This is a genomic window from Anabaena sp. CCY 9910 (assembly GCF_963920875.1).
Classification (GTDB): Bacteria; Cyanobacteriota; Cyanobacteriia; order Cyanobacteriales; family Nostocaceae; genus Trichormus; species Trichormus variabilis.
In genome coordinates this window covers 1-57,671 of sequence record NZ_CAWUDJ010000042.1, presented here as the reverse complement: position 1 = coordinate 57,671, position 57,671 = coordinate 1, and the positions used below count along the sequence as shown (strand labels likewise).

General features: G+C 41.3%; 54 protein-coding genes. 26 read left to right on the top strand and 28 right to left on the bottom strand.

The features are described from left to right. Positions 1-179: 179 nt before the first annotated feature. The gene (locus ACM5QX_RS23790; RefSeq protein ID WP_011319039.1) at positions 180-854 is read right to left on the bottom strand and encodes a LuxR C-terminal-related transcriptional regulator; all 675 of its coding nucleotides are present in this window, start codon (positions 852-854) and stop codon (positions 180-182) included. A gap of 102 nt (positions 855-956) precedes the next feature. Between ACM5QX_RS23790 and ACM5QX_RS23785 the strand changes: the two genes are divergently transcribed. Beyond that, the gene (locus ACM5QX_RS23785) at positions 957-1,610 is read left to right on the top strand and encodes a DUF3386 domain-containing protein (protein WP_414755797.1); all 654 of its coding nucleotides are present in this window, start codon (positions 957-959) and stop codon (positions 1,608-1,610) included. A 140-nt stretch (positions 1,611-1,750) separates the two neighbouring features. Here the strand turns inward: ACM5QX_RS23785 and ACM5QX_RS23780 are convergent, their stop codons facing one another. Beyond that, complete coding sequence (locus ACM5QX_RS23780; RefSeq protein ID WP_011319041.1) at positions 1,751-2,146, bottom strand: hypothetical protein; 396 nt, start codon at positions 2,144-2,146, stop codon at positions 1,751-1,753. 626 nt (positions 2,147-2,772) lie between these two features. On the opposite strand from ACM5QX_RS23780, the gene ACM5QX_RS23775 reads away from it, so the two are divergent. The 6 genes from ACM5QX_RS23775 to ACM5QX_RS23750 all read left to right on the top strand — a co-directional run bounded on the left by ACM5QX_RS23775 (position 2,773) and on the right by ACM5QX_RS23750 (position 9,149). Further along, on the top strand, positions 2,773-3,525 hold the full coding sequence (locus ACM5QX_RS23775) for a red chlorophyll catabolite reductase (RefSeq protein WP_414755796.1): 753 nt from the start codon (positions 2,773-2,775) through the stop codon (positions 3,523-3,525). A 149-nt stretch (positions 3,526-3,674) separates the two neighbouring features. Continuing rightward, complete coding sequence (locus tag ACM5QX_RS23770; RefSeq protein ID WP_414755795.1) at positions 3,675-5,096, top strand: aldehyde dehydrogenase family protein; 1,422 nt, start codon at positions 3,675-3,677, stop codon at positions 5,094-5,096. A gap of 192 nt (positions 5,097-5,288) precedes the next feature. Then, entirely contained in the window at positions 5,289-5,861 is a 573-nt protein-coding gene (locus tag ACM5QX_RS23765) for a Uma2 family endonuclease (RefSeq protein WP_414755794.1), read from the top strand. Positions 5,862-5,931: 70 nt separating this feature from the next. Continuing rightward, a complete protein-coding gene (gene aroA, locus ACM5QX_RS23760; RefSeq protein WP_414755793.1) occupies positions 5,932-7,212 on the top strand; it encodes a 3-phosphoshikimate 1-carboxyvinyltransferase in 1,281 nt (426 codons plus the stop codon). A gap of 33 nt (positions 7,213-7,245) precedes the next feature. Further along, positions 7,246-8,634, top strand: coding sequence for a histidine--tRNA ligase (gene hisS / locus ACM5QX_RS23755; protein WP_414755792.1), 1,389 nt, complete (start codon positions 7,246-7,248; stop codon positions 8,632-8,634). A gap of 116 nt (positions 8,635-8,750) precedes the next feature. Then, positions 8,751-9,149 carry a nuclear transport factor 2 family protein gene (locus ACM5QX_RS23750; RefSeq protein ID WP_414755799.1) on the top strand — a complete coding sequence of 133 codons (399 nt, stop codon included), beginning with the start codon at positions 8,751-8,753 and terminating at the stop codon, positions 9,147-9,149. A 47-nt stretch (positions 9,150-9,196) separates the two neighbouring features. On the opposite strand, the gene ACM5QX_RS23745 is transcribed toward ACM5QX_RS23750, so the two are convergent. Then, complete coding sequence (locus tag ACM5QX_RS23745) at positions 9,197-9,658, bottom strand: hypothetical protein (RefSeq protein WP_414755791.1); 462 nt, start codon at positions 9,656-9,658, stop codon at positions 9,197-9,199. A gap of 132 nt (positions 9,659-9,790) precedes the next feature. On the opposite strand from ACM5QX_RS23745, the gene ACM5QX_RS23740 reads away from it, so the two are divergent. From ACM5QX_RS23740 to ACM5QX_RS23730, 3 genes are all read left to right on the top strand, one after another. Beyond that, positions 9,791-10,681, top strand: coding sequence for an ABC transporter permease (locus tag ACM5QX_RS23740; RefSeq protein ID WP_414755790.1), 891 nt, complete (start codon positions 9,791-9,793; stop codon positions 10,679-10,681). Between the two features lie 95 nt (positions 10,682-10,776). Next, the gene (locus ACM5QX_RS23735) at positions 10,777-10,980 is read left to right on the top strand and encodes a hypothetical protein (RefSeq protein ID WP_414755789.1); all 204 of its coding nucleotides are present in this window, start codon (positions 10,777-10,779) and stop codon (positions 10,978-10,980) included. Positions 10,981-11,035: 55 nt separating this feature from the next. After that, positions 11,036-11,971 (top strand): ROK family protein, encoded by a 936-nt coding sequence (locus ACM5QX_RS23730; protein ID WP_414755788.1) that lies wholly within the window; start codon positions 11,036-11,038, stop codon positions 11,969-11,971. Between the two features lie 63 nt (positions 11,972-12,034). Here the strand turns inward: ACM5QX_RS23730 and ACM5QX_RS23725 are convergent, their stop codons facing one another. After that, positions 12,035-12,457, bottom strand: a complete 423-nt coding sequence (locus ACM5QX_RS23725; RefSeq protein WP_414755787.1) for a hypothetical protein — start codon at positions 12,455-12,457, stop codon at positions 12,035-12,037. A 259-nt stretch (positions 12,458-12,716) separates the two neighbouring features. Further along, a complete protein-coding gene (locus ACM5QX_RS23720; protein ID WP_414755786.1) occupies positions 12,717-14,354 on the bottom strand; it encodes a CTP synthase in 1,638 nt (545 codons plus the stop codon). 96 nt (positions 14,355-14,450) lie between these two features. Between ACM5QX_RS23720 and ACM5QX_RS23715 the strand changes: the two genes are divergently transcribed. Together ACM5QX_RS23715 and ACM5QX_RS23710 are read left to right on the top strand one after the other, a co-directional pair. Then, complete coding sequence (locus ACM5QX_RS23715) at positions 14,451-16,205, top strand: N-acetylmuramoyl-L-alanine amidase (RefSeq protein WP_414755798.1); 1,755 nt, start codon at positions 14,451-14,453, stop codon at positions 16,203-16,205. A 344-nt stretch (positions 16,206-16,549) separates the two neighbouring features. Then, complete coding sequence (locus tag ACM5QX_RS23710) at positions 16,550-17,455, top strand: pentapeptide repeat-containing protein (protein WP_414755785.1); 906 nt, start codon at positions 16,550-16,552, stop codon at positions 17,453-17,455. 28 nt (positions 17,456-17,483) lie between these two features. On the opposite strand, the gene ACM5QX_RS23705 is transcribed toward ACM5QX_RS23710, so the two are convergent. From ACM5QX_RS23705 to ACM5QX_RS23675, 7 genes are all read right to left on the bottom strand, one after another. Next, the gene (locus ACM5QX_RS23705) at positions 17,484-17,822 is read right to left on the bottom strand and encodes a XisI protein (RefSeq protein WP_414755784.1); all 339 of its coding nucleotides are present in this window, start codon (positions 17,820-17,822) and stop codon (positions 17,484-17,486) included. Next, on the bottom strand, positions 17,813-18,223 hold the full coding sequence (locus tag ACM5QX_RS23700; protein WP_414755783.1) for a XisH family protein: 411 nt from the start codon (positions 18,221-18,223) through the stop codon (positions 17,813-17,815). Before ACM5QX_RS23700 ends, ACM5QX_RS23705 begins: the two co-directional genes overlap by 10 nt. Positions 18,224-18,345: 122 nt before the next feature. Beyond that, positions 18,346-18,849, bottom strand: coding sequence for a DUF2085 domain-containing protein (locus tag ACM5QX_RS23695; protein WP_414755782.1), 504 nt, complete (start codon positions 18,847-18,849; stop codon positions 18,346-18,348). 32 nt (positions 18,850-18,881) lie between these two features. Continuing rightward, positions 18,882-20,993, bottom strand: coding sequence for a TIGR00300 family protein (locus ACM5QX_RS23690; protein ID WP_414755781.1), 2,112 nt, complete (start codon positions 20,991-20,993; stop codon positions 18,882-18,884). A 406-nt stretch (positions 20,994-21,399) separates the two neighbouring features. Next, a complete protein-coding gene (locus ACM5QX_RS23685; RefSeq protein ID WP_414755780.1) occupies positions 21,400-21,600 on the bottom strand; it encodes a hypothetical protein in 201 nt (66 codons plus the stop codon). A 48-nt stretch (positions 21,601-21,648) separates the two neighbouring features. Beyond that, positions 21,649-22,101, bottom strand: a complete 453-nt coding sequence (locus ACM5QX_RS23680) for an NUDIX hydrolase (RefSeq protein ID WP_414755779.1) — start codon at positions 22,099-22,101, stop codon at positions 21,649-21,651. 300 nt (positions 22,102-22,401) lie between these two features. Next, positions 22,402-23,613 carry a TetR family transcriptional regulator gene (locus tag ACM5QX_RS23675; protein WP_414755778.1) on the bottom strand — a complete coding sequence of 404 codons (1,212 nt, stop codon included), beginning with the start codon at positions 23,611-23,613 and terminating at the stop codon, positions 22,402-22,404. 270 nt (positions 23,614-23,883) lie between these two features. On the opposite strand from ACM5QX_RS23675, the gene ACM5QX_RS23670 reads away from it, so the two are divergent. Then, the gene (locus tag ACM5QX_RS23670; RefSeq protein ID WP_414755777.1) at positions 23,884-24,741 is read left to right on the top strand and encodes an acyl-CoA desaturase; all 858 of its coding nucleotides are present in this window, start codon (positions 23,884-23,886) and stop codon (positions 24,739-24,741) included. On the opposite strand, the gene ACM5QX_RS23665 is transcribed toward ACM5QX_RS23670, so the two are convergent. Next, complete coding sequence (locus tag ACM5QX_RS23665; RefSeq protein WP_011319062.1) at positions 24,732-25,238, bottom strand: methylated-DNA--[protein]-cysteine S-methyltransferase; 507 nt, start codon at positions 25,236-25,238, stop codon at positions 24,732-24,734. The two genes, ACM5QX_RS23670 and ACM5QX_RS23665, sit on opposite strands and share 10 nt — an antisense overlap. Before the next feature lie 318 nt (positions 25,239-25,556). Here ACM5QX_RS23665 and ACM5QX_RS23660 point away from each other — a divergent pair, with 318 nt between their 5' ends. Further along, positions 25,557-27,836, top strand: a complete 2,280-nt coding sequence (locus ACM5QX_RS23660; protein WP_414755776.1) for a glycoside hydrolase family 65 protein — start codon at positions 25,557-25,559, stop codon at positions 27,834-27,836. 188 nt (positions 27,837-28,024) lie between these two features. Beyond that, on the top strand, positions 28,025-28,705 hold the full coding sequence (locus ACM5QX_RS23655) for a DUF305 domain-containing protein (RefSeq protein WP_414755775.1): 681 nt from the start codon (positions 28,025-28,027) through the stop codon (positions 28,703-28,705). A 129-nt stretch (positions 28,706-28,834) separates the two neighbouring features. On the opposite strand, the gene ACM5QX_RS23650 is transcribed toward ACM5QX_RS23655, so the two are convergent. Next, positions 28,835-29,059: a hypothetical protein gene (locus ACM5QX_RS23650; protein WP_011319065.1), complete on the bottom strand. Its 225-nt coding sequence runs from the start codon at positions 29,057-29,059 to the stop codon at positions 28,835-28,837. A gap of 282 nt (positions 29,060-29,341) precedes the next feature. Between ACM5QX_RS23650 and ACM5QX_RS23645 the strand changes: the two genes are divergently transcribed. Further along, positions 29,342-30,292 carry a LysR family transcriptional regulator gene (locus tag ACM5QX_RS23645; RefSeq protein WP_414755774.1) on the top strand — a complete coding sequence of 317 codons (951 nt, stop codon included), beginning with the start codon at positions 29,342-29,344 and terminating at the stop codon, positions 30,290-30,292. Positions 30,293-30,578: 286 nt separating this feature from the next. Then, complete coding sequence (locus tag ACM5QX_RS23640; protein ID WP_414755773.1) at positions 30,579-32,999, top strand: sucrose synthase; 2,421 nt, start codon at positions 30,579-30,581, stop codon at positions 32,997-32,999. A gap of 124 nt (positions 33,000-33,123) precedes the next feature. Here the strand turns inward: ACM5QX_RS23640 and ACM5QX_RS23635 are convergent, their stop codons facing one another. The 3 genes from ACM5QX_RS23635 to ACM5QX_RS23625 form a co-directional block, all read right to left on the bottom strand. Next, a complete protein-coding gene (locus ACM5QX_RS23635) occupies positions 33,124-33,720 on the bottom strand; it encodes a peptidoglycan-binding domain-containing protein (RefSeq protein ID WP_414755772.1) in 597 nt (198 codons plus the stop codon). A gap of 722 nt (positions 33,721-34,442) precedes the next feature. Beyond that, positions 34,443-34,787: a hypothetical protein gene (locus ACM5QX_RS23630; protein ID WP_414755771.1), complete on the bottom strand. Its 345-nt coding sequence runs from the start codon at positions 34,785-34,787 to the stop codon at positions 34,443-34,445. Positions 34,788-34,859: 72 nt separating this feature from the next. Beyond that, positions 34,860-36,341 carry a CIA30 family protein gene (locus ACM5QX_RS23625; protein ID WP_414755770.1) on the bottom strand — a complete coding sequence of 494 codons (1,482 nt, stop codon included), beginning with the start codon at positions 36,339-36,341 and terminating at the stop codon, positions 34,860-34,862. 151 nt (positions 36,342-36,492) lie between these two features. Between ACM5QX_RS23625 and ACM5QX_RS23620 the strand changes: the two genes are divergently transcribed. Together ACM5QX_RS23620 and ACM5QX_RS23615 are read left to right on the top strand one after the other, a co-directional pair. Further along, on the top strand, positions 36,493-36,990 hold the full coding sequence (locus ACM5QX_RS23620; protein ID WP_414755769.1) for a HugZ family protein: 498 nt from the start codon (positions 36,493-36,495) through the stop codon (positions 36,988-36,990). 14 nt (positions 36,991-37,004) lie between these two features. Beyond that, positions 37,005-37,895, top strand: coding sequence for an alpha/beta fold hydrolase (locus tag ACM5QX_RS23615; protein WP_414755768.1), 891 nt, complete (start codon positions 37,005-37,007; stop codon positions 37,893-37,895). A 244-nt stretch (positions 37,896-38,139) separates the two neighbouring features. Here the strand turns inward: ACM5QX_RS23615 and ACM5QX_RS23610 are convergent, their stop codons facing one another. Further along, on the bottom strand, positions 38,140-38,613 hold the full coding sequence (locus ACM5QX_RS23610) for an NADAR family protein (RefSeq protein ID WP_414755767.1): 474 nt from the start codon (positions 38,611-38,613) through the stop codon (positions 38,140-38,142). A 168-nt stretch (positions 38,614-38,781) separates the two neighbouring features. Here ACM5QX_RS23610 and ACM5QX_RS23605 point away from each other — a divergent pair, with 168 nt between their 5' ends. From ACM5QX_RS23605 to ACM5QX_RS23585, 5 genes are all read left to right on the top strand, one after another. Further along, a complete protein-coding gene (locus tag ACM5QX_RS23605) occupies positions 38,782-39,270 on the top strand; it encodes a DUF2243 domain-containing protein (RefSeq protein WP_414755766.1) in 489 nt (162 codons plus the stop codon). Between the two features lie 39 nt (positions 39,271-39,309). After that, complete coding sequence (locus ACM5QX_RS23600; RefSeq protein WP_414755765.1) at positions 39,310-39,912, top strand: DUF4129 domain-containing protein; 603 nt, start codon at positions 39,310-39,312, stop codon at positions 39,910-39,912. After that, a complete protein-coding gene (locus tag ACM5QX_RS23595) occupies positions 39,912-40,997 on the top strand; it encodes a DUF4350 domain-containing protein (protein WP_414755764.1) in 1,086 nt (361 codons plus the stop codon). The genes ACM5QX_RS23600 and ACM5QX_RS23595 overlap by 1 nt, the downstream gene beginning before the upstream one ends. Before the next feature lie 493 nt (positions 40,998-41,490). After that, positions 41,491-42,441, top strand: coding sequence for an AAA family ATPase (locus ACM5QX_RS23590; RefSeq protein WP_414755763.1), 951 nt, complete (start codon positions 41,491-41,493; stop codon positions 42,439-42,441). Positions 42,442-42,524: 83 nt separating this feature from the next. Beyond that, on the top strand, positions 42,525-43,835 hold the full coding sequence (locus ACM5QX_RS23585; protein WP_414755762.1) for a DUF58 domain-containing protein: 1,311 nt from the start codon (positions 42,525-42,527) through the stop codon (positions 43,833-43,835). Between the two features lie 166 nt (positions 43,836-44,001). On the opposite strand, the gene ACM5QX_RS23580 is transcribed toward ACM5QX_RS23585, so the two are convergent. From ACM5QX_RS23580 to ACM5QX_RS23535, 10 genes are all read right to left on the bottom strand, one after another. After that, positions 44,002-45,519: an energy transducer TonB gene (locus ACM5QX_RS23580; protein WP_414755761.1), complete on the bottom strand. Its 1,518-nt coding sequence runs from the start codon at positions 45,517-45,519 to the stop codon at positions 44,002-44,004. A gap of 262 nt (positions 45,520-45,781) precedes the next feature. Continuing rightward, positions 45,782-46,567, bottom strand: a complete 786-nt coding sequence (locus ACM5QX_RS23575; protein ID WP_414755760.1) for an MBL fold metallo-hydrolase — start codon at positions 46,565-46,567, stop codon at positions 45,782-45,784. A 150-nt stretch (positions 46,568-46,717) separates the two neighbouring features. Further along, positions 46,718-47,131, bottom strand: coding sequence for an ATP synthase F1 subunit epsilon (gene atpC, locus ACM5QX_RS23570; RefSeq protein WP_011319081.1), 414 nt, complete (start codon positions 47,129-47,131; stop codon positions 46,718-46,720). Between the two features lie 101 nt (positions 47,132-47,232). Then, positions 47,233-48,681 (bottom strand): F0F1 ATP synthase subunit beta, encoded by a 1,449-nt coding sequence (atpD, locus tag ACM5QX_RS23565; protein ID WP_414755759.1) that lies wholly within the window; start codon positions 48,679-48,681, stop codon positions 47,233-47,235. Between the two features lie 378 nt (positions 48,682-49,059). After that, positions 49,060-49,872: a DUF1194 domain-containing protein gene (locus ACM5QX_RS23560; protein WP_414755758.1), complete on the bottom strand. Its 813-nt coding sequence runs from the start codon at positions 49,870-49,872 to the stop codon at positions 49,060-49,062. Positions 49,873-50,664: 792 nt separating this feature from the next. Next, complete coding sequence (locus ACM5QX_RS23555; RefSeq protein WP_011319084.1) at positions 50,665-50,898, bottom strand: Nif11-like leader peptide family natural product precursor; 234 nt, start codon at positions 50,896-50,898, stop codon at positions 50,665-50,667. Between the two features lie 591 nt (positions 50,899-51,489). Next, positions 51,490-52,383: an ABC transporter permease gene (locus ACM5QX_RS23550; RefSeq protein WP_414755757.1), complete on the bottom strand. Its 894-nt coding sequence runs from the start codon at positions 52,381-52,383 to the stop codon at positions 51,490-51,492. A gap of 39 nt (positions 52,384-52,422) precedes the next feature. Further along, positions 52,423-53,505 (bottom strand): spermidine/putrescine ABC transporter substrate-binding protein, encoded by a 1,083-nt coding sequence (locus ACM5QX_RS23545; RefSeq protein ID WP_011319086.1) that lies wholly within the window; start codon positions 53,503-53,505, stop codon positions 52,423-52,425. Between the two features lie 55 nt (positions 53,506-53,560). Then, positions 53,561-53,929, bottom strand: coding sequence for a four helix bundle protein (locus tag ACM5QX_RS23540; protein ID WP_414755756.1), 369 nt, complete (start codon positions 53,927-53,929; stop codon positions 53,561-53,563). Between the two features lie 39 nt (positions 53,930-53,968). Beyond that, positions 53,969-55,102, bottom strand: a complete 1,134-nt coding sequence (locus tag ACM5QX_RS23535) for an ABC transporter ATP-binding protein (protein ID WP_414755755.1) — start codon at positions 55,100-55,102, stop codon at positions 53,969-53,971. 286 nt (positions 55,103-55,388) lie between these two features. Between ACM5QX_RS23535 and ACM5QX_RS23530 the strand changes: the two genes are divergently transcribed. Both ACM5QX_RS23530 and mrdA read left to right on the top strand, forming a co-directional pair. After that, positions 55,389-55,541: a hypothetical protein gene (locus ACM5QX_RS23530; protein ID WP_414755754.1), complete on the top strand. Its 153-nt coding sequence runs from the start codon at positions 55,389-55,391 to the stop codon at positions 55,539-55,541. Between the two features lie 166 nt (positions 55,542-55,707). Continuing rightward, positions 55,708-57,540 (top strand): penicillin-binding protein 2, encoded by a 1,833-nt coding sequence (mrdA, locus tag ACM5QX_RS23525; RefSeq protein WP_414755753.1) that lies wholly within the window; start codon positions 55,708-55,710, stop codon positions 57,538-57,540. Positions 57,541-57,671: the final 131 nt, after the last annotated feature.

Genomic DNA, 57,671 nt, shown 5'->3' with positions numbered 1-57,671 from the left:
CGGTTCGGTTGTTTCGGCTCTCTCGCCTCAACACTTAAACTAGAATAGCGAGTATTTTTAGGTTCGTCAAGGGGGGAATTCAATTTTTTTTCTAAATTGCCAACGTTGTTAAGGCATGGAAAGGCTACAAAGCTTAATAGGCAAGGTTTGTAGCACTTAAAATTTCTAATTTTTTTATTTTATCTATGAATTAGCTGATCTTGCAGTCTGGCTACCATTTCGGCACGGGCTGACACTCCAAGTTTGCGGAACATTCTTTTAAGGGCTTGTTTAACGGAGTTTTGAGTAATCCATAGCTTTTCGGCGATTTCTGCGTTGGTTAGTCCTTGTGCTACTAATTCAGCAATTTGTAGTTCGCGGGGTGTTAAAGGATTGGTTGTGGAGGATTTAAATATGTTGGGGTTTGTTCGTAGGGTGGCGAGTTTGGCTGATAAATGGATGCAAAGGGCGCTGAGGTCGGCTAAGTCGTTGGCGGTAAAAGCTGGTTTTCCTTTGTCGCGGGCGAAGTTGAGTGTGCCGATGAGACGACCATCGCAAATTATCGGCCCGGTCATGACGTGTCCGTGGTCGTGGCGTGGGCAGAAGTCTTTCCAGTCTTCTGGGGTGAGGATCAGTTGTTCATGGGCGGGGGCGTGGCGTTCGACTACATAACGACCTACGGGGTTACTTTCTAGGCAGACGGCGGGGATGCTCTGTGTTTCGGTATCAGGTTTTGATTCACTATCTATTAAATAGATACCCCAATGTTGCACACCAAAATATTCGCCAATTTTATCCATGAGCGTTGGTTGTAATTCTTGCTCATTACGGATGTTGGCGATCGCATGAAATACATCATGTAGAGAAGTAGGCATAAGTGTACCCGTTTGGGGTCTATGCGGGACTCAACAATTACTTCTATGCTAATACCAGCAAAACTAAAAAGCGACTATAACTAATCGCGCTAGGAGAAGCACATGACAGTTACACAACTCTCTGCTCAGGAACTTTTCCGGGCTGCTTATGACAACCGTTACACCTGGGATAAAGATTTTCCTGGGTATTCAGCAGATATTACTTTTAAGGATGACGATAAAGTTATTACTGGTCAAGTTATCGTTAATGCCGAACTCAAGGCGGAAGTTTTGGGTGTAGATGACGAATCGGCTAAGAAAGCTATTCACGGTCAGGCTTGGGAAATTGCGATTCACCGTGTCCGCCGTACCTTTGAAGAAACCCACGGTGCAAACACTTTCCGTTATGGTGCGACTGACGAGAATGGTGCTGTGGAAATTTTGATGGGCGGTAAAGCTGAAGGCGATCGCTATAAAGTCCAAAATAATGTTGTTACTCTCGTTCACCGTCATATTCATGGTGTAGTTGTGACTATTAATACCTTTGGTGTTCACGACACTGGAGAAGGTTATTTATCTCACACTTATGATTCTGTGTATCATGAACCCAAAACTGGGGAACAAAGAGGCGGAGTCAGCAACTTTGTAGATGAGTACGAAAAGGTGGGAAATTATTTCATTCTTAATCGTCGTGAGATTCGTACGGAAACAGCAGGTAAAATTGCTATTCAAGAGTTTGCTTTCTCTAACATTAAATTGTTGACACCTGTTGCTTAAGCTGAGTGCTTGAGATATTAACAAGTGTAATCATATAAATAAAGGGGATACCTAATTGTGGTGTTCCCTTTACTTAATGTAACTATAAATTTGGAATAACCCCCCTGCAAACTTTTCCTTGCGTCGGGGAAAATTTTAAACTATGCACTCTGAGAAGTGTTGCGTGATATTGTTTCTGAACTAGCTTTTATGCGGCTGAGAGTGCTGCGGCGAATGCGATCGCTTTTACGGACACCACCAGCCATTTCATATTCTCGACTGTTATTGCCATATCTAAAGGCGACTCCAATCAACATTTTTTCACAGAGGTCACCTAAAGTTTTTTCTAACTCTTTAATCTCGGTTTTGGATGAATTAATTACGGCTATTGCAGTATTATAAGCATCTATTTTACCACGCAATTGCTCTATGATTTGAGTCATGTTTTGTAAGTTGCGATCTTCCCCAAAATCCATGTTAGGATCAACTGCTTTAAGACCAGAGGATCTTAATTCGGCTTTTTCCAGAATTGGGGATGTACCTTTTTTACGAGACATGAAATGCGCTCCTATTTGCTGGTTACTAGTCTAGCTTGACTTACAAAAACTAAGTTTAGGCTCAGTAAAATTTACAAATATTTGTGATTTATTTAACAAGTTTATTGATTTCTTTTCGTATTAATACTTAAAAAATTCGTGTTGGTCACGAAATTAATTGTGTTGGTCACGAAATTAATTGTGTTGGTCACGAAATTAATTGTGTTGGTCACGAAATCAATTGCGTTGGTCACGAAACTAATTGTGTTGGTCACGAAATTAATTGTGTTGGTCACAAAACTAATTGCGTTGGTCACGAAAATGATTTTTTAAGCGCAGAGGAGTATGGAGGAAAGCGCGGAGGTACGCAGAGGTTTAGTCTATTTTTTTAGCGATGTATAATCATATCGAAATCTGCGTCTCATATAGCTGTAGCGAAATATATTGGGACATCAAGTGTAAGATAAAACCCTGGCAATAAAATTAGGGTGGGTATTGCTTACAGGGATGATGATACTGCTAAGAAATTATTCTTACTAACGGTATAAAGGATGAGAGGGGAACTCAAACACAAGCGTGATGTAGACGTTTTGTCTCTCAATTAACTTTGTTTGCATACATCTTGATGAAAAGGAAGATTGCAAACAATGCTTGAACAGCAACTCTCTGTCGAAAATACAGCCAGATTTGAGCAATTATGGAGTATTACCAAAGAACTCCGCCAAAAACTAGACGCACGTTTTGAGCTACGGCTAAACGAGTCTACCAAAGATTTACAAAATTATTCTGCTCAAGTAGGAGCCGCACACGGTTCGCTGAATACTTTTTCTGGTGCAGAAATTGATTGGCTAGTGCATTCCTGGATGCGGGAACCAATTTCAGGTTTTTGCAATATGCACTTAACAGTTTGGTTAGGTTCACAGATTCGCGTTCCTCATTTGGCTTTTGCTTTTGCTACTGTGCCAAACTTATTCTTTTACATGGATTATGTCAGTCGCAGTGATTTGTTGACTGATTTAGATTATTTAGACCGTTATTATGAACCTGCAAACGAAAGATATTTAACATTTCTCAAGGATGACCGCTTTCAGCAATATCACAGTAAAACTCTTTATATTCGTCAGGTACAATCACAGACAAGCCTTTGTTACACTAGTCAAATTACAGATGAAACAATTGCTACCCTCCGTTCAACAGCTCATGAGATGATGGATCGTTGGTTGGGTTGGATAGATGAAGCGGAACCTGTACCAGAGTCAGAACGTGCTGCATTGGCGCAACGTGATTTAATTGTCCGCCGAGCGATCGCTGAACGTGACCCGGATAATAAAATTGCTGTGAAGCTATTTGGCGAATACATGACAGATAAATTAGTGCGATCGCTTTGGGGTGACAACTGACCTTTACGGGTGACGCTGCTAACGTCGCTACCGCTACGCTAACAGCAGTTGCTACAAATCGGGCAACCCGACGACAGTCGCTTCAAGTCGGCAAAGCCGTCCACAGCGCTGTCTCCCCAACGCACTGCTTTACAACTGACAACTAACAAATGACAAAAACAATCGAAGTTCGTAATCCACGGACGGGAAAATTTGATTATGTGATTATACCGCCACCACCAAGGTTGCTAGCACAGCAATGTAACCGGGCGCGACGGGCGCAATCTCGTTGGCAAGAATTGGGTGTGGAAGGAAGAATCACAGCTTTACAGCAATGGAAGCAAGCCATACTTTCTCGGCGTGAACAGCTAACGGAAGCTTTGGTAAATGATACGGGCAGATTATCTATAACTGTATTAGAAATCGATTCTTTCCTCGCCAGTATTGATCGTTGGTGTGGTTTAGCGCCAGAACTACTACAAGCATCTGCGAAAAATACTAGCATTCCGTTTATTGCGTTACAACAATCGTTGGTTCCTTACCCCCTTGTCGGTGTAATTAGTCCGTGGAATTTTCCTTTGACGCTGTCAATGATTGATACAATTCCGGCATTGCTGGCGGGTTGTGCGGTAGTTGTTAAACCTAGTGAAATAGCCCCCCGGTTTGTTGCACCACTGTTGATGGCATTAAATACAGTTCCTGAGTTGCGAGATATTTTAATTTTTGTAGAAGGAGGCGGGGAAACTGGAGCGAATTTAATTAACTATGTTGATTTTGTATGTTTTACGGGCAGTGTAGCTACAGGAAGAGAAGTAGCAGAAACCGCAGCTAGACGTTTTATTCCAGCTTACTTGGAACTGGGGGGCAAAGATCCGGCGATCGTTTTAGAGTCAGCCAATTTAGAGTTAGCTACCTCAGCTATTTTGTGGGGCGCGGTGGTAAATACAGGACAATCTTGTTTATCTATTGAAAGAATTTATGTAGCTGAATCTAGATTTGAGGAGTTTTATCATCAACTCATAGCTAAAGCCCATCGTCTACAACTAGCTTACCCTTTAGTTGAAGATGGAGCGATCGGCCCCATCATTGCCGAAAGACAAGCCGGAATTATTAACGATCATATTTTAGATGCGGTTGAGAAAGGGGCAGTAATTCACTGCGGTGGTAAAGTCGAAGAATTAGGCGGTGGTTGGTGGTGTCGTCCTACAGTCATGACAAATGTCAATCACTCCATGAAGGTGATGACTGAAGAAACTTTCGGCCCAATTATGCCGGTTATGCCTTTTCCCGACGTGGAAGAAGCCGTATATTTAGCCAACGACACAATTTATGGATTAAGTGCGGCGGTGTTTGCTGGTTCAGAAGATGAAGCTTTAAAAGTTGCTCGACAATTAAATGCAGGTGCTATCAGTATTAATGATGCTGCTCTAACTGCTATGATGCACGAAGGAGAAAAAAACTCTTTTAACTTTTCTGGCCTTGGTGGCTCGCGTGTAGGTGCAGCCGGGTTAAAGCGGTTCTTAAGAAAACAAGCATTTTTGATTAAAACTAACTCTACTAGTGATCCTTGGTGGTTTGATAGGGGAGATTGAATATAGGAATAGTATTTGATTTCTGAAATATATGTAGGGTAGGCAATGCCCACCGTATGATGGTTGTGGTGGGCATTGCCCACCCTACATATACTTAACCGAACTTTATTGAATGCAGTACAGTTGCCCCAAAGGTTAAAATCAAACTAAACTTCTTGTGTTTACGGTACAACCAAAGCTAAATCAAGTGTTATGACCGTAACTGCCTACAAATGGACAATAGAACGCTATCACCGAGCAATAGAAGCAGGCATTTTTGACGACCAGCCTCTGGAATTATTGCGCGGCGACCTGATTGTTATGCCCCCAGAACGAGAACCTCACGCCTACTACAACACAGAAGCCGCAGATTATCTCCGCACATTACTTGGTGAGCGAGTAAAAATCCGTGATGCTAAACCAATTACCTTACCTAACGATTCTGAACCTGCGCCCGATGTTGCTATTGTCAAGCCGTTAGGTGAGATTTACTTAAAACATCACCCTTACCCAGAAGATATTTTCTGGGTAATTGAATTTGCTAATGCCACCCTAAATAAAGACTTAGGTGATAAAAAAGAAATCTACGCTGAGGCTGGTATTAATGAATATTGGGTTGTTGACTTAAAAAATTACCAGTTAAAAGTCTTTCGTGACCTCAAAAACCAGCAATACACAACTGAACTAACCCTCACAACAGGAACTATTTCACCCTTAGCCTTTCCTGATATATCAATACAAGTTGAGCGCCTGATAGGTGTATCAAAAAAACATCAAAAAATATGACTGTTCCAGCAACCTTCATCATATGGGAACATATATAAGTTGTAGCTGACTACCCAGATAGAGGTTGAAAGTGGATACCATCGCCATTCCCGCTCTAAATCGTCCTGTGGATGCCACAGTAGAGATTCCGGGTTCCAAAAGTATCACTAATCGGGCGTTGCTTGTTGCTGCTTTAGCACAAGGCGACTCTACTTTAGAAAATGCCTTATTTAGTGAAGATAGTGAATATTTTGCTAAATGTGTAGAGCAGTTGGGTATTCCCATCACACTCAATCCTCATCTGGCGCAAATCCAAGTTTCAGGTAAGGGGGGGGAAATTCCTGCAAAACAAGCTGATTTGTTTGTGGGTTTAGCTGGTACAGCAGCAAGATTTATCACGGCATTAGTAGCACTTGGTAATGGCGAATATCGCTTAGATGGAGTTCCCCGGATGCGAGAACGTCCAATGGGTGACTTGGTAACGGTGCTACAAAACAGTGGCATAAAGATTAACTTTGAGGGCAACTCTGGTTTTATGCCCTACACTATTTATGGTCAGCAATTTGCAGGTGGACATTTTCGCCTCAAAGCTAACCAAACCAGTCAGCAACTCTCCGCTTTGTTGATGATTGCACCCTACGCCCAACAAGATACAACCATTGAGGTTGAGGGTACATTGGTTTCCCAATCTTATGTAAAAATGACTTGTCGCCTGATGGCTGATTTTGGTGTAGATGTCACCCAAACTGACGACAATCAATTTCATATCAAAGCAAGTCAGCGTTACCAAGCTCGACACTATACTATAGAACCGGATGCCTCAAATGCGTCTTACTTTTTCGCAGCCGCCGCCGTCACTGGTGGAAGAGTGCGGGTAAACCATTTAACTAAACAATCTTGCCAAGGTGATATTTTGTGGCTGAATGTTTTAGAACAGATGGGTTGTCAGGTGCTTGAGGGTGAAGATTACACCGAAGTGATAGGCCCAGAACAATTACAGGGTATCGACGTTGATATGAATGATATGTCGGATTTGGTGCAAACATTAGGAGCGATCGCCCCTTATGCCAACTCACCTGTTATCATCCGTAATGTAGAACATATCCGCTATAAAGAAACCGAACGTATCCGCGCCGTTGTCACCGAATTACGTCGCTTAGGCGTGAAAGTTGAAGAATTTGCTGATGGCATGAAAATTGAACCAACCCCCATCAACCCAGCCGCCATCGAAACCTACCACGATCATAGAATGGCAATGGCTTTTGCAGTTACAGGCTTAAAAACCCCCGGTATTGTGATTCAAGACCCAGGTTGTACAGCCAAAACATTCCCCGACTACTTTACTCGATTCTTTAAAATGATTGGACAATAGTCAGTTGTCAATTGATTTAACAAAAATAGACGCATGGCAAAAAACGACAAAATTAACTTCTCAACTCCTAGCGGCTTTCCTGAATTTCTACCTAGCGAAAAGCGCCTAGAATTATATTTACTAGATACCATCCGTAGAGTTTATGAAAGCTATGGATTTACACCTATTGAAACTCCCGCAGTTGAACGTTTAGAGGTACTACAAGCTAAAGGTAATCAAGGGGATAATATTATTTATGGTATCGACCCAATTCTGCCACCAAACCGCCAAGCAGAAAAAGATAAATCTGGGGAAACAGGTTCAGAAGCCAGAGCTTTAAAATTTGACCAAACTGTGCCTTTAGCAGCTTATATTGCCCGTCACTTAAATGAGTTAACTTTTCCCTTTGCTCGTTATCAAATGGACGTGGTTTTTCGCGGAGAAAGAGCCAAGGATGGACGATTTCGTCAATTTCGCCAATGTGATATCGATGTAGTTGGACGAGAAAAACTCAGCTTGCTCTATGATGCTCAAATGCCGGCAATTATCACCGAAATATTTGAAGCAGTTAATATTGGTGACTTTTTAATTCGTATCAATAATCGAAAAGTTTTAACAGGATTTTTCCAATCTTTAGACATATCAGAAACGCAAATTAAATCTTGTATTGGCATTATCGATAATCTCGAAAAAATCGGTGAAGCTAAAGTTAAATTAGAGTTAGAGAAAGAAGGTATTAACCCAGAACAAACACAGAAAATTATAGATTTTATCAAAATTGATGGTAGCGTCGATGATGTATTAGATAAACTCAAACATCTCTCACAAACCCTGCCAGAATCAGAGCAATTTAATCTAGGTGTCAGCGAATTAGAAACAGTAATTACAGGCGTGCGTAACTTGGGAGTTCCTGACAAACGCTTTTGTATTGATTTAGCGATCGCTCGTGGGCTAAATTACTATACAGGCACAGTTTACGAAACAACGCTGATAGGACACGAAGCTTTAGGGAGCATTTGTTCTGGTGGCAGATATGAAGAGTTGGTCGGCACATTTATAGGTGAGAAAATGCCAGGTGTGGGTATTTCCATCGGCTTAACTCGCTTAATTAGCCGCTTACTGAAAGCAGGGATTCTTAACACCTTACCGCCTACTCCAGCACAGGTAGTGGTAGTAAATATGCAGGATGACCTCATGCCAACTTATTTAAAAGTTTCGCAACAGTTGCGTCAAGCAGGACTGAATGTAATTACAAACTTTGAAAAACGCCAGTTAGGTAAGCAATTTCAAGCAGCAGATAAACAAGGCATTCAATTTTGTGTCATCATCGGTGCTGATGAAGCCGCAGCACAAAAGTCATCCCTCAAAGACTTAAAGTCTGGTGAGCAAGTAGAAGTAGCACTAGCAGATTTACCGGAAGAAGTTAAACGCAGACTAACGTAAATTTTAAATTGCACAGTAGCCTACACTCTACCATAGGCGATCGCATCCCTTAAATTTAGCTGTTGACTGTCTTCAAGATAGATTGTGCTACTTAGAAACAAAATAGCTTAGTAATGATGACACACTACTCAGATAACACTCTAAAAGTCGCTCATCAAGGATTTGAATATTTTACTCAAGGTTTAGCAACGGGAGAATGGCAAAAATTTCTCGATATGCTAACCGAAGATTTTACCTTTTGGTTTCCAATGGGGGAATTTCATGGCTTGAATGTAGGTAAGGAAAGAGCCAAAGAATTTTTTACGTATGTTTCTGAGTCTTTTCATACTGGAATACAAATATCATCCCTAGACCGTGTGACTAGTAATGAAACAACAGTAGTCTTTGAGTTTCGAGATGAGGGACTATTTTTAGGAAAACCTTATAAGAATCGCGTAGCAGTTTCTTTTGATGTGCGTGGCGACAAAATTTGTAGCTATCGAGAGTATTTTGGTAGTGATGGTAAATCTAATTAAGATTTGGTTATTGAAAATTAATTTATTCCCCAATCCCCAACCTTAATTTAATTATTTTGAGCTTGGATTGCTTGTAATTCCTGACATTTTGCCTCTGCGGCTTGATAAGCGTCTAGGTATTCCTGACCACCGAGCATGATATCACCATAATATTCGTAGGGTGCTTCACCATAGATGGGTAATGGGTCATCTTCGGGATAATCTTCTTTTGATTCTTCTATCACCGCTTTGAGTTTTTTCACACTCAAACTTTGTGCAGCAAAATACCAGAGTTCTTCAGGCTTCTTATGCAGATGAGGTAATGTAGGGTCAATAACACTATCCCCTAACTCAATCCAACCATGTTCTTTAGGTTTGTATGGCTTACCAGCAATCAGGAATCCTTGGACGTAAGTGGCTCCCTGGGTTGCTAATGCAGCTTTATAAGCATTATCAAAGGGCTTATTTGCCTTGCTTTTGATGCTTTCAGCAACTTTTAGAGAAAGGGATTCATCCAACACTTTATTCATTGACAGCCCTCATGAGAGCGTCGAGTACAATAATAAATATACACTAATCCCCAATCTTCACATTGATATGTAAAATGGTCAGCGTATCTTGTGCTATGCAGGCGTTAGCGTAGCTTACCGTAGGTATCGCTCATGACCATCACTAAACGTATACTGCCAAAATGGGGACTTTTTGTCAAAAAGCCCAACCTTTCCCAAAAATTAATGCTGATTGGGTTAGCCATCACCCTATTTTTCATCTTCTTGGCATTCTTCGCGCCTGTATTCCAAAGTTGGGGATGGATACAAAACCCTAGAGAGTTTCTGGCTAACACTCCTCAAGAAGCACCATCAGCCAAACATTGGTTCGGCACAACTCTTTTAGGACATGATGTTTTTTCTCGCACTTTATTTGGCGCACAAGCAGCGTTGCAAGTGGTGATTTTAGCCACGGCGCTGAGTATGATAGTTGGCGTGCCGTTGGGGATGGTGAGTGGCTACCTTGGCGGTAGGTTAGACAAGGCGTTACTGTTTCTCATGGACAGTATCTACACCTTACCGGGACTGCTACTATCGGTAACTCTGGCGTTTGTAGTAGGCAGAGGAATCTTAAATGCAGCGATCGCTATTAGTATCGCATACATTCCTCAATACTACCGCGTTGTACGTAACCACACCGTCAGCGTCAAAACGGAAGTATTCATCGAAGCAGCGCAAGCAATGGGTGCTTCTACTTGGATTGTGCTTTCTCGTTATCTGTTTTTCAATGTCATTCAAAGCGTACCCGTACTTTTCACCCTCAACGCCGCCGATGCAATTTTGGTACTAGGCGGTTTGGGTTTTTTAGGGCTAGGATTACCGGAAGAAGTACCAGAATGGGGGCATGATTTAAAACAAGCTCTAGAAGCACTCCCCACTGGGATTTGGTGGACTACACTATTTCCCGGTTTAGCAATGACATTCATGGTAGTAGGGTTATCACTACTTGGAGAGGGGTTAAATGAATTTGTCAATCCTCGATTACGAGGAGAAAATCGGAAATAGTCATTGGTCAATAGTCATTAGATTATGGACAATTGTACAGACGCGATTAATCGCGTCTCTGACAACAATTTCTTATTAATTACTGAGAGATTAAAGTGAAAGATAACATTTCGTTGATAGCTGCTGCTGCTGGTGGATTTATGCTTTCTGTGGCGTTGGCGGGAATTTTGAGAGGTGCGCCCGTCATGGCTTGGCAAGATAAATCGAGTTTTAGTGCCAGTGTGGTTACAAGTTCAAGAGTTACAAGCAAAAAAACTGAGAACTTAGAATTTTTTGGCCCAGAAATCCCAAAAAGCTAATATGCTTTTGTGAAATACCCCAAATGGGTAATTATCGTCAGCTTAGTCAAAGCTGATGATTTCTGCTGTGGTGGTTTGGTGTGAGGAATTGAACGTGGGGAATTCTCAAGTAATTGGGATTGATTTGGGGGGAACAGCAATTAAACTGGGGCGATTTAGGGAAGATGGGACTTGTTCACAATCTTTGACTGTGGCGACTCCCCAACCAGCAACCCCAGAAGCGGTTTTTCTGGTAATGGTGGATGCGATCGCGCAAATTGACCCAGATAATGAAACTATAGCTATTGGTGTGGGTACTCCTGGCCCGGCTGATGCACAAGGACGCATTGCCCAAATTGCTATTAACTTACCCCAATGGGAAAATGTGCCTTTGGCTGATTGGTTAGAAGCGAAAACTAACAAGCCGACGGTAATTGAAAATGATGCCAACTGTGCAGGAATTGCTGAGGCGTGGTTAGGAGCCGGTCGCCACTACCAAAATTTTATAATGCTAACTTTGGGGACTGGTGTTGGTGGCGCAATTTTTTTAGGTGGCAAATTATTTGTCGGACATCGTGGCGCGGCTGGGGAACTGGGATTAATTACACTCCAACCAGATGGCCCCATGTGTAAAAGCGGCAACCCAGGTTCTTTAGAGCAGTACACTTCCATTAAAGCTATTCGTCGCCTGACTGGTAAAGAACCTGCGGAATTAGGTATGCTAGCTCAAGCTGGAGATATAGAAGCCTTACAATTTTGGCAAGAATACGGACAAAATTTAGGTATAGGTTTAACGAGTTTAATTTATGTTCTCACACCACAGGCGATCGTGCTTGGCGGTGGTGTCAGTGCTAGCCATGAGTTTTTCTTACCAACTCTCAAAGCCGAAATCGAAAAGCGGGTTATGTCCACATCTCGCGCAGGGTTACAAATCTTGCCAGCAGAGTTAGGTAACTCAGCCGGGATGGTAGGTGCAGCAAGATTAGCTTGGGAAAAGTTTGGTAATTGGTAATTCAAGACCATTGACCATTGACTATTGACTATTGACTATTGACTATTGACTATTGACTATTGACTAAGAAAAAGAATGCCCTGTGGTTTTTTGGACGTATTGCAAAACCTTTTTATAAGAATCTGGATTACTTACGGGGTTGATGATGATGGGAATAGTACCATCTGGTAGCCAAAAAGTTATTCTGCCGTTGGTTTCTTGACAAAAGGAACTAATGCAATTGAGATTAATTACATATTCATTTCTTTCATAAATGATTTTTACCCAATAGGCATTTTCTACTGCCACGGTAGTCACTTGTTCTAGATATTCTAGGATTTTGTGATAGTCTTCTAAGTCGGTTTGGGGGTTGATTATAATCGGAATGGCACAGTCAGGTAACCAAAATGTTACCCTGCCGTTCTTTTCATAACAAAAAGCGTTTACACGGTCAAAATTGATTACATATTCTTTCTTCTCATATATAAGTTTCACCCAGTACGCCACAACAGCTCCTCAAGTCCGAAATTCATGAATGATGCTTACCCTGTATGTTATGCAATCTGTTGACGTTCTAAGTTAATTTACTCGGATTTCTCTGGAAAATCCCAAAATTTTATTTTCTGGTAGGGGATAGGGAACAGGATTGATCAGCTTTTAGTGTAATAATTTCACAATTGGCTTATATGTAATAAATTACACTATAGTTCAGGTAAATGTCTTTCCCCTACACCCTGACACCCCTATACCCCAGACCATTGAATTTTTAGGACACTTTCACTGGTGTCTGGAAATTAGCGGTAGGATGACTTTGAGCGATCGCAGCTTGGACAAAGCCTGTAAACAAAGGATGGGGCGTGTTAGGCCGCGATTGAAATTCTGGGTGGAACTGGCAAGAGATAAAGAATGGATGTTGTGGATATTCCACAATTTCCACTAGGCGGCCATCAGGAGATGTGCCACTAATTACATAGCCAGAATCTAATAACAGTTGACGATAATCATTGTTGAACTCATAGCGATGACGATGGCGTTCTTGAATGATTTCTGCTTGGTAAAGCTTAGACGCTAAAGTATTGGGAAGAATATGGCAAGGATACACGCCTAAGCGCATGGTTCCACCTAAATCCACCACATCTTGCTGTTCTGGTAACAGGTTAATTACAGGATATTTGGTGGATGAATCAAATTCTGCACTATTAGCACCAACTAACCCGCCAACATTTCTCGCCCATTCAATGACAGAACATTGCATTCCTAAGCATAAACCTAAGAAAGGAATCTGGCGATCGCGTGCGTATTTAATGGCGGCAATTTTGCCATCTACCCCACGCGTACCAAAACCCCCTGGTACAACGATGCCATCTACACCTGCAAGGTAGGTTTCTGGTGATTGGGTTTCCAAATCTTCAGAATTTATCCACCGCAATTGTAAATCTCCTTGAGTAGCAATTGCGGCATGGCGTAACGCCTCTACCACCGATAAATACGCATCGCCCAAGCTGACATATTTACCAACAATGGCAATTTCTACCGTGTGTTTAGGACTATATAATCCTTGTACCATCGCCTGCCATTTCTCCAGGTTTGGTTGGCGTTGTTCCATTTGTAACAACTTGAGTGTTTGTTCTGCCAGTCCTTCCCCTTCCAGAATGAGCGGGACTTCGTAAATACTTCTGGCATCTTGAGAAGTGATGACGCATTCAACGGGAACATCACAGAATTCTGACAATTTCTGTTTTAATCCTCTAGGTATGGGGCGATCGCTCCGACATACTAGAATATCTGGTTGAATACCAATGGATCTCAGTTCCTTAACAGAATGCTGTGTAGGTTTAGTCTTCATCTCCCCCGCCGAAGCAATATAAGGCATGAGGGTAACGTGCATATACAACACATTTTGCCGTCCCACCTGTTTGCGTAGCTGGCGAATAGCTTCTAAAAACGGTAGCGATTCAATATCACCCACCGTCCCACCAATTTCGGTAATGACTACAGAGGGATTTGTTTCTTTAGCAACTGACAAAATCCGTTCTTTAATTTCATTGGTAATATGAGGAATTACCTGTACTGTGCCACCATTGTAGTCACCGCGACGCTCACGCATGATTACCGCTTGGTAAATCGAACCAGTGGTAACACTATTGAGGCGTGACATCGAAGTATCGGTGAAGCGTTCGTAATGTCCCAAATCTAAATCTGTTTCTGCGCCATCTTGGGTAACGAAAACTTCACCGTGTTGAAAGGGACTCATTGTACCCGGATCAATATTAATATAGGGGTCGAGTTTTAAAATCGACACCGAATAATCTCGTGATTTGAGTAAACGGCCTAGACTTGCTGCTACAATGCCTTTGCCAATACTGGAAACAACACCTCCAGTAACAAAGATAAACTTAGTCATAGTAGTTTGAATTTTTATCAACTGCTAACGATACCTTCCAAAATCCATCTCGTCATTGTGCCACAGTCACATAGTGAATACTTCTGTGATACTGCTGTGAAAAAAGTTCTCATCCCAGTAATATTAAGCTGCGTTGTCACCTCCTCCGTTGCTTTGTCTTCCTCACCTCTCAAAGTTGTTTATCCGCCGACAAACCACCAGACTAGTGCAGAAAAAATCTTTTTTATTGGTACAGCACCACCAAACGGCCAAGTTCTCGTTAATGGTAAGCCAATTAATCGCAGTCGGTCTGGCCATTTTGCCCCAAGTTTTCCCTTACAGTTAGGAGAGAATATCTTTACAGTACGCCACCAAAATCAAGAGCTTCAGATTAAGGTGACAAGGCTGAGTAATCAACCAGAGCTACCACAGGGTTTAGCTTTTGCTAAAGGTTCTCTCACACCAACTGCCGACATTGCCAGACTACCCGGAGAACTAATTTGTTTTAGCGCTATTGCACCTCCTAACGCCAGTGTCTCTGTGAAACTGGGTAATCAAACTGTGGCACTTTTACCTCAACCACAACAAGCAATACTACCAAGTAATTTGGCTGCGCTCACTGGACAAAATCAACCCACTACCCAGTCTATCCCAGGAAAGTATGAGGGTTGCACAACAGTATCAGTTGCAACAGATTTGGAACAACCTCAATACCAACTGACACTTAATGGTAAGACGATAACTCAACCAAGTGCTGGCAAAATTACAATTCTCTCACCCACGCAGTTACCTGTAGCTGAGGTGGTAGCAGACGCAGGAGTTGCCCGGACTGGCCCTAGTACCGATTTTTCTCGACTTACACCACTGCCTAAGGGAACGCGAGCCACTGTCACAGGTAAAGAAGGTGAATGGTTTCGCCTAGACTATGGTGCTTGGATTAATAGTCAGGAAACCCGCATTCTTCCAGGAAGCGTTCCGCCACGGACTGTTATACGTAGTGTCGGATATCGAAGACTTCCAGGTACAACAGAAATGCTTTTCCCTCTTCAAACCCCTGTACCTGTGAGTGTGCAACAAGGAGAAAAAACTTTCACCCTGACACTCTACAACACCACTGCCCAAACAGATATTATTCGCCTTGATGATGACCCTCTAATTTCTCGTCTAGATTGGCAGCAAACAACATCAGGAGAGGTAAAATACACCTTCAACCTGAAAAAAGCTCAACAGTGGGGATATAAGCTGAGATACGACGGTACAACCCTGGTGTTAGCTTTACGCCATGCGCCTGTTATCAGGCAGAATAGGCAAAAGCCCTTATCTGGTATCAAGATTCTACTCGATCCTGGTCATGGTGGTAAAGAATCTGGCGCAACTGGGCCGACTGGATATTTAGAAAAGGACGTAAATCTGGCAGTATCTAAGTTATTGCGTGATGAATTGCTCAAATTAGGGGCAAATGTAGTGATGACTAGGGATGATGATCGGGATGTGTCTTTGCCAGAGCGTCAAGCAATTATCAATCGAGAAGAACCAGCGATCGCCCTTTCCGTCCATTACAACGCTCTCCCCGATTCTGGCGATGCGGAAAACACTAAGGGAGTTGGTACTTTTTGGTACAATACTCAAGCCCATGACCTAGCTGTGTTTATGCACAATTATCTCGTAAATAAACTCCGTAGACCATCCTACGGTGTGTTTTGGAATAACCTCGCCCTGACGCGCCCAGCCGCCGCCCCTTCAGTCTTATTAGAGTTAGGTTTTATGAGTAATCCCGATGAATTTGAGTGGGTGACAAATCCCCAAGAGCAGAAGAAGTTAGCTAAGGTTTTGGCTGAGGGTGTAACTGAGTGGTTTAGTAAAAACAAGTAATTTTTTATACATTAATTAAGCACTGAGAGCGATCGCTGTTAACCTCCAGTGCTTGATTAATGTATTATTATGATTACAAAAAACTGTGGTTAATTTTCAATAATAAAATATTGACTATTTTTATCTGAATAAATTTAAATTCATAAATCATTTAATCAGTTAATGGTATTTACGGCAAACGTGATTTATTATACAATCTTCGCAAAATAAAAAGTCCATCACACGATTACATAAATGTGGCTGACTTGGTATTCAACTATTAAAAAAATAGTATCCAAGTCTTGAAAATAAAGTTAATAGATGACTTTTAGACTTTAAAAACGTAATTAAAAGCGAAACACAACATGACCCAAAATGCCGGTAGTCCAGATAGAAAAAAGTTTAACTTTACTAAATGGGGCTTTATTATAGGGACTCCAATCGCTGTTGCTGGCACTATTGCTACTGTAGTCACAGTGCCAGAGTTTCGGTGTTCTGTAGGACTAAAATCAGAAGCTTGTGTAGTTCCCAGAGTAGGGGTAGAACTCATTACACAAAAAGAAACAGGGGAAGCTTTAGACGCAGTAAAAATTCAATTTATATCTCAAGGAGCGCCTGAAGTTCAATGGACTGATAATAATGGTTATGCAAAAGTTTTAATTCCTAGTAAGGGTGACGTTATTGTCAACTTGAGTAAAAAAAATTACCCAACTCAAAACTTGACGATTAACCTAGAAAACGAACAAAGCAAAACCAGAATTATCAAATTTCAAGAATCGGGTGTACCAGAGGTTAAAGCACTTGCGTCTGTTCCTCCAACTACATCTGTTTCTAACTTCCCCCAAACAACTTCTGCACCTCCAGTCTCTGCAAACACAACTAATGGTTCACCTGATGACGCAAGTAAAAATCTGGAAACTTTAGTAAAAACCAAAAAATGCCCAAAGTGTTATCTGGTTGGTGTTGACTTGGGTGGTACAAACCTAGAACGGGCTGATTTGACAGGTGCGAATCTCAGAGGCGCTCGTGGTTGTCCCCGTCTCAATGGAGCCAATCTCAGTAATGCAGACCTGCGTGGTTTTAGTCATATTTGTGGAAGTTTTGACTTGCAAGGAGCTAGCTTACGTAATGCTAATCTCAAGGGCGCGTATTTAAAATACGCCAACTTGCGTGGTGCTGATTTGACTGGGACTAACTTATCTGATGTCAACCTAGATGGTGCAGACTTGGCTGGGGCTATTTTGCCAGATGATGCCAAATCTCCTAATTAAAAAGCTGTTTCTCAAAAACTATAGTAAATTAAGTCCCAAATTCGGTGAATTGGCGTACATAAGGTTCATGAAATGCCAAAACAATATCTTGTTTTGGCACTCCCATTTCCACCAATCGATTAGCAATTCCTTCCTCGGTACCATCATGCTGAATCCAAATTTTTCCGTCCTTAATATCCAGATGTAAAATACAGCCAAAATCGCGTTTATTGTCCCGCCAGCCGACATAAAGTAATTGATAGTGGTCTTGTTGTTCGTCGAAAATTGTTTGTACCTCATACTCTTGGGCATTTCGTTGTCTTGTAGCTCGCTTTTGTCGCTCGGAAAGGAGATATTCAATATATTGCCGATATTGTTCTATAGCCATTGACGAATCACCTCTTCTTCTACATCGTAAATGATCAATCGCAATTGATATTTGACAACTGCTGAGGCAATAAATTTTCGTTGAAAAAAACTTTTATAAATCGGAACACGTACCGCTAAATAGAGTTGGCGTTCTGGTTCAATTTTATCTAAAGCATCTCGATAATTTAAAAACTGTCCCAAGGCAGTATGAAATTCTGAAACATTCGATGGACTAATAAAACTTTTAATCTCCACCGCTATTTTTCTGCCTGCTTGCTCTGCTGCTAATAGTTGCTCTGCTGCCAAATCGATTTCAAAATCTACATCATCCACATTAATTTCGTAAGGATCAGCTGTAACTTTCCAACCGTCCTTCTCTAAAGCATTCCTGACAATATGATGAAATCTATCCTTTGCCATAAAATTTCACCATGCTAAGTGTAAGTAAAATTTTATAGTAATAAAATAACAGAACATCTAGGGGAATTTCTGAAATAATTGATAAAAAATGGAGTCGGTTTTCATGAGGTGAAATTACTTGTTCAATCACGTTGCCAACCGTGTAAAATTGGCATGGCAAATAGTCCCCATGCCAAACCTGTAATTAATCCAAATGGTGTAACTAAGTAATTATTAAAATCCCATAAATCAAAAATTTGGGCTGCTAATTCCACAGGATAAGCCATCATGAATACACTTGCTAAAGCCGCACCATTCCAACCATATTGACTGAGCCAGTAAATACCTTTGCCACCAGTCGCAGCATATAGCAACCTGGTAATTAATAAACCTGTGACTGTGCCATAACAGCGCATACAAACAGCCATGATAAATGGGGGTGCTAAATCTAAGCCCATTTCTGGTTGCGGACACACATGATTACCCATGAAATAAATAATGTCCGCAATACCCCCAAGCAACCATACTCCAGACGCAGCCAAAAAGGGAGCGATGGGAGGGCCAAATACCATACCCACCAGCATAAAGTCAGCAATGAAACTGACCCAGTTAATTTGCAACTCTTTAGTTAAAGCTACTCTTACCATTTCCTTTGGGTGCGTCTAGTGTAGTCCGTTGATTAACCTACCTTAGAAACGTAGGGGCTTGTCAACTTATCCAACTGCTGGGTTAGCAGACTGAGGAATAATCCTACATCTGTAACTACGCCCACTGATTCGATAGAACCGCGATCGCTCAATTTTGTCACGACGGCTGGGTTAATATCTACACAGACCATTTTCACGCCTGCTGGGGTCATATTCCCCACACCAATGGAGTGCAGCATTGATGACAGCATCAAAATCATCTCCGCGCCTTCTAGGTGTTTGGCGTATTCCTCCTGCGCCTTGATTAAATCCATTTGGGTATCGGGTAAGGGGCCATCATCCCGAATGGAACCAGCTAGGACAAAGGGAACTTGATTGCGGACGCATTCATACATCACACCGCTACGAATAATCCCTGCTTCCACGCCTTTGGCTATACTGCCATAACGGCGGATAGTGTTAATTACCTTGAGGTGATGGCGATGTCCACCACGGACGGCTACACCCCGCTTCATGTCCACACCCAAGGATGTACCCATCATATTTTGTTCGATGTCGTGGACAGCGATCGCATTCCCACCCAGTAGAGCTTGTACGTAGCCTTCCCGAATCAATCTGGATAGGTGTTCACCGCCACCAGTGTGAATGACCACAGGCCCGGCTGTGACAACTACTTTACCGCCAGCGTCCCGAATTTTTCGCAATTCCCAAGCGACTTGCTCAACCACCAATTCCACCCGCCGTTCGCTGGAAACGCCACCGGACATAAAGCTAAATTCTTGGGTGTTGCGTTGTTCCCGTGATTCGGTTTTGCGGATGGTGCGGATACCTAACACATCGACAATTACCTGTTCACCTGCTTTGAGGTCACGTAATATTTTACACCGTGCTAGTAGACCATTGGGGGTTTGAGAGATGGCGATCGCCCCGTCCATCCGTTGATTTTCGACTTTGATCCACTGCCCATTAATTCTGACTTCTGTAGGATAAATGGTACTTACATAGAAATCATCAGGGGCTACACCATCTTGAGTTACAGGTTCAAGTTTGGCATCGCGCTCATCTTGGGGCAAGTCTACCGCACCCAAATCAATGAGCTGGGAAATGATTTCTTCCATCACCTCGTGGGAAGGTGCAGACACTTTGACTTCGGCGGCGGATGTGCTTTGGCGTTGTTCTCCCAAGTTAAAATTCAGAACCTGGAAGCTACCACCAGTATCGACAATCATGTCTAAGGCGCGGTTAATCAAGCCAGAATCAAGTAAATGCCCTTCGATGCGAATAATTCGGCTTTCAACATATACGTTGGCGTGAACTTCGTCTCTGACTGGTTCTGTTACCCGTAAGGTGAGACATTTCGCCGCACCACCAGCCTTGAGAAATTCGGTGAGTGGCGTTTCTAGAACGTGGAAACCAACATCTTCCAAGCTTTGTTTTAAAGCATTGCTGGCTTTGTTCATAATGACGATGTTTTCCACGTTCACCGTGTTACAAGCAAAGTTCACAGCATCGGCTTCAGCAATGGCTATGCGTTTTTCCGGTGCAACTCTCATCTCAATTAAGCGATTGGAGTAGGAATCAAATGCACCAGGATAGTAGAGCAAATAGCCGTTAGCTAGTGGACAGAAGCAGGTATCTAGATGATAGAACCGCTCATCTATCAATCGCAGGGATAGTACTTCAATATCCAGCCATTTAGCCAAATATGGGTGAGAATCTAATTCCGAACGGAAACCATAACCAGCCCACAGCCAACGCCCTTCTCTGTCTAGTAGAGCGTCGCCTGCACCTTCAAATGGTAAGTCTTTAGGTAATTCATAAACTGTGTAACCGTTGTTTTCAAACCATTCTTTGAAGTATGGTTCTTCTCCCTGACGCTCTTTGTGTAAAAAGCGACTCAGGACAACATTATCACCCAACACCAAACCAGCATTAGCGGTAAAAACTAGATCAGGCCAACCCTTTTGGGGTGTTACCAAATCGACAATGGCGTGTTCTTTAAGGATTTGGTATAGTCCCTGCCACTGTTCCACAGCGCGATCGCGTGATGACTTGTGAATATTCCCTTCCATCCAGGGGTTAATCACATAGTCCACATCATAGTGGTCAGGGGGACACATCAAAAAACGAATCCGAGAAGTCATAAAAATATTACAAACGCTACAAACTTAATTCAGTCAGAAGTATTTTCTTTTTCCTTAATGTATAGTCCTTGACTTAGTATCTATTTCTAGATAGTCGCAGGATTTACAAAAGTTTTGCTCTGATGCAAGTACCGGAAAAGCCTAAGTAATAGTAACAAACCTATAGGTTACTTAAATGCTAAGGAGTTAGTAGTATACCTCTGAGGCTGTAATCTCGCCCTATTTTAGCCACATTTAGTCTTAATAATTTAAGTTAAAAATGGAAAATTTAACTTTATCTTTAGAAGATAATCCTGATCCCCTGGATATTCAGACAGTAATTCGCAAAATCCTCGAATATAACAACAATAGTCAATTTAATAAAGATGTTACTAATCTTCTGAGCGTTTTTATTCGATATGCTCTCCTACTCTCCTACTTCATTTTTACCTGTCTCTACCTCTGCTAACCTCAAGCTCAATACTTGTGCAACCTGTTCCTGACTCATTCCCATCTCTAGTAATTGAGGTACAGCGTTTAATCTGGCTTGGCGTTCAGCATCTGCTTGCCGTTGTTCGGAGTCAGCCCGTTGTTGTTGGACTTGCTGTTGAATCGGAAAGTAATTCACCAATCATATGTGGGTAGCGACCATTTTCTTCCCAAGGAACGCACTATCTCACTGTTGACTGAATTCAAGAGATGAGGAACAAGCATGAGATTTGGTTTGGATAAATCCTTTTAGAATACGCTTGAGAGAATCTTTTTTAATAAGTTTAATAGCTTGATTGGCATCTAGCCAACGTCGATATCTTTTATTGGCTTCTGGATAATTATTACTTATCATTTCGACTGGTAATAAATACATTTTAACTCGGTAAACTTTGCCTCGTTTACGATATTTATAAGTACCCAGTTCATTAACATCTACTTGCCCGATGACACCGGCTTCTTCCCAGGCCTCTTTAGCTGCTGAATCAGGGGGAGTCATGCCGTTAACGATTCCACCTTTGGGAATTACCCAACTCTGGCGATCGCGTGTCGTAATCAATAATATTTCAATTTTTCCATTCCTTTCTCTATAAGGAATTACCCCAGACTGGTTTAATTCTTTGCTGACTTTTCCTCTCATGAGACTTCTATCCTTTAGCTCACTTTTTTAGTGTATGGTTTTTACTTTGAGATATTCAGCGTTAATCGACTATGAATTTTTGTGAATTTATGTTCTAGTTTGTCAACATTTCATATTCATATAAGATATTGTGAATTTTCCGAATAAGAAAATGCACAAAATTAAATCAGCTAATTATGAAAAAATTCCCCAATCAGGGATGATTTTTGTCTAGTTTCTCAGTCCAGACTTCTATTCAACAACTACACCAAGACAGACCCCAACAGGCGATCGCTCACAATAAAGTAAAAAAAATCACTATCATGGTTTTTGATCCAAACGAGTTGCTTGCTCAAGTGCAGCTTTCTCCTTAGCTCTGTGGGCATATGGTTGTAATTGAATGCGATCGCAAGCTGTAATAATGCTTAAATTTTCCAAACTCATGCCCCTCATTAACATTTCTACACGCCAGGTATGCTGTGCTTGGTCGATTTCTGGTGTTTGTCCTTGGGGGGTTAATAATGCTTGAGTCCATGCTTGCCAATATTCCAAAACCTCAGATTCAGTTATTGGCTCACCTGCTGTATTAATAAACATGGCAGCATAATTATCTTTACGACTTTTCAGCCATTTAGTTAAGGGATTATCCGTGTAGGAACCATAGCGTTTACCTAAAATCCACTGATTGACAGGAACTTGACGGACAAATCCGGGGATGGTGATTTGCAGAAAATGCCCGTGAGAGTCATATATTTGATGATTACGTTGTAAATTAACTATTTCTGTGACAGATAAGCCAGCCGCAAATAAAATGTAGGCGATCGCATAATCTTGTATGCCTGTCTTTCTCGCTTGTCGGAGAATTTCGTGAACTAACGTAGCAGGTAAATCAGCGACTTCTCTAGTAATAACTTTTTTATTTGTATTGGCTGTGGCTGACATTGCGCCGTGCAGGAATAATTCCACCAAATTTTCCAGAAAATCATCCCGACTTTCCCATAATTGATGAAATTCGCTGGTAAATTCAATCACAGCATAGCCTAAGATCATTCCATTGAGTAAACTTGCCAATTTTTCTGCGGGTAGATAAGTGTTTAAGTCTCCCTGTTGAATTACAGTGGCTAAATATTGAGCCACATAACGGTTAGCCTCTGTTAATCCCCGTCCTAAAGCACGGCGGTTCTCTGCGGGAAATTGGTCAGCTTCTCCTACCACAGACCTAACTAGTTCAGGCACCCTTTCCAAAGCCTGCAAGCTATCACTTGCATAGTCTTTTAATGCCTGATAAACATTCCCTGGAGGCGTTGCCCGTTGTACCAAAGATTCACCCAAATTTGTAAAAGCTGCCGATTCTTCTAGCACAGCCAAAAGCAATCCATGTTTGTTACCAAAATTTCGGAACAAAGTCACTTCATTAACTGCGGCTTTTTCAGCAATTTGGCGGGTGGTAGTGCCACTAACTCCCTGAGCCGTAAATAACTCTAGTGCAGCTTGTATCAAGCGTTGGCGAGTTGAAAGCGGTGGAGAAACCATAAACAAAATGCAAGTGCTACTTGCACAAAAAGAAAGTGAAGTGCTAGCATATCAAATGTAAGTGATACTTGCTCTAGTTTACTGTAACGCATAGGTCTATATGGGTCGTGCCAATTCTGCAAAATCAAGCACCAGATACGAACTCAGAAATCTTAATTGAATCTGATATTTCTTAATTTTGTGGCTTGCTTCCCGTGGGGTGTTTTGAATTGGTATGATGCACCAGGTACAAGAGCAAATCGCTACCTGATCCATTAATTAGGAATTGTTATGACCGTAAAACATCTGGCAATCGCCCCTGAGGGGAAGAAGTCATTGCGCCTCAATTGGACAAATGTGGCATTTTTTACCACGGTTCACGCTCTAGCTTTGTTGGCTCCTTGGTTTTTTTCCTGGTCAGCATTGGGTTTGCTGTTGTTTCTCCACTGGTTGTTTGGCAGCATCGGCATTTGCCTTGGGTATCATAGATTACTCAGCCATAAAAGTTTTCAAGTACCCAAATGGTTGGAATATGCGATCGCCACTATCGGCGCATTAGCAATGCAGGGAGGGCCAATTTTTTGGATTGGGGGACACCGCCAGCATCATGCTCACACCGAAGATGTCAATTTAGATCCATATTCTTCCCAGCGTGGATTTTGGTGGAGCCATATGTTGTGGATTTTATATCCCCGCTCCGAATTTTTCGACTATGAAATCTATCAAAAGTATGCGCCTGACTTAGCAAGACAACCATTTTATCGTTGGTTAGATCGTTATTTTCTCCTGTTGCAAATTCCTTTTGGATTACTGCTTTACGCTATCGGAGGATGGTCTTTTGTAATTTATGGTGTAGTTCTTAGAGCAGTATTGTTATGGCATTCCACTTGGTTTGTCAACTCTGCCACCCATATGTGGGGCTATCGTACCTTTAACGCTGACGATAACGCACGTAATTTGTGGTGGGTATCTATCGTAACCTATGGCGAAGGTTGGCACAACAACCATCATACCTACCCCAACGTAGCAAAAGCTGGATTCCAGTGGTGGGAAGTTGATGTCACTTGGTGGAGTATTAAACTGTTGCAGACTTTAGGTTTGGCGAAGAAAGTAGTCTTACCACCTTCACAAAGAATGAGTCAAGGATGAATTACTATCCCTTCATGATCAAGCAACCAACGCTTACGCTCTAGTCCTCCTGCGTATCCTGTAAGTAGATTGTTTGCGCCGATCACTCGATGACAGGGAATAACTATTGCAATTGGATTAAGTGAATTTGCCAAGCCGACAGCACGATAAGCAGTCGGCTTATTAATTTTTGCCGCTAGCTCACCGTATGAAATAGTAGTTCCCCAAGGAATAGTTTGTAGAGCAAGCCACACTTGCTGCTGAAAAGGAGTTCCGCCAGTCTCTATTGGTAAATTTTTGAGGCTATAGCGATCGCCTTGGAGATAAGCTTGAATTAGGCTACTAAATCCCTGTGGGTTCTCTACCTCTTGAAAGTCACAGCTACCATAACGCTTTTGCAGAAGTTTTAACATTCTTGCCTCATAATCCGCAAAATCTAGAGCGCACAGTCTTTTTCTATCAGAAACAATCAAGATTGTGCCAATTTCTGAACTGATTTTGTCAATTAGGAGTTTCATAAGTCAGTCGTTCATGATGAATATGTCAGCTGAGTAAGAAAATTGATTTTATAAATTTAAAAACTTTTACATTTTTAATAAAAAAATGTATCAATTATTCAGCTATGCCGGATTAATTCTCCGATATGAGCTATTAATAAAACCTAACTACAGAGAGATGAAATAGGGAACGTTCCTGTTATGGAGAGCGTCAAGGTTCGCTGATGAAACTACATCAACGTATCAACAAATAAAAGCCAGGATTTTATTATCTATGAATCCTACCGATTATGTTTCATCCTGACAACAGCCATCTGCAAATTTTAGGTTTTCTAACTCATGCTTGACGACGTAGATATATCCGTAGAAAATTCCCTTGAGCCACTGCTAGATGCTAACGAATGGAATGTGATTGAGACAGAGTTTAACCCTACACAACTACACCACAAAGAAACTGTCTTCACTCTCAGTAATGGTTATCTAGGAACCAGGGGAAGTTTTGAGGAAAGTTATCCAGAAGATTTTGCCGCCTCAATGATTCATGGCATTTATGATGATACGCAAATTTCCCATACAGAATTAGTAAATTGTCCTAACTGGTTGCCATTGGTAGTGGAGGTGGCGGGTGAACAATTTGCCATGAATTCGGGGGAAATTCTCCATTATGAGCGTCGGTTGGACTTGCGCTTGGGTTTAGTTAGTCGTGATGTGCGTTGGCGTTCTCCCCAAGGTCATACGGTAGATTTGCATTTTGAACGTTTTGCTAGTTTGGCAGATCAACACGTATTAGCGATTCGTTGTCAAATCACATCTGTAGATTTTACAGGTGAGATTACGGTCACAGCCAGATTGGATGGGGAACCAAAAACCCAAGGGACTCCCCATTGGCAAACTTTAAACCAAGGTGGCATAGACCAGATTCTTTGGTTACAAAGTCAAACCCTGCATTCTGGCCTTGGCTTGGGAATGAGTGCCAAGTTAATCATAGATGGTGACGAGACTGCGGCTGTTTCTGTCAAAAACGCTGATTTTCCAACTTTGGGGACTACTTTTGAATGTAAACCAGGAAAAACAGTCATTGTGGAAAAGATTGTGACCGTGTTTACTTCCAGAGAAACAGACATCCCAATTGCAGCCGCACTAGAAAGATTAGCTGATGAACCCAGATACACTACCCTATTAGCTGCCCATATTGCTGCTTGGGAGCAAGTTTGGCAAAATAGCGACATTATTATTGAAGGCGATCGCCAAGCCCAACTCAGTGTCCGTTACAATCTTTTTCAATTACTATCCGTAGCACCACGCCACGACGACCATGTAAGTATAGCCCCTAAAACCCTCTCCGGCTTTGCCTATAGCGGACACATCTTTTGGGACACCGAAATATTTATCCTCCCCTTCCTCACATTTACCCAACCAGCCTTAGCGCGAAACTTACTCACCTACCGCTACCACACCTTACCAGGCGCAAGACGCAAAGCCCAAGAAGCCGGTTATCAAGGCGCAATGTTTGCTTGGGAAAGTGCTACAACTGGTGATGAAGTCACCCCCCGGTGGGTTCCTGGTGCTAATGGTGAGTTAGTAAGAATTTGGTGCGGTGATATTGAAGTACATATCACAGCTGACGTAGCTTATGCAGTTTGGCACTATTGGCAAACTACCGACGATGATGAATGGATGCGCGACTATGGTACAGAAATAATTCTCGATACCGCAGTGTTTTGGGAAAGTCGCGTTCAGTGGAACGAACAACGCCACAGCTACGACATTCTTGATGTGATTGGCCCTGATGAAAACCACGATCGCGTCAATAATAACGCCTTTACCAACCTCATGGTACAGTGGCACTTACAATCAGCTTTAGCCCTGTGGGATTGGTTCAAACACGTTTATCCCGAAAAAGCCGCACAACTGGTAAAACAACTTAACTTAACTACAGAACGTCTACACCGTTGGGCAGAAATTCAAGAACGTATCTTCGTCAATCAAGATATAACCACAGGTTTAATCGAACAGTTTGAGGGCTTTTTTCAGTTAGAAGATGTCAACTTAGCTGATTACGAACCCCGCACAAAATCTTTACAAGGTTTATTAGGGATTGAAGCCACTAGCCAAAAGCAAATACTCAAACAGCCTGATGTGTTGATGCTACTTTACTTGCTACGTCAAGCTTACGACTATAACACCCTCAAAGTTAACTGGGACTATTACACCCAACGCACCGACCATACTTATGGTTCTTCACTAGGCCCAGCAATTCATGCTGTCTTAGCTTGTGACCTTAATAACCCTACAGAAGCCTACACTCATTTTTTAAGAGCTGCATTAGTAGATTTGGAAGATGTCAGACTCAATACCGCCGAAGGAATCCACGCCGCTAGTGCAGGAGGAGTTTGGCAAGCTGTTGTTTTAGGGTTCGGGGGTGTGAGAATGACTCAATTTGGCCCGATGGCTTGTCCTAATCTCCCGTCAACATGGAAACGCTTGAAATTCAGGCTGCAATGGCGTAATGAATGGTATGAGTTTGATTTACAACCAGAAACAGCAACGTCAGTAGTGACACAAGAAGCTTCAGTTCCTGTTTTTGCCACTGTACAAGCTGTAATGGGTAATGGGTAATTGGTTTGTCGCAATTACCCATTAGGATGTGGGATTGACATTTTTTGAATTTTCAATTTTGAACTGGAACGTAAAGCCTTTGGCATAGCCTCGATTAGTGCGTAGCGTCTCGTAGAGAAGCGACTTGACTCTCCATCCAACTAGAGAGTTCACAATAGGGTAGGAAAATCTCTTGGAGATGATATTAGATGCAACGCCTGTATGTAAAAAATCGCTTTTTGGCGTTTAGCTTTGTAGTGATGACATCCCTAAGCGGTGGAGTGTTGAGCGCTTGTTCTACAACGTCTCAAGCCCAAAATGAAACCCCTAAAGCCACTGTAACTGATGCTAATAACCAGCAACAGCATCATGATCACAGCATGGATATGGATTTAGGCCCAGCAGATGCTGACTATGAATTACGATTCATCGATGCCATGATTATGCACCATCAAGGAGCAGTAGACATGGCGAAGGAAGCGCAACAGAAGTCCAAACGAACGGAAATCAAGCAACTAGGAACTGATATTATCAAAGCCCAAAACCAAGAAATTGCTCAAATGAAGCAGTGGCGAACAGCTTGGTATCCCAAAGCTGGGGATCAGCCAATGGCTTATGATGCCAAAATGGGTCACATGATGGCAATGTCCCCTCAGCAACAGCAAGCCATGATGATGAGCATGGATTTAGGTACAACAGATGCCGAATTTGATTTACGGTTTATCAATGCCATGATTCCCCATCATGAAGGCGCTGTAGTCATGGCACAAGATGCTTTACAGAAATCCCAGCGCTCAGAAATTCAGAAGTTAGCTCAAGCAATTATCAAAGCGCAAAAAGGGGAGATTCAGCAAATGGAACAGTGGCGTAAAGCTTGGTATAACAAGTAATATTTTTGGAAACCTAGAATTGGTCATGGATAATAATAACCAATTCTCAATAAAAAGCGATCGCCTAATTTGGAGTTGTGCGATCGCTTAATAATGGGAGTTGGATGGTGAAAGATTAGAAAAGCTGATTCATACCTGAGATAAGGCAGAGTCAACTAATTTTTTAAATTTCATATAAGCCTCTGGCGCTGTCAGAATAATTGAGTTGTTTTCTTCAGGGAGGCAAAATTCTTGGCTATCTGGGTAGTGATGAACAATAAACGAGGGTATAATTCCCAGCTTGACGGCTTTTTTCCCCAGTTCCTCTGCTTTTTCTGCTAGGGTATTTTCATCATGAAACAAGTAGTTACTCATAGGATCAATAGCGGCTATTTTCTATTTTTACAACTTCGCTGTGCTAGGAGTTGATAGAGTTTATTCACTGCTGCTCATCTCCTTCAAAGCTTTTATAAACCAGAAAGTTGAGGAACTTGTGAGGAAAACTATCAAAATCAGCAAAAGTTGATAAAGTTCCTGATCTCTAGTTCCTAATCTTCAATCCTCACAAAATCCTCATAATTCTTATTTATTATCTGCAATACTAGCCAAGTACAAGTTACTTTTGCTTGACAGTAGCTTGTCTGTCGAATTATTTATATGAACAGTTACCTAGATTTAATCCACAGAGATAGTCTTTTAAATTCCTTAAGCCTAGAGCATCTGAGAATTTTTGAGGCGATCGCGCGACATAAAAGTTTCACCCGTGCAGCCGAAGAATTGTTCACTACCCAGCCTTCTGTATCGCGTCATATTAAACAATTAACGGAAACAATTGGTTTGCCTCTATTTAAATATGTAGATAACTGCATTCAACTGACACCAACAGGGGAAGAATTACTAATTATTTATCAGGAAATATTTCAGCATTTAGAAGATTTTGATACAAAATTAGTTGATTTAAAAGATAGCAATCAAGGTTGTTTAAAAGTCTCGGCTGTAACGACCAGCAAGTATGTTATTACTAATTTGTTGCAACCATTTTGCAAACTTTATCCTGATATTAGAATTGCCCTTGAGTTTACCAATCATGAAGTCATCTTAACCAGAATACAAGAAAATGCAGATGACTTTTATATCCTGGGGTATCCACCAAAAAAAGAAGATATTGAAATCAAGCCATTTCTGGATAATCCTTTAGTGGTAGTTGCTCCATCAAATCATCCTTTTGTTAAACAATCATCTATTTCTTTGGAACGTTTAGCTAAAGAACAATTAATCATGCGAGAAAGAGGCTCGGAAACTCGTATGGCTGTAGAAATGTTATTTGCTGAACGGGGAATCAGAATGCCAGTTAAATTAGAGGTAAGTAGTAATAATGCAACTAAACAAGCAGTAATTGAAGGTTTAGGTCTAGCAGTTTTATCAATACATACCTTATATCCTGAATTACAACGAAATCAGCTATCAATCTTAAATGTAAAGGGGTTTCCTATTCTTCAACAATGGCAAATAGCTTACCCGAAGAAAAAATGGCTATCTCCTATTGTGAGTACTTTTTTAGAGTACTTACTAACAGAAGGAGTCAGAACTAAAAGTGAGAATTTTTGATATTGAGGAATCTGGTAATAGGTAATTGGATTATTACCTATATCGGCGAGGTACAGTATGCAAACTATAACTAGAGTATAAAAAATTGTCTATCTTTAGTTAGAGTAAATAATACCTAGTTGTCGATATTCTGAGTAAATAAGAACACGTTTTGATACGACAGATAAAAACACAGATATATTCATCTATCTGTGTTTTTTTGCGTTTGTACGTGTTGAAATTCTAGGTTGTTAGCCTACGTTACCCTAGAAAGCAAATAGATTCAATCTTTATTTAAGGGGTGAATATGTCAGAATTGATGCAAGCCATTTTAGATAGTGACGAAAAAAATGATCTGCGCGCATTTATTAGTGAGTTGCGTCAGCAAGATAAAAATTACCTACTACGCAACGATATACTGAATGTGTATAGTGAATACTGCTCTAAGTGCCAGAAATCGGAAACTTCTTATAAGTTTTCCAATCTAGGTAAACTTATTTACTACACTCAAGAAATAATTCAAGAAGACTCGAATTTTTGTTTCATTATTCGTCCTAATATTGCTGCTCAAGAAGTATATCGACTCACGGCAGATTTAGACGTGGAACCCATGACAGTTCAAGAACTGTTGGATCTGCGCGATCGCCTAGTCAACAAATTCCATCCCCATGAAGGCGATCTATTAGAACTGGATTTCGGCCCCTTTTACGACTACACCCCAACCATCCGCGATCCCAAGAATATTGGCAAAGGTGTACAATACCTCAACCGTTATCTCTCCAGCAAACTTTTTCAAGACTCTCAACAATGGCTGGAAAGTCTGTTTAATTTCTTGCGCCTACATAATTACAACGGTATTCAACTACTGATCAACTATCAAATTCAATCACAGCAACAATTATCACAGCAGGTTAAAAAAGCGCTTAACTTTGTGAGCGATCGCCCCCATGACGAACCCTACGAACAATTCCGCCTGCAATTGCAAGCTATGGGCTTTGAACCAGGGTGGGGTAATACAGCCTCTCGTGTGCGGGATACCTTAAACATTCTGGATGAATTGATAGACTCTCCTGACCCCCTAACCTTGGAAGCTTTTATCTCTCGCATCCCGATGATTTTTAGAATCGTCTTAGTTTCAGCCCACGGGTGGTTCGGACAAGAGGGGGTTTTAGGTCGTCCAGATACAGGGGGTCAGGTAGTTTACGTTCTTGACCAAGCCAAGAATTTAGAAAAGCAACTGCAAGAAGATGCCATACTTGCAGGTTTAGAAGTGTTAAACGTCCAGCCCAAGGTAATTATCCTCACCCGGCTGATTCCCAATAGTGACGGAACTCTGTGTAACCAAAGGCTGGAAAAAGTCCACGGTACAGAGAACGCCTGGATTTTGCGCGTACCTCTGCGGGAGTTTAACCCCAAGATGACGCAAAACTGGATTTCCCGATTTGAGTTCTGGCCTTACCTAGAAACCTTTGCTATAGACTCAGAAAGAGAATTATTAGCAGAATTTCAAGGTAGACCCGATTTAATCGTGGGTAACTATACTGATGGGAACTTAGTGGCTTTTCTGTTGGCGCGACGGATGAAAGTTACCCAATGCAACATCGCCCATGCTTTAGAAAAATCCAAATACTTGTTTAGTAACCTCTACTGGCAAGATTTGGAAGAAAAATATCACTTCTCCTTACAGTTCACTGCTGATTTAATAGCCATGAATGCTGCTAACTTCGTCATCAGCAGCACCTATCAAGAAATTGTTGGGACACCAGACAGTGTAGGACAGTATGAGTCTTACAAATGCTTTACCATGCCGGAACTGTATCATGTGGTCAACGGTATTGAATTATTTAGCCCCAAATTTAACGTTGTACCGCCTGGGGTAAATGAAAACTCCTACTTTCCCTACACACATACTCAAGACAGAATAGAAAGCGATCGCGATCGCCTAGAGGAAATGCTATTTACCCTAGAAGATTCTAGCCAAATCTTCGGCAAACTCAACGACCCAAATAAGCGTCCTATTTTCTCAATGGCGCGACTTGACCGCATTAAAAACCTCACCGGTTTGGCAGAATGCTTCGGTAAAAGTAAAGAATTGCAAGAACATTGCAACTTAATTTTAGTTGCCGGTAAGTTACGTATCGAAGAATCAGAAGATAACGAAGAACGGGACGAAATCGTCAAACTTTACCGAATTATTGACGAATACAACCTGCATGGCAAAATTCGCTGGTTAGGTGTACGCCTATCCAAAAATGACTCCGGCGAAATTTATCGTGTCATTTGCGATCGGCAAGGCATTTTTGTCCAACCAGCATTATTTGAAGCCTTTGGGTTGACAATATTAGAGTCAATGATTTCCGGATTGCCAACATTCGCCACCCAATTCGGGGGACCATTAGAGATTATTCAGGATCAAATTAATGGTTTCTACATTAACCCGACCCATCTAGAAGAAACAGCCACAAAAATTCTAGATTTTGTCACCAAATGCGAACATAATCCCAACTATTGGAAGATAATTTCCGAGAAGGCTATTGACAGAGTATATAGTACATATACCTGGAAAATCCACACAACTAAGCTGTTAACTTTAGCTCGGATTTACGGCTTCTGGAACTTTACCTCGAAGGAAAAGCGCGAGGATTTATTACGCTACCTTGAATCTCTGTTCTATTTAATTTACAAACCCAGAGCGCAACAACTATTAGAACAGCATAAATATCGGTAATTTGTTATTAGTCATTAGTCATACCGTTTCTTAATGAAGATGTGCTTTATTCTTAATTATGAATTGTGAATTGTGAATTTTGCACTCCTGCAGATAACCCGTAGGGAATTTTGAATTGGTATGACTATCTTGTCAAGGAATACCAAGTATTAAAGCCAACTACCCCATCTACTGACAGATTGCGCTGAATTTGGAAAGCTTTAACAGCAGTTTCAGTCAGCGCACCAAAATTTCCATCTACTCGAACAGCATAGCCTTTAGCAACTAACAGCCGTTGCAAAGCCCGGACAGCAACACCAGAATTACCAAAACGTAGTGTGGGTAAATTGCGACGAGTAGTAGACCTTCTGGCAATTAGTATCTCATTGCGAAACCTTTGGCTGATCAGGCGTGGTTCCTGAGAAAATTTAACTCTGACAGCTTGAAAATTATTAAATTCGTCCACACCGTATAAGTCTTTTTCTATAACTTTCTGTGTTTTTGTGATGAGAGATTTGTAATTTTCCGGTTGGTAATTAGCTTTAATCGTGGAGTTATTTTCATTAAGCTGCGTGAATTCAGGCGGCGTGATTTTTGCAGATGATATTAACTGATACGATTCACCCTGTATAGAATTTTTCACGCCTTTGTCAAGCTGAATTGCAGGCTTTTTGGGTACAATAGACGTAGAAGGTTGATTTTTTGCTAATACGCCAGTCATCAGCAAGACAATTTCATTCATGGTAATTGATGTCACTATGACCCATAATTCCTTTGACAGAAAAAAATAAATTATTCCGGAATAACGTCTACTTAAATCTAATGAGTTAAATTTGCATCGATGATGGATAATTTAGAAGCTAGCTGCAAAATTACGAAGATATCCTACCCTCTGACTTTTGGGTGATAACTTCTGTTATTGGAGCAAGTTTTTTTGTGATGGACTATTGTTTTGATACTTCATGCCATAGACTAATGTAAATCGCCAAATATCAAAATAGTCTTTTCGTCTGATATGTAACTGACTTGAACTATTTAAAAGACATCCTACTTAAGTCCTACAATTAAGTGTTAGAGAATAATAAACTGTAGATAATAAGAAATTTATTCCATCTGAAGCGGTATATATCCAGATAAATTTGTGCAATTTGGTAGCCCCAAATTACTGGTATTTTAATAAAGGTATTAATGATTACTTTTAAAACTATAAATAATGTCAGATTTAGTACTTTAAATACAAGACTTACACACCTGGTATAATAGTAGGGTACTTCAGATATCAAGAATCTGTTTATTAAGAGCATTTGAGCTACCTGACGCAACCTACACGACATATATCAGATGTAGATTCGTAGGGTGGGCAATGCCCACCACAACCATGATACGGTGGGCATTGCCCACCCTACAGGTACTTAGATATTTATGTGCGCGCAATCTGCATCGAAAATAACCAAATCAGATTAATTAAGGTGATTCTAATTTAGTAACTCGCGCCTCTAATTTATTAACTTGTTGTTTCAATTCCACAACCAAAGTTGCTAATCTATCAAACATTTTCTCCTGTTCCTGCAAAGAGATATTTCTGCGGGAACCTGATGGAACTGTAATCGTTGTTCTGGGAGAAGATGCTGGCTGGCGGTTTTGGTTCAATTGAGATTCTATTTGGTTTAATCTCGATAAGACCCGACTAAAATCAGCTTGCAAATTGTTCAGGCGAGACTCAATCTGTTGTGATGATGCTGGACTTGATAACAATCCAAGCCAAATCACTATTACTAAAGCCCCAGCAAACAACCATCTACGCAACATTTACTCTACTCCTTTGGGAAGTAGATTTATAAAATAATTATTTCCTCAACTTCCCTATTTAATTGGTATTATTTATCGGTCAGATTCTAAATTGACAAATAACTGTTGCCAATCAACAACCTCAGCAACATTCGTCCCTTCCTTGACCTCAAACGTTACATTACATCTCTTTTGTTGTAGCGCTTGTACACACAATTCTGCTACATCCTCTCGGCTGATTTTGCCTCGAATATTATCACCTTGCTCGAAAATTAATGCCTTGCTTCCTGGTTCTTCAGTTAAAGCACAAGGTCTGATAATAGTGTAAGGAATGCCGCTTGCTCTTAAACTATCTTCTCCTTTTAACTTCCATGTCAAAATTCCTCCCAGTTGGTCATTTAATCTAACGGCTGGAGGTTCTTCATCTAAATTAATTCCTGGCCTACCAGGACGGGTGACACCTGCGGAACTTACAAGCACAAATTTTGGTGTATTTGCTCCACCATAAGCTTTGATAAATTCTAACTGTAGAGCAAAACCACCTGCTGAAAATTTAGGGTTTAAAGCGCCATCATATTCAAATTTACTTAACATTAGTTGGAATGAACTAACTTTACTGCTGTCAATAGGTGGCGCATCTTGGACTATTTTTGCCCGAAATACCGGAACTAATTCTGCAAAGGGAACACGGATATTAATCCATGTATTCTCTACAGTATCAAAAGAATAGCTGTATCCTAGCCCATCCCATTTAGTCTCTGTCCGTAGGAAGATTTTGTAACGTTGACCGTCACCTTTCACCCGCAATTCCACACCTTCGTAACCAGATAAATTGAATGGTGGCTCAAAGTTTCTTGTCCTAACAGATGCGAATCCTCCTGAGTTCGCAGTAGAGACATTACCAGCAAATAAAGCACTATTTTCTACTAATTGAATATTACTAGCACTTACTCCTCCCATGACAACATCATCCAGCGCACCCCAAATATTTTTTAACTCTGTTGATGGATGGGTAAAATCAAATATGAGTTTTTCATTAGTTGCAGGTAAATAATTTGCGGCTGCTGTGACTAAATTTTTAATTCCTTGATATTCGACATTTTCTGGGGTATCACCAACAATTTCTGGTTGATAAAATTTTACGCCTTGATAATATTTGGCTCTATCTGCGGTGTCTCCCTCCACTGGTTGGACGCGTACTGCGGTACAACAAATCACGGCCTGGATATTACCCATAACCATAGGAGTTAATGTTTCCGGTTTAGTAATGTCCGCCACTACTAAATCAACATCATCACCAAGAATTGACCGTGCTTTATCAATGTCTCGTACGAGGGCGCGGACTTTTTCACCGCGTTCTCTGAGTTTCCGTACTACTCGTTTACCAACACCACCCGTTGCACCTGCTACTAGAATTACACCCATGTTATTTTCTCCATCAGTTCGAGGTTGATTATCCTGGGGACGACCTTGGATTAATTGCTGCACCCAATTCAAAAAAGGAATCACCTCGAAGTAAGTCAGCGTTTCAATAAACCTACATAAGTTCCATTGAGAACGATTTTTATCAGCCACAATTGCGTCCTCATAATTAGCATCTTGCTACATGATAACGATAGGTGGGGCTGGAGAGAGAGGAGGAGTGAAAAATCAAATAGGAGTTGTGTTTTGCTGAGGCAGGTTAGGATACTTAAGTAGTTATGATTAATCAAATAGAAATCTAGTTATGAACCAACTGGAAAAGGCTCAAGCTGAGTATGCAGGTTTTATTCAAGAGTTTCAAAGTGCCATCATTAGTACTATCAGCGAACAAGGAATTCCCAATGGTAGTTATGCTCCTTTTGTGATAGATGGTGCTAAGAATATTTATATTTATGTTAGTGGCCTTGCCGTACACACCAAAAATATTGAAGCTAATTCTCTTGTAAATGTCTTATTTATTGATGATGAGGCAAAGACTAATCAAATATTTGCTCGTCGTCGCTTGAGTTTTGATTGTACAACTACACTCATCGAACGTGAATCCCAGATATGGAATCAAGTAGTTGACAAATTCCAAGAGCGTTTTGGTCAAATTATAGAGGTGTTACGGGGCTTGGGTGACTTTCGGATTTTTCAACTAACCCCCAAAGAGGGGCGTTTTGTCATTGGCTTTGGTGCAGCTTATCACATTAGTGGCGATCGCTTAGATACACTCGTCCCCATTACAGGCGATAAAGGATAGGGAAATTAAACATCATGCTTCAGTTTCAACCGCCTGGCTTTGGTCATAAAGTCATTCACACATCTTTGGGCGCAATGGTTTACTATACCCAAACTGCTGCACCTTGGTGGGATGATGACTCTGAAGATTTACCACCCCTATTGTTTCTTCATAATTTTGGTGGGGGAGCGTCTGCTTACGAATGGTCTAAAGTTTATCCGGCTTTTGCATCTACACACCGTATTCTTGCGCCTGATTTGATTGGCTGGGGAGAATCCGCACATCCAGTCAGGGATTATGAGATTAGAGACTATCTTACAGCGATCGCAGAATTTATCAGCCAAACTTGTCAGCAACCAGTCAAGGTAGTTGCTTCTTCCTTAACGGCTGCTTTCACTATCCGTTTAGCAATTACTCAGCCCGACCTGTTTGATTCACTCTATTTGGTCTGTCCTTCTGGATTTGATGATTTTGGTCAAGGTGCTGGCCGCAGATTACCGCTACCAATAATTAATGCACCTTTGTTAGATAATCTTATTTATGCCTTGGGCGCAGAGAATGAAATTGCTGTGAGAAATTTCCTGCAAAGTTTTTTATTCGCTCAACCACAACGGGTTTCCCAGGAAATGGTAGACGCTTATTTATATTCTGCACAACAACCCAACGCCAAGTTTGCTGCATTATCTTTTTTAAAAGGCGACCTTTACTTTGACCTGAGTTTATACATTAAACAATTGATAACGCCCACAGTGATCTTTTGGGGAGAAAAAGCGCAATTTACTAGGATTGAGTTAGGACAACGCTTGGCTAATTTAAATCCTCATGTAATTAGAAAATTTTATGCGATCGCCGGCACAGGAATATTACCCCATTTAGAAAAACCAGAAATAATCATCGGCTTATTGCAACCATATGTAAAAGTATGAGGTTTGAAAGGTTACGGATGTTCAGATACCAGACTTTTTAAAATAGGACTTACGCACCCAGATTTTCTGTTGAGACCGGGTGTAAGGGTGTAAGGGTATAGGGGTGTAAAACATTTATTTTGAATTTTGAATTGATTCATACTCCTATACCCTTCTCCAAACCCTTGATCTTTCGTTTTCATGGGTAAGTCCTAAAAAAGTCTGGTATCTATGACTGATGAGGTAACGCTACAGTCTCTCATCCCTATTCCTGATAAACCACAGAAAGTACTTGTAGTTTACGTATTTCTTCACGTACACTCATGAGAATTTTACCGAGATGATTTTGTCCTGTTTTATCTGCTCCACAGCCCCAAAAATAGTCACAAGAAGAATTTTCTACCAAAGCCTCGTTACCTGTACTTAAAAGAACTTCTCTAATATCAGTATGAGTCAGAAATTTTTTCAGTACAGCTTCTCGCATAACTATAGTTTTAACTAAATCCCAATCTGAACGAAGTTGACGACTGGTACATCGTCCTAAAGCAGCAGCTTCTTCTGGGGTTTTGCTCGCACGGATAGCGGGTATAATCGCCGCATCTACACTACCAACAAACTTTTGCGCTTGATAATAATGTTCCACTGTTAACCAGTAAGTCCCCTGAATTTCAATGCTATGGGGGGAAAAGTTAGAAAAACAGCCATAAGGCTGCCAAACCTTATAAAAGTAAATAGTCATTGAAAAATTGCTCTTTTTATAGATATATAAATCTCTATTTCTATAATGCCTGTAGATGCTGGCAAGAAGTGAGCGGCTTGGGATTGAAAGCTATTATTTGTCTGAAGATAGAGGATATTTTCAGACAAAAATCATATTTTGATGAAAATCCAGTCTAAGAGGTTGACAATGGAAGCAAATAGTGGTTACTTCAGTAAGCATTTACCACTAATTTCTGCGGGAATTTTTTTAGGTTTGGGATTAGGAGGCTTTGTAGATGGTATTCTCCTGCATCAAATCCTTCAGTGGCACCATATGTTAAGCAGCGTTCGACCCTTGACCACCGACTCTAATATAGATATGAACATGGTATGGGATGGTTTATTTCATGCTTTAGATTGGGTGTTGACTGTAATTGGAGTGGTATTGCTGTGGAGGGCTGGAGGACATGATGATGTGGTGTGGTCATCACGCACCTTTGGCGGTTCTTTGCTTGTGGGTGCTGGGTTATTCAACCTGGTGGAAGGAATAATTAATCACCAAATTCTGGGTATTCATCACGTAAAACCAGGGGTACATCAGTTAGCTTGGGATTTAGGATTCTTGGTTTTGGGAGCGTCGCTTGTCTTGATAGGTGGGATGATGCTACAAAGGGGCAACACTGAAATTAGTGAGTAGTTCAGTAGTTACATTCCTCAACTTTTTGTCCAGCTACTTATGTCCATCGATACCTTTGAAAAAAGCAGCTTGAATTGGCAGGTTTCTCAGTTCCAACAACAAGTAGGAGAATGGCTAGAATACCAGTCATACCGCTTTGAGCAAGCATTACCAAATTTGAGTCCTGGCTGGAAACTTGCTCCGTGGGTGATTAATCTTTTGAGTGTTTTATCTTGGTCGTTACTAGTTTTATTCTTAACTGTAGTAATTTGGCGCTTATGGGTAGCATTTAGCCCCTATGTATTTTCATGGTTAAATAACAGGGGTTATGCTCAAAACGAAGCGAAAATCTCGACTCCAGATTTATCTGTGGCAAACTTGTTAGAGCGATCGCAAGTACTTTACCGTCAAGGTAATTATCGTGAGGCTTGTCGTTGTCTTTATTTAGCTATCTTGCAGCATTTGCATGACAGCAAACTCATTCTGCACAAACCTAGTCGTACTGATAGCGAATATCTGCAACTGCTACGTTTGTCTACAACTCCCGTCCAACCTTACGAAACTGTGATTACTACTCACGAGCAATTATGTTTCGGCAATGCAGAGATTTTGCCAGAAAATTATGAACAGTGTCGGCAAGCCTACCGGGAGATTGTGCAGTAATGAAACGCTCAAATCGAGTTGCTTGGTTGGGTGCGATCGCTTTAGGGGTGATAATTATACTGAGTTTCATCGCTGCGCCTAATACACAAATTAATAGTGGCTCTACTTATAATCGTGCCGCCGATGGTTATGGTGCTTGGTATGCTTTTATGCAGGAACAAGGAATTACTATCCAACGCTGGCAAAAACCTTTAAGTCAACTCAATAATCAGAAAGAACCCACTACAGTCTTACGAGTATATGGTTACCTAAGACAGCCACAATTAGATCGAGATGAAGAAAAATGGCTAGAAAAAGGGAATAATTTAGTACTTTTGGGTGTGCGTACACGGGTAAGTGCAGCCAACTTCCAGACTATGCAGCCCTCACCCGTCGGTGCAGTTAAAATTGACACAAGAAGACGTTTTCAAAAAGCTAAACAATCAGGAATTTTATTAGGCGATCGCTTCGGTGCTGTAGTCTGGGAAGAGAAGCGAGAAAAAGGTCAAGTAATTTTCGCTACCACTCCCTATTTAGCTGCCAATGCTTACCAAGATAATTTAAGTAATTTTCAATACTTAGCGAGTTTAGTCAACCAGAAAAACAATACCTTATTTGTAGATGAGTACATTCACGGCTATAAAGATGCTGATGTTAAGGAAAGTGAAGGACAAGGTGATTTAATCAGCTATTTTGCTCAAACCCCAATGATAGTAATACTGGTGCAAGCAGGTGTTTTATTATTGGTGCTGATTTGGGGACAAAATCACCGTTTTGGTAAGCCTATAGCTTTGAATACACCAGTTATTGATAATAGCCAAGCCTATATTCAAGCTTTGGCGGGAGTGCTACACAAAGCTGAATCTAGTGAATTTGTTGTAGAAATGGTGGGTAAAGAAGAACAACTACAACTCCAGAAAGCCTTGGGATTAGGTACAGTGTTATTAGAACCCGAAACTCTGGTGAATATTTGGGCAGAAAAAACAGGTAAATCTGCTACAGAACTAGATGCAGTATTAAAACCACAGTATAGGAAACGCCGCTTGAGTGAAAGAGAACTATTAAACTGGTTGTTAAAATGGCGTAGCTTAAGGGTTGGGAGTTAGGGAAACTCAAAAAATAAATTATCCCAAACGGATGGTTTGCTAAGGTGCATCAGTATGAATAATGCCTGAGTATATTAGGACTCATACTTGATTTTTGAAATACACGTAGGGTGGGCATTGCCCACCACAACCATGAGCCTGTGGGCAATGCCCACCCTACAGATACTGAGAATTTTTCAGAAATCAAATCGGATTCCTATAGTTAGTTTCTATTGCACTGACGCACCCTACTGACATAGCTACGCAAATGTAAGCAAGGAGTTGGGGTTGGCTTCTGTCGAACTCACTTTAGGTTGAAATACGCAACACTTCTTTATGCTTGCTAGAAACGAATAATGTAGCCATTCTGAGTTTGATGAGGTAAATTAACCACAACGTATTCTTGAAACAGTACTGAGTACTAAGTAAAAAACTTAATTTTTATTTTCTCCCTATTTTTGAATTTTGAATTGATTTATCTTCACCAATCCCTTGTATTCTGCCAAAAAAACTTATGAGTGAAACCTATCCTATTCTTATTCACCTTGGTGAAAAACTGAACCGCGTTATTGTCGGACAATCTCAGCTAATACAACAGCTACTGGTAGGACTATTATCGGGTGGACATATTATTTTAGAGGGAGTGCCAGGAACAGGTAAAACGCTGTTGGTGAAAGTTTTAGCGCAGTTGATTCAAGCGGATTTTCATCGGGTGCAACTCACGCCGGATGTTTTACCATCAGACATTACAGGCACAAATATTTTTGATTTAAATAATCGCAATTTCACCCTGAAAAAAGGCCCTGTTTTTACAGAGGTTTTGCTTGCAGACGAAATTAACCGCACTCCACCAAAAACGCAAGCAGCCTTATTGGAAGCAATGGAAGAGATGCAGGTAACTTTGGATGGCGAAAGCTTACCTTTGCCGGATTTGTTTTGGGTAATTGCCACCCAAAACCCTTTGGAATTTGAGGGTACTTATCCTTTGCCAGAAGCCCAATTAGATCGGTTCTTATTTAAGCTAGTGGTAGATTACCCCGACCAAACGGCAGAAAAGCAAATGCTACTCAATCGTCAAGCGGGTTTTGCTGCAAGACGTTCAGATATTAACAGTCTGCAACCAATAGCAACAGTAGCTGATATCTTAGAGGCACGGCAGGCCGTCAAAGCAGTGAAGGTATCAGAATCCATCATTGATTATTTGTTGGCGCTGGTGAGGACATCACGTCAATATCCTGATTTGGCTTTGGGTGCGTCACCGCGTGCGGCTGGTGCTTGGTTGCAAACATCTCAAGCAGTAGCTTGGTTAGAGGGACGAGATTTTTTGACTCCAGATGATATTAAAGCAGTTGCATCACCTTTATTACGTCATCGCCTGATTCTTAAACCAGAAGCGATGCTAGATGGTTTACAAATTGATGCGGTCATTGCGGCGGTAGTTAATCAAGTCGCTGTACCAAGGTGAGAACAATTCAAAATTCAAAATTCAAAATTCAAAATTCAAAATTCAAAATTCAAAATTCAAAATTAGGAATATAGATTCTGGGTATGGTTCCAGCTAAACAGGTTTATCTGCTGCTAATTTTGGGACTAGCGATCGCAACAATTTTATCATTGTTAATTGGTATTCCTGCCAGTATAGCGATCGCTCTATTATTCGATATCACCGTCTTAGGATTGATGATTGTCGATAGTCGGCGGGTACGTTCTCTGCGGGTAGAAGTTCAGCGTCAATTACCAGCACGTTTATCTATCGGGCGTGATAATCCCGTAATATTGTCAATTACATCAGCAAAGACTGAGGCTGTAGTTCAAATCCGCGATTATTACCCGCCTGAATTTGGTGTGTCTACGCTGACGGTAAATACTACAATTCCTTCACAAGGAAAGGAAGAGATCAAATATACTGTCAACCCAACACAGCGCGGGGAATTTTCTTGGGGAAATATTCAGGTACGACAGTTAGCGCCTTGGGGTTTAGCTTGGGATGATTGGCAAATTCCCCAAAGTGTACAGGTGAAAGTTTACCCAGATTTGATCGGATTGCGATCGCTCTCCATTCGTTTGACACTACAATCATCTGGTTCGATGCGCCAATCACGACAGTTAGGGATTGGTACAGATTTTGCCGAATTGCGGAACTATCGCACTGGTGACGATTTACGCTTGATTGATTGGAAAGCGACCGCCCGTCGTGTGGGAGCGCCGTTAGTGCGAGTACTGGAACCAGAACAGGAGCAAACCCTAATCATATTATTGGATCGCGGTCGGTTGATGACTGCTAGAGTCAAAGGATTACAACGATTTGACTGGGGATTAAATGCAGCTTTATCGTTAGCTTTAGCCGGATTACATCGTGGCGATCGCGTCGGTGTGGGTGTATTTGACCGTCTTATGCACACATGGCTACCACCAGAAAGGGGTCAACATCATCTAAGTAAGTTAATTGATCATCTGACACCGATTCAACCAGTATTATTAGAGTCAGATTATTTGGGCGCAGTGACAAATGTTGTCAAACAACAAACTCGTCGCGCTCTTGTAGTAGTAATTACTGATTTAGTTGATGTCACCGCCTCTACTGAACTCCTGGCTGCACTTACTCGACTGACACCACGCTATTTACCCTTTTGCGTCACCTTGCGAGATCCACAGGTGGACAATTTAGCACACACTTTTACGGAAGATGTGACCCAAACTTACAACCGTGCAGTTGCTTTAGATTTACTGGCGCAAAGACAAGTTGCTTTTGCTCAATTAAAACAAAAAGGTGTCTTAGTACTTGATGCGCCAGCCAATCAAATTACCGATCAGTTAGTTGATCGATATTTGCAACTGAAAGCCCGTAATCAACTGTAAGGGAGAGATTTACCTATAGGACTTATACCAATTCTCTATGAAGTTGCGCTAAATAAATGATATGGAGACGTTGTATGCAACGTCTCTACAGTACTCTCACACCCGATCTCAACAAAAAATCTGGGTACATAGGTCGTAGAAGTTTGATTTTGAATTTTGAATTGATTTATTCCTGATTTGCAGGCGTAGTTGACGCTGGTGGTGCTGCGGGTGCTGGCTGAGCAGGCTGGCGTAAACCTCGTAAAGTCGCTCTTAACTTGTCTTGACTAGCAGATTGAGCATTTTCTCTGCGCCGTCTTCTAGTGGGGGTTTGTGGTGCTTCTTGTGCAGAATTATTAGTTGTACGCTCCCGGCGGATACGGCGCAAACTCTCTCTAGCCGTTCCTGTTCTGGTTGCTGATGTAGGTGTGTTAGAGCCTTCTGATGTAGATTCTCGTATGCGTCTAATTCTAGTTTCCCTGGAGGTTTGAGCAGGAGTATTAGCCTCAGTGGAAGTCACTAAACGTCTGCGCCTGCGAGTTCCTTCTGTAGAATCGTTATTAGCTGCCGTTGTCTGTTGGCTTCTGGCTTCCGCTTCTCTACGTTTTTTTTGTTCTTGGACTTGGCGGTGTCGTCGTGATCCTTGTAGGGCAAATTCAGTGGCGATCGCTACTCCTTGTCTACCACCTTCAGCAGGTTTTAATTTCCAATTACGTGCTTGTCTTAAAGTTTCATCGTCTAGTTCTCGATTACCGCTAGAACGAGCAATTCTAGCACCAGTAACATTACCTTGAGCATCAGTATCAACAGCCACCTCTACTCTACCTTCAATCCCCCGTCGTCTAGCAGCTTCTGGATATCTGGCATTACACTCGCGGCAAGCTGCACGACCATTTCCTGATCTGTTACTCTCACTCGGTTCTGTACGTATTTTGGGTGGTGTTGATGTTGTGGCGATCGCTGATCTAGTTCCTGAACCATTACCAGTACCATTACCAGTACCATTATCGTTACCAGTACCATTACCGTTACCAGTCCCGCTACCAATACCGTTACCAGTCCCGCTACCAATACCGTTACCAGTACCCCTACCCGAACCCGAAACTAAACTAGAGCCGGTTCCACTTCCCACATTTCCCTGAACCGCTTGAGAATCTCTTAGTCCACTTAATAAGCGTCTTAAGTTGTCACTACTTTGATTTGTACTGGGATTAACAATTGCTGATTTTGTTGGTGCTTGCGGTTCAGTAGCAATTTCTTGCGAAAGCTTATTAACTGGTTCTGCTTTCTCAATAGAAGTTATGGTCTTTTGAGGCTGTTGTTGAACTTGAGGCGTTTTGAAGTTGTCAACTGCTTTTGGAACTGGACGTACCTGGTTAATAACTTGTGGCTTTGTGGCAATGGCAATTTCACTACTGGAGCCGCCACCACCACCTTGAGAACCTCCTCCAGAAGCATTATCTGTTTTTGGTTCTGCCAAAACTGCCTCTGGTGCTTTTTCCACTTCCGCGGTTACAGGATCAACGATCGCTATTTCTATCGGTTCTTCTTCAACTTGAGGAATTCGTGCCAGAAAGTTACCCAAACCTGAAGCCAGCAAACCAATGTGTAGAGCCATTGAGCCAATGAAACTGTAAGTTAAAAAAGACTGGAGAGCCTTAACTTCCTTGGAACGTTGCTCGACATTATAACCAGAAAATGTCATAGCTTATTGCTACCTATTCTCACCAACTTAGCCATATTAAGATGAGCCTTGATAAATATCAAGTCAAACAATTATTTTTTCCAGAGAATTATGAGTTTAGGCGCTGGAGATTGGTTAAGCCAATGCGCGCCTAGCCTAAATTGCAAACTCTTTCTCTCCTTGACTAGAAAGAGGGTGTAGGGGTGTAAGGGTATGGGGGTGTAGGGGAAAGATATCTTTCATCTATGACTGTGAAATTTTTTCATCGGGACTGCCCTTTTATTTACTTGGGAGTCACTGAAGTGCGTTTAGCTAATTGTAATTCTAGGCGATCGCCTGGATTTGGTTCCAACACTTGTGTAAGTAAATTGTTTTTTTTGAATAGCAAACGCAAGTCTGCAACACTTCCCTCCGTTTTGAGGACTTTTGTCAATAATCCCTCAAAGATGACATCTCCTCCGGCGGCGGTAGGAAGCATAACTTGTGGCTCCAACCACTGTGCTACTTCCAATGCACTTTTATATCCTTTAATAATTGGCCCCAGCAGGGGTAAAGCTAAGTCAACTGTTGGCGTAATTACAACATCCACTGGTGCAAACTGTTTTAACTGTGGAGAATGATAGCCATGAGGTTCGTAGTAAAGCGTGAAACTAGTGGCTAATTCTTTCACCAGATAACTATTTTCAACCACAGTCGGGCCGATTGGTGAACCAGGAAAAGCTCTAATTTCGATTTGATTATTGAAAGTAAAACTTTCACCATGAGCCAAGGTTGTGACAGAAGTATAACCCAAAGCTTGGACTACTTTCGCCGCATTAGGAGAAGCCACCACTGGAATATTATGGTTTAGTTGCTTCAGTGTGGGTGGATGTGCATGGTCTTCTAAACCTTGAGATAGCAGAATTAGATCAATATTTTCTGGTATAGCGCGTTCTTGAGGACGGTACCCTTTGAACAGCCAATCTAAATTCCCAAAACTTAACGCATCAACCAACCACGGGTCTATAAGTACTCGCTGATTGCTGAGTTCGAGCAACCAGCTATTGCTGTCTAACCAAGTTAAATACATAGCCAAATCAGGATAACGCCTAATATCATTGTGACACTACGGCGATCAGTAACGCTGGGCGGAATGCCATCACCTCCAGCATAAGAAACTATACCCAAAAAAAAGAAGGATGAGCAAATCGCCCACCCTAAATAATTTTGCTGGTATTTTTTATACCAAGCCGCCAGCCGCTTGAAAACGAGCGCGAGCGCGTTTAAAGGCTTGATTAGCTTGGATTTGGGCTTGACGATCGCCTGCGGGTACTTGATTCAGCTTTGTTTGGGCTTGGCTGTAAGCAGTACGTGCTTCTTCTAGGTTAATCGTGTCGCCGCGTTCACCACCATTGACGAGAATGGTGACTTCATCTTCTTCAACTTCGGCAAAACCACCCAACAGGGCGATCGCTTGCCAATTTTGGCTCTTGCTGGTGCGTACTCGTAGTACGCCTGTATCTAGTGCGGTTAGTAGTGGTGCGTGTCCACTCAGGATACCTAGCTGACCGGTAGTGCTGGGTAAGATCACTTCATCAGCTTCCGCATCCCACACTGTTTTATCTGGGGAAATTACACGGACAGTTAGGGTCATAAGTTGTCAATTGTCAATTGTCAGTTGTCAGTTGCCAGTTGCCAATAGCCAGTTGTCAGTTATACAAATCTACTGACTACTGACTACTGACTACTAACAAATTAGCCTTTGAGTTTTTCTGCTTTGGCGATCGCTTCGTTGATGTCGCCTACCAAGTAGAAGGCTTGCTCTGGCAGATCATCCAACTCACCAGATAGAATCTTCTGGAACCCTTTGATGGTGTCTTCTAACTTCACGTACTTACCAGGAGAACCTGTGAATACTTCAGCGACGAAGAATGGCTGAGACAAGAAACGTTCAACTTTCCGGGCCCGTGCTACGATGAGTCGGTCTTCTTCAGACAGTTCATCTAGACCCAGAATGGCGATGATGTCTTGCAATTCTTTGTAGCGTTGCAGGGTCGATTGGACAGCACGAGCAGTATTGTAGTGTTCGTCACCAACAATGTTGGGTTGCAACATGGTAGAGGTGGAACCTAGCGGATCTACCGCAGGATAAATACCTTTAGCAGCCAAACTACGAGATAGTACTGTTGTACCATCTAAGTGAGCAAAGGTAGTTGCAGGCGCGGGGTCTGTCAAGTCGTCCGCAGGTACGTATACAGCTTGAATTGAGGTGATAGAACCTTCGGTAGTGGAGGTAATCCGTTCTTGCAATTGACCTACATCAGTACCCAAAGTTGGCTGATATCCCACAGCAGAAGGCATCCGACCCAACAGCGCGGATACTTCAGAACCTGCTTGTACGAACCGGAAAATGTTGTCAATAAACAACAGTACGTCTTGCTTATTGACATCACGGAAGTATTCAGCCATTGTCAAACCAGACAAACCAACCCGCATTCTTGCTCCGGGTGGTTCGTTCATTTGACCGTACACCAACGCAATTTTTGATTCGTTGAGGTTGTCTTTGTTGATTACCCCTGATTCAATCATTTCGTTGTAGAGGTCATTCCCTTCACGGGTACGCTCTCCCACGCCGGCGAATACAGACACGCCACCGTGCTGGGTAGCAATGTTGTTAATCAGCTCCATCATGATTACGGTTTTGCCGACGCCAGCACCGCCGAACAGACCAATTTTACCACCGCGTCGATAAGGGGTCAGGAGGTCAACAACCTTAATTCCCGTCTCGAAAACGGAAGGCTTGGTTTCTAGCTCTGTGAGCTTGGGAGCCGGACGGTGGATAGGTAAAGTTTCTTGGTTGTTAACTGGGCCTTGGTTATCTACAGGTTCGCCAAGAACGTTGAAAATCCGTCCGAGAGTGGTTTTACCAACGGGTACGCTGATAGGCGCGCCTGTATCGACGACTTCCAGACCACGGACTAAACCATCCGTGGAACTCATAGCAACGGCGCGTATTTGGTTGTCGCCCAAAAGTTGCTGTACTTCTACAGTGAGGTTGAGTTCCTGTCCAGCTTCGTTAGTGCCTTTGATGGTCAGAGCGTTGTAGATTTGTGGTAATTTTCCGCTAGGGAATTTAACGTCTACAACCGGACCAATGATTTGGGTAATGTAACCGATGTTTGTTTTTTCTGCGGTGGTGACCATGCTGCGCCTAATGGTTGAAGCTATATTTCAGAATGGGTCTTAGAAGACATAAGATTATGCAATGTCATCTTTCACTCTAACACCGGAGGGGGACAGAGTTCCGTTAGTAATTCCTTAAAAAGTAGTTCGGCGACTTTATTCCCACCAGCTTGACTGAATGACCCAACTCTATATCATAAATTGATTCTTAAGACTTACAACATTAGAGAAGTGGGCTTAAGTATGGTGTTTGTAGCCCCACAACAAAAACAAAAAAGAAGCGACTCTCTACAGAGCCTCTTCCCTTGGAAAATGAATGATGATTATTTCTCATTCAGACTTACGCATTGCTCAGAAACAGCCTTTTGTTGCTTGAAGCTTGGTTGATTTGCTGGGATATTAGCACTTAACTGACTGCTTTCGATTACGCTTGAGATTTGAGGTGATACCGAACGCACCCAGACCGAATAAGCCAATCAAAGTGGCTGGTTCGGGAGTTCCCTGAGGATTTGTCACAATTTCTCTTCTGAGTTTCCGTTCAACTGTGTCAGCAAAATCTTGGAAAGTATTAGCCTGTAAAACAAACGCATCAGCACCACCCTTGACGTTATTGTTATAGAAGTTGAACAGAGATGTGCTGTTACCAATGACTAGACCATTGATGGCATCAACACCAGCTGCTAAAGCCGCATCGCGGGCAGCTGCTGTATTAGCACCTATATTTGTAGAGCCATCACCAGACACATCAATAACTTTGCGTACGCCTTCAAAGTCGTTATTGAAGAAGAGGGGTGTAGCAAAATTAATTGCAGAACCGATACCAGTGTTACCACTAAAGGGACGTGGAGCTGCACTGATCGCCGCAGCAAAATTTTGTGCTGCTGCTACACTATCAATTAAAGTCCAACCTACGGTTTGTTGCTGCTGGTTTGTGCTACTCCAGTAGATGTAGTTAACAGCAATCTTGCCAATATTCCCTTTAGAGATGAAGTTGTTGAATAGATTAGGATTGCTAAAAGCATTTACATAGCCGTCTCTTTGTAGTTGAAATTCTGTATCGTCAACACTACCAGATACATCAACTAGTAAAGATAGTTCTAAATCAACAAGAGTAGCAGCATAGGCGCTTGTGGACATAGCCAGAGCTGACAATGTACCAGCTACTGTTGTGAAGGTTGCTCTGAAAAATAATGAAGTCTTTTTGAGATTCATCTTGCTAAATCAAAAATGTAGGTTCCGACTGTGAAATTACTTACTCTATTGGAGTAAATAGTCCAAATGAAGATTTTGGATTCAGTCGCTCATCAGTAAATATTTGCAGGAGAGTTTAATCAGGTACTTTGCGGCGCGCACACAATATCAACCCTGAAAAAATAGTGAGAATAGAGTTCTCTTGACCTTTATTTGACTTATGAGCAAAACTTTACTCCGTGTTTTCCTTACATCGACACTCAAAATATTAGGGCAAATATTCTTAATGTACTAGTAGTATTTCGATAGCTTCACACAAAAAACATATTGTTGAGTCTGCTAGTTTATTAACCAAAACCTAGCTTATGTCTGGCTTGTAATAATTTTTTATCCCAATACTTAGCTTGGGTAAATATAAATTTTCTATGTAATTCTACTAATATTTAACAACCCATTTCAATTATCGTGCTTTAGGTTCGATAGTATAGTTAACAACCTTCAATTAGCTGGTCATAGGCTATGGGCTGAGTTTTAGTTCCGGCGATCGCTCTCACAAATTCTGACCAGAAGGGGTAAGGGGAAAGGGATCTGGGAAAGCCCTTTCCTCCTGGATGAAGCGGAATTTATAAAGCAAAAATCAGATCATTGTTGTAGCGTGGCAAGCTTAAATTAGCGCATTAGATTGGAAACAATTAAACACAGATGAACGTGGATAGAACTTCGGTTATTGGACTATTTTAGCCTTGTCACGCCACTACTTAATATTTACTTTATAAATAATCTCTAAATTTTTAATCCTGAGTAGTATTAAAGTCAAGCCAATGATAACTGTTCATGGGTACTGGGTTCGCTGTCAAACCATACTTGATCTAATTCAGTTTCAGTAAATCTATAACCAAGGGTGGCTGCGAAATTGACTATTTTCTTTTTATCCCAATGGTAACTACCTAATAAACTACGACTACAGCATTTATTAAAGTATTTTTCATAAATAATTTCGTCAGCCATTAAAGCTTCATAAAAAGCATTTGCTTGTTGTATAGACATGATTCTTCTCCGTTAAAAACTTATTTTCATAGTTAATAAAAACTACTTTGAATTTTTAGATAATTCCGGTTATTAGAGACAAAATTGTTAAAATTTCATTCACTCTTTAAAATGCAAAATATAAAATCAGCAAGAGATTATCCTTAAATTAGAGCTTTCAAGGCAAAAAATACTTACAACTTGGTAAATTTTTTATGATCAATAAGTATATGGATTTAACTTCGTGTAAAATCCCCCATAAACTAATTTGATTAAACATTTGCCGGAAAATTTTAGCTATTTTTTCGTTTATGCAGAAATAGACACGACAAACAGGGAGTCGAAAACTTCACTACATAGTTGGGTATTTTCAGAAACGTAAGTTTGAAGAACTGAATACCATCTGTCTAGTGATTATTTCCACGCCAAGGCGATCGCTTCTATGGAGAAACACACAATAGTACTCTTATGCTAAACCTAGAAGCGCTAATAACCAAGTATATGTATAGGGTTTTTACTGAAAAAATAAGTTTATTTATATAAATTTCATATAAAATTAAAGTAAAAATACGTAATAACCCAGTATTGGGGAACTTTTACTAAGTATCGAAACTAGCGATCGCCAAATTTAATCAGCAGAGCGATCGCTACACTCACAGCCAAAATTAGGGTCATACTCAACGCTGAACCAAAGCCCCAGTTTTGGGTAACTCCGAGAAATTGGTTATAAACTAGCCTGGCTGCCGTCATACTAGAAGCACCACCAAGTAATTCTGGATCAATAAAATCCCCTAAGGCTGTGATCAAGACAAGGAGAGAACCAGCAGTGATTCCTGGGGATATTTGCGGAACTGTGACTTTCCAAAAAGCCTTGATGGGACTTGCGCCTAAATCTGCTGCTGCTTCTAGTAAGCGTTTATCTAACTTCTCTAATGAAGCGTATAAAATCAACACCATGTAGGGAAGTAAGCTGTAACTCATGCCAATTAAAACAGCTGGTGTACGGTTCAGTAGTTCTAAAGTAGGTAAACCGACACTGTTCAATAGACTGTTCAAAAGACCAGTAGGACGGAGAATCGTTATCCAAGCGTAGGAACGGAGTAGAGAAGAAGTCCACAAAGGTAAGACAAAGCCTATTACTAGGAGATTGCGCCAGCGTTGCGGTGCAATTTGGGCAATCCAATACGCCACCGGAAAACCCAAGATTAGACAGATCGCCATTGTACCTAACGCCAACCAGAGCGATCGCAGGATTACTTGCAAGTATAAGGGGTCAAGTATGCGGACATAGTTATCCAATCCACTGGGGTTGACTATATCTCCTGGTCTAATATTGGGAACTAGACTCAACTGAAAAATTATCAATGTTGGTAGTACTAATAATAGTAATAACCAAATACCAGACGGCGCTAGCAATGCCAAAGGTTGGATAAGATTTAACTTTCGGCGGTTTAACTTCTGAATCTTGGCAAGATCATCTGGAGTATCACGAATTTCTGTATTCACAATTATAAAAGTAATTAACTGTTGACTATTGACTATTGATTAACTACTAGTTAATTCCGTCCAGTAACGCTCATAAACTTCCTCAAATGGCCCCACTGGGCTAATGCGTTCACATTTGTCTAAAATTGAAGATGGAGGATATAGATTTTCATTAGTTTTTATTTGTTTTGGTAATTGTTCAAATGCAGCATTATTAGGAGTAGAAATCTTCAGCCGTTCGCTTGTGGTAGCTGCTACTTCTGGTTGTAAAATAAAATTAATCCAGGCATAAGCTCCATCTAAATTAGGCGCTGATTTGGGGATAACAATTGTATCAGTCCATAGTGAAGAACCACTACGGGGAATAACATACTTCAGTTTAGGATTTTCCTTAATGACTTTGGTAGCATCAGCTGAGTAACACATTGCTAATGCCAAATCACCTGCTAAGATTTGATTGCGCCAAGCATCAGTGTCAAAAGCAGCGATCGCTGGTTTGAGTGTACTTAACTTTTCATAAGCTTGTTTAATTTGGGCTTCATTTTGCGAGTTATAGGAATAACCTAGCATCCGCAACACCGCACCTATAACCTCACGCACATCATTGAGTAAAGTTATACGCTTACTGAGGAGCTTTTGATTTTTCCATAGATATTCCCAGTCTTCTGGTGCTTCTTTGAGAATTTCCGAATTATAGATTAAACCCGTTGTTCCCCAATTGAAAGGAATACTATAGCGGTTTTTAGGGTCATAACTAGGATTTTGGAATTGTGGGAATAAATTATCTAATCCAACTAGGCGATCGTGTTTTAATTCACTTAACAAACCCCTTTCTACCATCTTCTGTACCATATAATCAGATGGGTAAATTAGGCTATAAGTACCGCCACCTCCAGCTAAGAGTTTAGCTAGCATTACTTCATTAGAATCATAGACATCAACAAGCGCCTTCATACCAGTTTGGGCGCTAAAAGTTTGTAATAGTTTCTGATCGGAATACTGTGTCCAAGTATAAAGATACAATTGGTCACTGCGAGCAGAAGGATTAGAAGCTTTGACATCAGCTAACCTCCAGCCACAACTTGCTAAAGATAAACTGGAAAGTGCTGTGATTCCTTGTAGAAATTTTCTTCTATTAGTCATTAGTCAATAGTCCATAGTCAATAGTCCATAGTTTATATTTCAAAATTGATAATTACTATTTAGTATTTTTGCCAATCGAATTTAAGTAGGAGTTGAATTGAGGTGCTAGATCATTAATCATCAGCTTTAACTTATCTATTTGTTCTAAGGTTAACAATCGACGAGTGTACGCTCGTCTCAACCAATGTTGGGTTTCATGTAATGAACCTCTTGCTATTCTGATAAATCTTTTATTGTCTTGGTAACTACCTCTGCCAACACCTTCTGCTATATTCGCTCCAATACTATCTGCTGAACTTACTATCTGTGTACCTATTGTGTTTTTAGCAAACATATCCCAATTATTAACTATTTGCCAAATTTCATCAGCTAACTTCTCCGCTAATTGATAAACTCGTAATTCCCTAAAATATTTACTACCCATCTAGCTATTGACCATTAACCCTGGACTATTGACTATTGACTATTGACTAATAGCCAAACAATCACTTTCCGCCCACCAAGCATAAATAGGTGTTTCAGGGTCTGGTAAATTACCAAATGTATTAGGTTGTAAAACATTAATATTAATGCCGTTAATTAATTGGACAAGATAATTAACGTGAGTTCCTAAATACATGACATTTATCAGCCTTCCTTCAAAACAGTTATTGAGCGAACTAGGCGGATAAAGGGAAAGTTGAATTTTTTCTGGTCGTACACTTACAACCACAGGTTTTAATAATTCTGCGGGTGTATCTTCATTCCGGGCAACTACAATTGTGAGTCCAGTTTTGGTAACAATTTGAATATATTCAGCTTCTAATACGGTGATTTCACCACTAAACAAATTAGTATCACCGATAAAATCGGCGACAAAGGAAGTTTTAGGACGTTCGTAAATCTCTTGGGGAGTACCAATTTGTTCAATTTTCCCCTGGTTCATCACCGCAATGCGATCGCTTAAAGATAACGCCTCCTCTTGGTCATGAGTTACCATAATGAAGGTCAAACCCAGGTTTTTATGCAAATTTGATAACTCAACCTGCATTTCCTTACGTAACTTTAAATCCAACGCCCCTAAAGGTTCATCCAGTAACACCACAGCCGGACGATTCACCAAAGCCCTAGCCAAAGCAACGCGCTGCTGTTGACCACCGGACAGTTGACTAGGAAAGCGCGATCGCAAACTTTCCATTTTTACCAGCTTTAAAGCTTCTTTAACTCTGCTTTCTACTTCTGACTTCCGGGATTTTTTCAGCCGCAACCCGAAAGCAACATTATCCCAGACGTTAAGGTGATTAAATAAAGCGTAACTTTGAAATACTGTATTAACTGGTCGGCGGTAAGGGGGAATATTGGTCATCGGCTGACCCTGAATCAATAATTTACCAGCATCAACTTGTTCAAATCCGGCTATTAAACGTAGTGTCGTTGTCTTACCACAACCAGAAGGGCCGAGAATACTAAAGAATTCCCCTTGTTTTACATCTAAGTCCACTCCATGTACCGCCGGTTCTTGGTTGAAAAACTTGAACACGTTACGTAGTTCAACATCGAGGGGTAGAAGTGTTTTTACGCCCCTGGGATTCTGCGTGACAGTTTGAGCCATATTCATCAGTAGAATGCCGTGATCTTACGAGATTTTGTGTATTAATGTAGTCGATTAAGCAAACTCTTCATAGCCTTTGGTTCATTGTAGTCTGCTAAAAAGATTTGTTTATAAATACACTGACTAGATTGTTACAAGTTGAAGAGGTGTGGGAATTTTTGGGAACTATATACAAGTTACCGACGTTTTGGGAATTTTTACCTGTCTTATGCCTCTGCACTGTATATTTATACCTAATCACAGACCACTCATCTTGTTGTACCCGCTTCTTTTGCCATTGGTGGAGTGACCTATGATAAGTAGAATCGTCCCAAGTTCCAATATGGAATCAGACCGTAGCGTTATCATTCATCCTCGTCACACTTGCTTGCTGCTTCTACTCCCAATAGATAAAGATGCAGAGACTACATTAATAGGGCAATTACCCATTACCAATCAACACTAACCATGCAAAAAACAAAATACAGGACTAGTTCAATATGTACGAAACTGATTTAAAATAACTTGCCATAGCTAGATTTATTAGGTGCTATTACCCTAAATAGGGTAATAAAAATATAGGACAATTAACTGCATACAAATATTATTATCTAAGCAATTCTTTAATTATTATGGCTTTATTGCAACCATCTCCACTACTTGGTAAAAAAGATAAACGAACCGTTGGCAGGGGTTTTCAGTCTACGTTTTTGATTATATTTACCCTGCTGATGACGACGGGAATTAGTGCGCGGTTAGTATACTTACAAATTATCGAAGGCTCCCAATTTAAGCGCAAGGCCGAGTCAAACCGGGTTCGGGTCATCCCTAAACAACCAGAAAGGGGTAATATTTTTGACCGCAATGGCAAACTTTTAGCCAGTACACGTTATCCTCGTTCTATTTATCTGTGGCCGATGGCTCACACTAAAGCCTCTTGGTCGGTGGTGGGGCCGCGTCTGGCAAAAATTTTGGAGATTCCCCAAGAGGAAATCGAAAAGAAATTAGAAGAGGCTGGTGCTAACTCTTCTTCACTCATTCGCATTGCGCGTAATTTGGATGAAGCCCAAATCACCGCTATCAAGGAATATGAAAGTGAACTTAAAGATGTAGAAATACACACGGAAGCTGTGCGCTACTATCCCCACGGGAGAGAATTGGCTCATGTTTTGGGTTATACGCGAGAGTTGACAGCTGAACAGTTAAAAGCTAGGAAGCAAGAAGGCTATCGCCTTGGTGATGTAATTGGTCAAATGGGCGTGGAAAAAGCCTATGAGAAATCACTGCGGGGTGAATGGGGTGGTCAACAAGTAGAAGTTGATGGGGCTGGTAGACCGTTGCGGGTTTTAGGCGAGAAACAAGCTAAAGCTGGTAATGATATACGTTTGACCATAGATTTAGACGTGCAGAAAGCAGCAGAGAAAGCTTTAGGCGATCGCAACGGGACAATCATCGCCCTAGACCCGAAAAACGGTGCTGTCCTAGCAATGGTATCTCACCCCACTTTTGACCCCAACATTTTCTCCAAGCAAAGGCTGACTCAAAAAGACTGGGAATCTGTCCAAGGTGAAGACCATCCTCTGGTCAATCGTGCTTTGAGTGCTTTTCCGCCTGCTAGTACTTTTAAAGTTGTCACGATGACGGCTGGTTTAGAATCAGGTAAATTTTCTCCCAGCACAATATTACAGACCTATGGTTCTCTAACTATCGGTGGAACCCGATTTGGGGAATGGAATCACGCCGGGTTTGGGCCTTTGGGTTTCGTTGGTGCTATGCAGTGGAGTAGTGATACTTTCTTCTATCAAATTGGTAGAGGAATTGGCGGCCCCACCTTGATTGAATGGACGCGTAAATATGGGTTTGGTCAGAGAACAGGCTTTGAGTTTGTTTCCGAAGAAGCGAAAGGTGCTGTACCAGATGAGACATGGAAACAAAAAGTCTGGAAAATGCCTTGGACTGTTGGCGACACAATTAATATGTCCATTGGTCAAGGCGCGTTATTAACTACTCCCTTACAAGTTGCGGTTATGTTTGCTGTACCAGCAAATGGTGGCTACCGTGTCCAACCGCATTTGCTCAAAGATAATGAAGAAGCTAGAAGCTGGCGAGAGCTTGTACAGATGAAACCGACCACTTTGAAACTTTTGCGCGAGAGTTTACGTAAGGTAATTTCTGATGGTACGGGGAAAGTTTTACATCAGCCGACAATTCCCCCAGTCGCCGGTAAAAGTGGGACTGCTGAAGCTTGGAAGGGAAGAGTCAAACAAAATCATGCTTGGTTTGGGGCTTATGCTCCTGCTGATAAGCCAGAAATTTTGATTGTCGCCTTTGCCGAACATTCTGGCGGCGGTGGTGGTAGCGTTGCTGCACCAATGATACTTAAAGTGATGGAAGACTATTTCCAACGTAAACATCCTGGCAAATATCAAAAGCCAGCCACTACAGAAGCAGCAAAAACCAGATAATACTAATTCCCAGTAGAGAAGTTTAGGGGTAAGGTGAACGGTCTTACCCCTAGACTTCCATTTAATTACAAATTACAAATTACGTCTAATGTGAATTAAAGAGAATGAGACTGGAAGGTGAGAACATCAAT

Bases quoted from the DNA above. Each gene is read 5' to 3' on its own strand.
- ACM5QX_RS23790 (WP_011319039.1), bottom strand. From the start codon at position 854: ATGCCTACTTCTCTACATGATGTATTTCATGCGATCGCCAACATCCGT.
- ACM5QX_RS23785 (WP_414755797.1), top strand. From the start codon at position 957: ATGACAGTTACACAACTCTCTGCTCAGGAACTTTTCCGGGCTGCTTAT.
- ACM5QX_RS23780 (WP_011319041.1), bottom strand. From the start codon at position 2,146: ATGTCTCGTAAAAAAGGTACATCCCCAATTCTGGAAAAAGCCGAATTA.
- ACM5QX_RS23775 (WP_414755796.1), top strand. From the start codon at position 2,773: ATGCTTGAACAGCAACTCTCTGTCGAAAATACAGCCAGATTTGAGCAA.
- ACM5QX_RS23770 (WP_414755795.1), top strand. From the start codon at position 3,675: ATGACAAAAACAATCGAAGTTCGTAATCCACGGACGGGAAAATTTGAT.
- ACM5QX_RS23765 (WP_414755794.1), top strand. From the start codon at position 5,289: ATGACCGTAACTGCCTACAAATGGACAATAGAACGCTATCACCGAGCA.
- hisS (WP_414755792.1), top strand. From the start codon at position 7,246: ATGGCAAAAAACGACAAAATTAACTTCTCAACTCCTAGCGGCTTTCCT.
- ACM5QX_RS23750 (WP_414755799.1), top strand. From the start codon at position 8,751: ATGACACACTACTCAGATAACACTCTAAAAGTCGCTCATCAAGGATTT.
- ACM5QX_RS23745 (WP_414755791.1), bottom strand. From the start codon at position 9,658: ATGAATAAAGTGTTGGATGAATCCCTTTCTCTAAAAGTTGCTGAAAGC.
- ACM5QX_RS23740 (WP_414755790.1), top strand. From the start codon at position 9,791: ATGACCATCACTAAACGTATACTGCCAAAATGGGGACTTTTTGTCAAA.
- ACM5QX_RS23730 (WP_414755788.1), top strand. From the start codon at position 11,036: ATGATTTCTGCTGTGGTGGTTTGGTGTGAGGAATTGAACGTGGGGAAT.
- ACM5QX_RS23720 (WP_414755786.1), bottom strand. From the start codon at position 14,354: ATGACTAAGTTTATCTTTGTTACTGGAGGTGTTGTTTCCAGTATTGGC.
- ACM5QX_RS23710 (WP_414755785.1), top strand. From the start codon at position 16,550: ATGACCCAAAATGCCGGTAGTCCAGATAGAAAAAAGTTTAACTTTACT.
- ACM5QX_RS23705 (WP_414755784.1), bottom strand. From the start codon at position 17,822: ATGGCTATAGAACAATATCGGCAATATATTGAATATCTCCTTTCCGAG.
- ACM5QX_RS23700 (WP_414755783.1), bottom strand. From the start codon at position 18,223: ATGGCAAAGGATAGATTTCATCATATTGTCAGGAATGCTTTAGAGAAG.
- ACM5QX_RS23695 (WP_414755782.1), bottom strand. From the start codon at position 18,849: ATGGTAAGAGTAGCTTTAACTAAAGAGTTGCAAATTAACTGGGTCAGT.
- ACM5QX_RS23690 (WP_414755781.1), bottom strand. From the start codon at position 20,993: ATGACTTCTCGGATTCGTTTTTTGATGTGTCCCCCTGACCACTATGAT.
- ACM5QX_RS23680 (WP_414755779.1), bottom strand. From the start codon at position 22,101: ATGAGAGGAAAAGTCAGCAAAGAATTAAACCAGTCTGGGGTAATTCCT.
- ACM5QX_RS23675 (WP_414755778.1), bottom strand. From the start codon at position 23,613: ATGGTTTCTCCACCGCTTTCAACTCGCCAACGCTTGATACAAGCTGCA.
- ACM5QX_RS23670 (WP_414755777.1), top strand. From the start codon at position 23,884: ATGACCGTAAAACATCTGGCAATCGCCCCTGAGGGGAAGAAGTCATTG.
- ACM5QX_RS23665 (WP_011319062.1), bottom strand. From the start codon at position 25,238: ATGAAACTCCTAATTGACAAAATCAGTTCAGAAATTGGCACAATCTTG.
- ACM5QX_RS23660 (WP_414755776.1), top strand. From the start codon at position 25,557: ATGCTTGACGACGTAGATATATCCGTAGAAAATTCCCTTGAGCCACTG.
- ACM5QX_RS23655 (WP_414755775.1), top strand. From the start codon at position 28,025: ATGCAACGCCTGTATGTAAAAAATCGCTTTTTGGCGTTTAGCTTTGTA.
- ACM5QX_RS23650 (WP_011319065.1), bottom strand. From the start codon at position 29,059: ATGAGTAACTACTTGTTTCATGATGAAAATACCCTAGCAGAAAAAGCA.
- ACM5QX_RS23645 (WP_414755774.1), top strand. From the start codon at position 29,342: ATGAACAGTTACCTAGATTTAATCCACAGAGATAGTCTTTTAAATTCC.
- ACM5QX_RS23640 (WP_414755773.1), top strand. From the start codon at position 30,579: ATGTCAGAATTGATGCAAGCCATTTTAGATAGTGACGAAAAAAATGAT.
- ACM5QX_RS23635 (WP_414755772.1), bottom strand. From the start codon at position 33,720: ATGAATGAAATTGTCTTGCTGATGACTGGCGTATTAGCAAAAAATCAA.
- ACM5QX_RS23630 (WP_414755771.1), bottom strand. From the start codon at position 34,787: ATGTTGCGTAGATGGTTGTTTGCTGGGGCTTTAGTAATAGTGATTTGG.
- ACM5QX_RS23620 (WP_414755769.1), top strand. From the start codon at position 36,493: ATGAACCAACTGGAAAAGGCTCAAGCTGAGTATGCAGGTTTTATTCAA.
- ACM5QX_RS23615 (WP_414755768.1), top strand. From the start codon at position 37,005: ATGCTTCAGTTTCAACCGCCTGGCTTTGGTCATAAAGTCATTCACACA.
- ACM5QX_RS23610 (WP_414755767.1), bottom strand. From the start codon at position 38,613: ATGACTATTTACTTTTATAAGGTTTGGCAGCCTTATGGCTGTTTTTCT.
- ACM5QX_RS23605 (WP_414755766.1), top strand. From the start codon at position 38,782: ATGGAAGCAAATAGTGGTTACTTCAGTAAGCATTTACCACTAATTTCT.
- ACM5QX_RS23600 (WP_414755765.1), top strand. From the start codon at position 39,310: ATGTCCATCGATACCTTTGAAAAAAGCAGCTTGAATTGGCAGGTTTCT.
- ACM5QX_RS23595 (WP_414755764.1), top strand. From the start codon at position 39,912: ATGAAACGCTCAAATCGAGTTGCTTGGTTGGGTGCGATCGCTTTAGGG.
- ACM5QX_RS23590 (WP_414755763.1), top strand. From the start codon at position 41,491: ATGAGTGAAACCTATCCTATTCTTATTCACCTTGGTGAAAAACTGAAC.
- ACM5QX_RS23585 (WP_414755762.1), top strand. From the start codon at position 42,525: ATGGTTCCAGCTAAACAGGTTTATCTGCTGCTAATTTTGGGACTAGCG.
- ACM5QX_RS23580 (WP_414755761.1), bottom strand. From the start codon at position 45,519: ATGACATTTTCTGGTTATAATGTCGAGCAACGTTCCAAGGAAGTTAAG.
- ACM5QX_RS23575 (WP_414755760.1), bottom strand. From the start codon at position 46,567: ATGTATTTAACTTGGTTAGACAGCAATAGCTGGTTGCTCGAACTCAGC.
- atpC (WP_011319081.1), bottom strand. From the start codon at position 47,131: ATGACCCTAACTGTCCGTGTAATTTCCCCAGATAAAACAGTGTGGGAT.
- atpD (WP_414755759.1), bottom strand. From the start codon at position 48,681: ATGGTCACCACCGCAGAAAAAACAAACATCGGTTACATTACCCAAATC.
- ACM5QX_RS23560 (WP_414755758.1), bottom strand. From the start codon at position 49,872: ATGAATCTCAAAAAGACTTCATTATTTTTCAGAGCAACCTTCACAACA.
- ACM5QX_RS23555 (WP_011319084.1), bottom strand. From the start codon at position 50,898: ATGTCTATACAACAAGCAAATGCTTTTTATGAAGCTTTAATGGCTGAC.
- ACM5QX_RS23545 (WP_011319086.1), bottom strand. From the start codon at position 53,505: ATGACTAATAGAAGAAAATTTCTACAAGGAATCACAGCACTTTCCAGT.
- ACM5QX_RS23540 (WP_414755756.1), bottom strand. From the start codon at position 53,929: ATGGGTAGTAAATATTTTAGGGAATTACGAGTTTATCAATTAGCGGAG.
- ACM5QX_RS23535 (WP_414755755.1), bottom strand. From the start codon at position 55,102: ATGAATATGGCTCAAACTGTCACGCAGAATCCCAGGGGCGTAAAAACA.
- ACM5QX_RS23530 (WP_414755754.1), top strand. From the start codon at position 55,389: ATGATAAGTAGAATCGTCCCAAGTTCCAATATGGAATCAGACCGTAGC.
- mrdA (WP_414755753.1), top strand. From the start codon at position 55,708: ATGGCTTTATTGCAACCATCTCCACTACTTGGTAAAAAAGATAAACGA.